The sequence below is a fragment of the Paenibacillus arenilitoris genome (genome assembly GCF_014705655.1).
GTDB lineage: Bacteria > Bacillota > Bacilli > Paenibacillales > Paenibacillaceae > Pristimantibacillus > Pristimantibacillus arenilitoris.
In genome coordinates, this window is record NZ_JACXIY010000029.1 from 1 (window position 1) to 56,151 (window position 56,151).

Here is a 56,151-nt window from a genome sequence, read left to right on the forward strand (position 1 = left end):
AGCTGCGCCAGGCCGCCCGCCAGCGCCGACGCGCCGTCCGCCAGCTCCGCGCTTCCGGCCGCGAGCTCCCGGCCGCCGCCCGCCAGCTCGGCGGCGCCTTCCCGCAGCGTCAGCGAGCCGCTGACGAGCTTGGCCAAATTAACGCGGACGAGCTCCGCTCCGTCCTGCGCCTTACCCGCGCCGTCGGCGATATCGCCGGCGCCGTCGCTCGCTTGGCCAATGCCGTCCGCGAGCTCCTCCATCTGGCCGAACACGGTCCGCGCATAGGCCGCGGTGACCTCCTTGTTCAGCTCCGCCTTCATCGTATCGACGGCTTTGCTGCCGATCTGCGAGGCGAGGAAGTTATAGCTTTCGTTCGCGAGATAAGTCAGCTGCGCCGGAGACGGTTCGTCCGTCGTCAGCGTCGTCGTCTTCTCGGAGAAATCGGCCGGAATTTCGATCGCCATGTAGTAGCGGTGATCGGCGAGGCCGGACTCCGCCTCCTCCTTGCTCACGAAATGCCAGTCGAACGCTTTGTTTTCCTTTAACTGTTCCTCGAAATCGTCGCCGATATGCATCGTTTCTTCCTTATAGACGTAGCCCGCGTCGGCATTGACGACGGCCACCGGCATTTTGTCCAGATGGCCGTACGGATCCCAGAAAGCGCAGAGAAACATCGACGAATACATGACCGGGATCATCAGCACCCCGACGACCGAGACGAGCAGCATTTTGTTGCGGGCGATCCCGGACAATTCCGCCCCGAACTGCTTGATTCCTCTAAACTTCAATTCGTCCACTCTCCTCGATTACTGATTGACCAATTCTGTCATTTGGTCATTTTTCAGGTTAAAAAAAGGCATCCGGACTATTCCGGAGCCAATCCTTCCCGCATATACGACCGCAGCTGCTCGGCGACCTGCTTCTTGTTCAGCGGCTCATGCATCTTTGCCCAATCCACCGTAAGCGCCATATACAGCTTCAGCATGACGAACGCGGTCATTTCCGGATTGCACGGCTTCAGTTCGCCTTTGTCGACGGCGGCCTGCACCTGCTGGGCGATGTAGCCGACGACCGCCTTCTCGATCTGCTGCATCCCCTCCTGCGCCATCGGCGTGCCGATCTCGCGCACCTCCTGCGACAGCTTCAGCGCCAGCTCGTGTTCCTCGCGGAAGTCCAGCAGCTGCTCGAGCGCATCGTACAAATTGTCGAAGAAGCGGCGGTTCGGATCGACGACCCGCTCCGCGACCTGCTTCATTTCCAGAATGAGCCGCCGCATGATCTCGTGGAACAGCTCTTCCTTGTTCGTAAAAAAGGTATAGATCGTCCCCTTGCCCACGTTCGCGATCCGCGCCACCTGATCCATCGTCGTCGCCTTATAGCCGAACAACGCGAACGACTTCGCCGCCGCGTCCACGATTTGTTTTCTCCGATCGATCGCCATCCGGACACCTCCTGCACCTGAAACTGACCAAAAAACCAATTCGGTCATTTCGAATGTTTTTATAATAGCACTTGGCCGCGAGGAACGCAACCGGTGTAAGAACTTGTTATTTCGCAGCGATATCCGATATGCTCCTGCCAAGAGACGAAGAACGTCCCGATATCCCCCCTTGAGGGGCTGTGGGACGTTCTTGCGAATTTCGAACGGAGAGGGACCAATGACATTCGGCAAAATAACGGGATGAAATAATCCAGTTACTCCAAACACCCGTCGGCTGAAGCGACCACACCTGCTGCCTCATGCGACTCTCCGGCGCCAGCCTGGCCATCATCCCAACCAGGCTGTCCCCCCCGTCAACGGCTGATCAAAGCCCGCGACTAAGCCCCTGCCTTCTCCATCATGCCGCGCGCGATCCATACGCCCGCCGCGCCGGCCTGGGCGAGGCCGCGCGTGATGCCCGCGCCGTCGCCGCCGCAGTACAGGCCCGTGATTTCCGTTTCGAACGTCTCCGACAGCTTCGGACGGGCGGAATAGAACTTCGCTTCCACGCCGTAGAACAGCGTATGCTCGGACGCGATGCCCGGCGTTACCTTCTCGAGCGCCTCCACCATCTCGATCAGGCTGCGCATCGTATGGTACGGGAGCACCAGCCCGAGGTCGCCCGGCACCGCCTCCTTCAGCGTCGGCTCCAGGAAGCCTTCGCGGATCCGCCCTTCCGTGGAGCGGCGGCCGCGCATAATGTCGCCGTACTTCTGCACGATGACCCCGCCGCCGGACAAGTCGTTGGCGCGCTTGCAAATTTCCCTCGCGTACTCGTTCGGCTTGTCGAACGGCTCGGTGAACTTGTGCGAGACGAGAAGGGCGAAATTCGTGTTCGGCGAGCCAAGCGCCGGATCCTTGTAGGAATGGCCGTTCGCCGCCATGACGCCGCTGTGGTTCTCGACGACGACGTGGCCGGACGGATTGCTGCAGAACGTGCGGACGCGCGTGCCGACCGACGTATTGAAAATAAACTTGCCTTCGTACAAATGCTCGTTGATTTCCCGCATGACGACGTCGCTCGTCTCGACGCGCACGCCGACGTCCACCTGATTGTTGTACATCGCGAGGCGGCGCTTCTTCAAAATATCGGTCAGCCACTTCGACCCGTCGCGGCCCGGCGCGATCATGACGAGCTCCGCCTCGTGCGTTTCGCCGCCCTTCAGCGCAATGCCCCGCACCTTGTGCTTGCCGTCCTCCTTCACCGTGACGATGTCCTCGACCTCGGCCTTGAACAGCATGTCGATTCGAGTCTCCAGGTAAGCGTAGATCGACTTCAAAATCTCCAAATTCTGCTCCGTGCCGAGATGGCGAACCTGCGCCCGGAGCAGCTTCAGCCCCGCCGCGTAGCCCCGCTGCTCGATATCGCGGATCGTATCCGTCGTCGGGTCGGTTATATTCGTCGTCGCGCCGTGCCGCAAATTAATATCGTCGACGTAACGAATCAGCTCCAGCACCTTCGTCGGCGGCAAATAATCGGTCATCCACCCGCCGAACTCCGTCGTAATGTTGAACTTCCCGTCGCTGTAAGCCCCGGCTCCGCCGAAGCCCGCCGTGATCGAGCAGGCCGGAAGGCAGCCGGCAAAATCCTTTTTGCCCGCGGGCGGCGGACACAGCTTGATTTTCTCCTCCAAAATCGGACAGCTGCGCTTCGCTATCGAATGCCCTTTATCCACTAACAGGACCTTCCAATGAGGCGCTTTCAACGTAAGCTCATAGCATGCGAAAATACCGGCGGGACCCGCTCCCACCACGATGGCATCGTATTTGCTCATGTTCGACGTTCCTCCTGCATCGTTCATTTTGACCGGATCCATTGGCATAAAAAAAATTCCCGACCCCGAATAGGTATGCCAAAGCATCCTATTCGTAGCCAGGAATTATCGGTTCCTTGTAGAAACCCTCAAACCGTATCTTTGAGGTTATACGAACAGATGAAGCATAACGCAAAATGACGAATGCGTCAACCTCAATCATAACAATCGTTCGTATTTTTATTGATATATATCAGTAACACCCTCACCTTCAACATGACTATTCGTAAAATCCGAACATTCTTGCCAACCCTCTGCATTCGCCGCTTCGGGCCGTCCGGCACGGGATGACTTTCATCCGTCAAAAGCGCTATAATACTTGTACCGGTTCAACATTCTCTGCCAAGCAGAACAAAAGGAGCGCATGCGAGCATGACATACAAAGAAATTACGACCGTCGAGGAATGGAACGACGTATTCGAGAACTCTTCGACCCGTCCCCTCGTCGTCTTCAAGCACAGCACGACTTGCCCGGTCAGCGCGAACGCGCACCAGGAATTCACGAATTATTTGAACGACAAGCCGAAGCAGGACGCCGAGTACGTGCTCGTGAAGGTCATCGAGTCTCGTCCGGTATCGAACCTGATTGCCGAAGATACGTCCGTGAAGCACGAATCGCCGCAAATTATTTACATCGACAAAAAAGCGAAAGTATGGACGGCTTCGCACTGGTCCGTAACGAAAGCGCATATTACCGCCGTGCTCGACTAAGCGGCCCGCGAGAAAGCCCAATCCTTCGCCGGGTGCGACGGATTGGGCTTTCTTCGTTCTTTTATTCCTCCGGATCCAGCTTGCATTCCGACAGCTTCAGCATTCTCGTGCGGTGCTTCCATTTGTGCCCGAGGAATATCGCCAAAAATAACGGGATGCCGATATACGAGGCGATGATGTACCCCCAGTCGACGGCGCCGTCATTCAGCGCGCCGACGAATTGGCCGACGATCACGACGGCGCAGAGCGCCATGGCGATCAGCGGTCCTGCAGGGAACCATTTCGCCCGGTAGGCGAGGTCGTTCAAATCTCTCCCCTGGGCCGCGTACGCCCGGCGGAACCGGTAATGGCTGATCGCGATGCCGAGCCAGACGATGAAGCCCGACATGCCGGACGCGTTGAGCAGCCACACGTACACGACGCCGTCGCCGAAGAACGATGCGAGGAAGGCGAACAGGCCGAGTGCGGCCGTTACGAGCAGCGCCGCCACGGGCACGCCGCGCTTGTTCAGCCCGGCAAGAAACCGCGGCGCCTTGCCGTCCTTCGCGAGCACCCACAGCATGCGGGTCGACGCGTACATGCCGGAGTTGCCGGCCGACAGCACCGACGTCAGAATGACCGCGTTCATGACCGAAGCGGCAATGGATAGGCCAGCTTTTTCAAAAATAATCGTGAACGGGCTCGTCGATATATCGCTGCTCGCAAGCTGCTCTTCGGTATGCGGGATCAATAAGCCGATGATCAAGATCGCTAGGATATAAAACAGCAAAATTCGCCAGAAAATCGTCTTGATCGCTTTAGGAATATTTTCGCGCGGATTTTCGCTCTCGCCGGCCGTTACCCCGATCAGCTCGGTCCCTTGGAAGGAGAAGCCGGCCGCCATGAACACGCCGAGGATCGCGAGAAAGCCCGCGGGGAACGGATTATCCGTCAAATTGCGGAAGCCCGCCGCCTCCCCTCTCCAAATTCCGACAACCATTAGCAGGCCGAGCGCGATGAAGACGATGACCGTTACGATTTTGATCATCGCGAACCAGTATTCCGATTCCCCGTACCCTTTGACGGCAAGCAGATTGAGCCCGACCATCAGCAGCAGGAATAAGCCGCTCCACAAGACGGACGGGCTGTCCGGAAACCAAAATTTCATAATTAACGTCGCGGCCGACAGCTCGGCGGCGATCGTAATCGCCCAGTTGTACCAATAATTCCATCCGAGCGCGAAGCCGAGAGACGGATCCACGAAGCGCGTCGCGTACGTGCTGAACGTGCCGGATACCGGCATGTGGGTTGCCATTTCGCCAAGGCTCGTCATTAAGAAATAAACCATAATGCCAATAAGGGCATAAGCCAGCAGCGCCCCGCCCGGCCCGGCCGAATGAATGGCGCCGCCGCTCGCCAGAAACAGCCCCGTCCCGATCGATCCTCCGAGCGAAATCATCGTCATATGCCGCGATTTCAGCCCTCTTCGCAATGTTCCTTCTTTTTCCAGCCGCTTACCCAAAACCAAACACTCCATCCGCTGATGTCAAACGTTCTCTAGCTGTTCGTCTTCTGTCCTCAGTTTGTTAATATTTCCGGCTTTTATCCGCGGCGTTGCAAATAAAGCCCTAAAGCACTAACCTATGGACAGTAATCCATTATATAATGATTAAGAAATAATTCTATGGGAAAAAGAGAGGAATGGTACAATGTTTGGAAAATTAGCCGCGGACGCGCTTGGATTAAGCGACATTGGCGCCGTTATTAAGCCCGAGGATTACAGCAAGGTGGACTCCGACGATTACGTCATGCACGAGGACAACGAAAAAATTTATTTCCTGATCAAATCGAAAACGGACGAATATTGCTTTACGAACCTGGCGCTCATCCATTTGGACGGCACCAGCGCCATGAGCAAGAAGCGGACGCTCAAGCGTTATTCCTACGGCGCCAACCAGATCGCGCAAGTATCGCTCGAAACGGCCGGCACCGTCGACCTGGACGTCGAGATCAAGTTCGCGATCGGGTCCGCTCCGTTCTCCATCGACGTGAACAAGAAGCATATCGAGGAGCTGAAGGACCTGTACAAGGCGCTGATCAAAATTTCGGAAATCACGCGCGAGAACGAAATCCAGCTCGAGTACGCCAGACGCAGCCTGGACCTCGCCTCCACGACGCTGCAGCAGTTCCACAAAGGCGACTTCAACGTCGTCGAGCAATTCGACGGCCTGAACAAATCGGCCTTCAACTGGCTCGTGAACACGCACAAGCAATACAAAGTGAAAGATTTCGGCTCGATTTTCGAGCGTTACATCAATAACTAGTTAGTCGGAGAACGCCCGCCTGCCCCGCTGCAGATGGGCGTTTTTTATTTTTAAGGAGGATGCGCGATTCATGGATTCGTTCGAGGGCATGCACCAATTATTTATCGAGAAGCACTTGTCCGGCAGGAGCGGTGAGAGGAAAGGGCGGCTGATGCGTGGACACCGGTATGCGGAGAAGCTTTGGCTCGAACAAGTGTGGTGGCCGCTGCTCGGCAACTTCGACAATCTCCATCCGGAGTACGAGGTGTACGACTGGAATCGTAAATCCGTCTTTCTCGACTTCGCCTATATCACGCCTTTCGGGCGTTTTGGCATCGAGTGCGACGGTTTTCAAACCCATGTAAAGGACATGGACCGCGAAAAATTCAGCTATTCCCTCAACCGCGATACTTTTCTGACCGGATTGGGCTGGAGGATGCTTCATTTCTCCGTCGACGACATCAAGCATCAGCCCGAAGTATGCCGAACGCTTCTGCAGCTGGCACTTGGCCCCCATTTGATCCGGGGCGTTCACGCCGGAACAACCAGCTTGATAGAGAAAGAGTTGCTAGCCTTCGCGTGGAGGCTGGGCCGGCCGGTCCGCTCCAAGGATGTGTGCGACGAGTGGCGGCTGGACTTTCGAACTGCGCAAAAGCTGCTCCGCGCCTTGACGGATAAAGGATGGCTTCGTCCGCTCGCCGGGGGCAAAACCATTCGCTACTATGAGCTTAAGGAAGATTCCTTGAGATTTTTATTGTAAGTAAGCCGATTGAATGTGCCTCCCGGTCAGCAAATGCCAATAGCCAATGGACCCGACCCCCAGGCTTAGCGGCGTTAACCTTAAACGCCGTAAACGTCCAGCGCCGCCTGCACGCCGCGTCCGGCCTCTAGCTCGCAGCCGTGGCGGATGAGCGCGGCTTCCAGCGCGCCCAGCGTCAGCAGCACGTTGCGCTTGCTGCAGCTGTAGCCCATCGTGCCGATGCGCCATATTTTTCCCTTCAGCGGGCCGAAGGAGCTGGCGATTTCGATGCCGAACTGCTCGAGCAGCATCGCCCGCACCGACTCGCCGTCCAGGCCGGCCGGGATTTCGACGCAGGTGACGACGGGCATTTTGCACGAAGGATCGCCGTACAGCGTCAGCCCCATCGCCTCGATGCCGGCAACGAGCGCGGCCTCATGCCTTCGGTGCCGCTCGTAACGCGCCTCCAGTCCCTCCTCGAGGACGAGCCGCAGCCCTTCGCGGAGCGCGTACAGCATGGACGTCGCTTCCGTATGATGGTTAAGCCTCGCCGGACTCCAATAATCTTGAAGCTGGCCGATGTCCAAATAATTGCTCTGGATCGGCCTCAAGGTCGCAGGCGCATCCGCGGAGACGCCCTCCGGCAGGAGCCCTCTCTCGATTTTTTTGCGTCTCTGCAGCTTGGCCTCCGCGCGCTTGTTGTAGGTGATCGGCGCCATGCCCGCCGGCACTGACAAACACTTCTGCGTCCCGCCGATCACCGCGTCGATCAACAGCTCATCCGTCGCGAGCCGGACCCCGCCGACCGTCGCGACGGCGTCGACGACCAGCAGCGCCCCCGTCTCCCTGCACACATGTCCGATGCCCTCGAGCGGCTGCAACCTGCCCGTCGACGTCTCGCCGTGCACGAGGGCGACAAGCGACGGCCGGTGCAGGCGGATGGCGTCCGCGATCTCCGCGGGCCGGAAGACGGCGCCCCACTCCTTCTCGAGCGCGACGACCTCCCCGCCGCAACGCTGCGCGATTTCCGTCAGCAGGTAGCCGAACCGGCCGTAGATCGGGACAAGCACTTTGTCGCCGGGCTCGATCAGCCCGACAAGCACCGCTTCGATGCCGGAACGGGAAGTCCCGTCCACCGGAAACGCCCATTCGTTCTCCGTCATGAACAGCTCGCGAAGCATCGCCATCGTCTCGTTCATCAGCGACGTGAACTCCGGGTCGAACTGCCCGAGAATCGGGTAGGACATCGTCCGCAGCACGCGAGGATCGACCTCTACCGGCCCGGGGGTCATAATCGTCCGCGGCGAAGGCGACCAATCTTTGTAAACCTTCATGATAGCCTTTCCTCCCCATAGCCTATTCGGTAGAGCAGCTCCGTCAGAACGAGCGCGCCCGCTGCAAGCTCGCGCGGCTCCGTGTATTCCTCCGGCGAATGCGAAATGCCGCGCCTGCTCGGAACGAACAGCATCGCGGTCCTGCACCGATGCGCGAACATTTGGGCGTCATGTCCGGCTCCGCTCGCCATTCGCCTCGCCGATACGGCCAGGTCGCCGCATGCCTCCTCAAGCTGCCGCGTCAGTCCGGCGTCCATCGGAACCGGCTCCTCGCGGAACCACGTCCTTCCTTCGATGCGCAGGCCTCTCTCGTCGGCCATCCGCTCGAAGGTGCGCTTCACCCATTCGCAGAAGCGCGCCAGCAGCTGCCCGTCGACGTGGCGCGCGTCCACGGTGAAGCTCACTTTGCCGGGGACGACGTTCGGCACGTTCGGCTGCACCTGCAGCCTGCCGACGGTCGCGACGAGCGGATCGCCGCGCCTGAGCGCCTCCCGGCGCAAAGCCTGCATCATGGCGCTCGCGCCCTCGAGCGCGTCCCTGCGAAGCCGCATCGGCGTCGTCCCCGCGTGGTTCGCTTCGCCGGTCACCTCGAACTGCAGCCGCCGCTGCCCGGCAATTGCTTCGACGACGCCGATGCACGCCCCTTCCGTCTCAAGCACGGCGCCCTGCTCGATGTGCGCTTCGACGAAAGCGCCGATCACGCTCCGCAAGCTCCTCCTTCTCCCCGCGCTTTCGCCGAACCCGCAGCCGGTCATCGCGTCCGAGAACGCGACGCCGCGCGCGTCGCGCAAGCCGGCGATTTGTTCGAAATCGCGCTTGCCGACAATGCTGCCCGAGCCCCAGTAAGCCATCGGGAAGCGGCTGCCCTCCTCCTCGCACAGCGAGACGACCTCGAGCGCCCGCTTCGGCCGTCCGAAGTTCCGCTTCAAATGCGCGACGGCGGCAAGCCCCGCCGCAATGCCGTACGCCCCGTCGTACATGCCGCCCTGCACGACCGTGTCGATATGCGAGCCCGTTAGAATGGCCGGCGCTTCGGCGTCTTCCCCCTGCAGCCGCCCGAACAGGTTGCCGACCTCGTCGAACTCCGCCTCGAGACCGCAGCCGCTCATCTTGGCCGCCAACGCGCGCTGCGCCGCCAGCCATTCTTCCGTGTACAGCAGCCGCGTCACGCCGCCGGCCTTATCCGCGCCGTACGATGCCAGCTCCGTCAACGTCGACATGACGTCGCGTTCCAATTCGTCCAGCAACCGCTCCTTGTCCCGCGGATGCGAAAGCACGCTTCGCGCCATGGCAACTTCCTCCTTTCCCGCCGGCGAATGCCTATCGCCCCGCCTTGATCCACCGGCCCTCCATCCGGTCGTCCACGCCTTGCCGCGCGTCGAATACCCGCCTCCCGGCGAGGTAAGTCGCCTCGATTTTGCAATGCATCGTCTCTCCGATATAAGGACTATGCTTGTGGCGGTGGTACAAATGATCAGCCTCTACGATATAAGGCTTGTTCAGATCAAGAAGGACCAGATCGGCATCCGCGCCGATCCGGATCTCGCCCTTGGCGGGCAGAAGGCCGAACCGCTTCGCCGGTCCCCCCGACAGCAGACGGCTCAGCCGCGGCAGCGGGATGCCCCGCTTCACGTGACCTTCCCCGATCACCGCCTCCACCGAGCTCTGCGCGCCGGCGATGCCGCCCCAAGCGTCGAAGAAGCTGCCCGTCTCCTTCATTGAGACCGGACAAGGCGAATGATCGGAGGCGATCATATCGAGCTCGCCCGCCGCCACGGCTTGCCACAGCTTCTCGCGCTCGGCCTCGTCCCGCAGCGGAGGCGAGCATTTGGCCGCCGCGCCTTTCCGGTCCAGATCGGGCGCTGCGAAGGCCAAGTAATGCGGGCAGGTTTCCACCGTCACGTCGAGGCCGCGCCCGCGCGCCCTCCGAATCGCCTCCACGCCCGCCGAGCTGCTTATATGGACAAAATGCAGCTTGCAGCCCGTCTGCTCCGCATAGAACAGCGCGCGGTTAACGGCTTCCAGCTCCGCCACAATCGGCCGCGAAGCCGCGTAGTCCGCCGGGGCGAGGCGCCCGGCGGCGCGCATCGCCGCGCTCAGCTTCGATACGAGCGGCTCGCTCTCCGCGTGCAGCGCCAGCACCTTGCCGAGCCCCGCGATGATCTTCATCCCTTCGAGCAGCGTGTAATCGTCGACCTCGCGGAAGGCGTCCTCGCCCGGATCGCCCGGCGAGGACATGAACGCCTTGAAGCCGGCGACGCCGGCTTCGTGCAGCGGCTTCAGCTCGTGCAGCTTGCCGGGCACGAGCCCTCCCCATAACGCGTAATCGACATGGGACCTCCCCTGCGCCGCGGCAAGCTTCCGCCGCAGCGCGTCGACCGTCACCGTCGGAGGGATACCGTTCAGCGGCATGTCGATGTAGGTCGTGCAGCCGCCCGCCGCAAGCGCGGCCGAGCCGGTCTCGAAGCCCTCCCATTCGCCGAGCCCCGGCTCGTTCAAGTGGACATGGACATCGATCATGCCCGCCATAACGATCAGCCCCGCGGCATCGACGACTGCCGCCGGGCCGCCTCCGAACAGCTCCTCCCCGAGCTGAACGATTTTGCCGCCCTTTATGCCGATATCGAGGCGGGCGACCTCCTCCTTCAGCACGACGCTGCCGTTTCGTATGATCAATTCCGGCTTGCCCCACCTATCCATACGGCTCCCCGCCTTTCGCGATCTAGCAGTCCGATTCCTTTAAAGAAACAGCCGGATTTGTTCATCATATTCCCGCCGTTTTTTGTCTATTCGTCTTCGCTCCCCCTCTTTCTTTGTTTGTTATGTTTCTTGACACAATCGTTGACTTAGGTACATCATAATCGGCGAGCTTCAAAATGTCATTGTGCGCAATAGCCAAAAATATCCCATGATCATTGAACACATTCAATAACCGGCCGTTTACAGCCTATATCCGGCATGATATATTGTGTCATATAATCTAACACAACTTAAAGGCGGTGCCGTCATGCTGCTTAAGGAGCTTCTCGCTCTTCCCATTTACGCGAACGCGAAGGTCGTAGCCGGTAATGCCGGCACGGCAAATAGCGTCCAATCGGTCAATATTATGGACGCCCCGGATATTATCCATTATTTGAAACCGCAGGAGCTGCTGCTGACGACCGGCTACGCAATGAAGGACCATCCGGAAGCGCTGCTCGCCCTCGTCGCGAATATGGCCGAGGTCGGCTGCGCCGGGCTCGCCATCAAGACGAAGCGGTTTTTCCGGGAGGTGCCGGAGGACGTGCTGCGGCACGCGGAAGAACTCCGGTTCCCGATTATCGAGCTTTCTTTGGAGCAATCGCTGGGCGATTTGGCCAACTATTCGCTAAGTCATATTCTTGAGAAGCGCACGGAGGAGCTGCGCTACGCTTTGTCGGCGCACAAGCGATTCTCGCAAATGATTTTGCAAGGCAAGAGCATGCAGGACGTCACCGAGGCGCTTGCGCGGCTGATCGGGTCGCCGGTCATGCTGCTGGACGGTCGGCACGCGCCGCTCTGCCGTTCGGCCTCGATGACGGAGCAGCTGAGCCGCAGCTTGCTCCCCCGGTTGCAGGCGGAGGAGCTCGGGACTCGCTCCCCGCATGTCGCACGTACGCTGCAGCTTGTCCCGTTGGAAGCCGGCGGCATCGTATATCAGGCAGCCGAGCTGCAGCCCGTCGTCACTTTCCAGCAAGCCGGCTGCTTAATTGCCTTAACAAGCAGCGGCATTAATCAACAGGCCAGCCTGACCAAGCACGCGATGGAGCAGGCCGCCAACGTTCTCGGGCTGGAGATGCTGAAGGAGCAAGCGGTCAAGGAGCGTTCCCGCCGCTACAAAAACGAGTTTTTTTCCGATTTCGTCGACGGGCTGATCACATCGGAGCAGGAGCTGATTCACCGCGGCAACAACTACGGCCTTCTTCATTACCCCGTCTACATCAGCGTCGTCGCAAGACGCGACGCCCCGTTCGGACGGCAAATCGCCACCGGCGAACCGGACCTCGACTGGCGGTATATATCCGAGCGCGACCGCCACTACGACCTGCTGAAGAGCGAATTCGCCAAGCTTGATTTGCGGTTCGTCCTGTTTACCAAGAACGAATACTTCTGCTTTCTCCTTGCGCTGCGCGCGGGACAAGACGTCGGATACGCGAAGGACAGCTTGTTCATCGAGCAGCTGAAGGGCATCGTATCGGTCCTGGGCGAAGCGCACGGCATTCCGATTTCGATCGGCGTCGGCAAGCCCGTCCCGCAGCTGTCCGACATTCCGCTCTCCTACAAGGAGGCGGTCGAAGCGCTGCAGACCGGGTATGACGCCCGCAAGAAGCAATTCGTTCAGCCGTACCGCGCCAAGAACATAAGCAGCCTCCTCCGGATGATTCCGAAGGAGGAGCTTAGGGAGTACTACAACGAGACGTTCAAGGATTTGCTCCGTATCGAAGGCAAGGAGCGAAGCGATCTGCTCAAGACGCTTAGCACGTTCTACGACACGCACTGCCAGCTTGCGGAGACCGCCAAGCTGCTGTTCGTGCACCGCAACACCGTCACCTACCGCCTCGACAAATGCGAGAGGCTTACCGGCCGCGATCTGCGCGATCCCGTCGAGAGCCTCCGCTTCCGCACCGCCTTTCAGATGGAGTCGCTCATCCAGACGGACTAATTGCGATTGAAGGGGGCTATAGCCCCCGTCTTGCCTTCATGCAGTTCAGCCGGTACGTTTTGCCGTATGCCTTGCCGTAACGGATAATTCGGCGAAGCATGCTCTTATCGGACAGTACCGCGAACGGACACGGATCCGGCGTTGTGTTGACCTCCAAAATCCACGGCTTCATGTTGCGGTCGATCGCCAAATCGAGGCCGATTTCGACGAGGCCCGGATAAGTGCGCTTGAGCCGCTTGACCGTGCGAAGGCCCAGTTCGTCCATTCGCTCCATGAGCCGGTACGTTCGGGCTGGACTGACGAAGTTTTTCAGCAGATACGTCGTTGGGTAGATCGTGCCGCCCTGGCTGCCGTTCGTGACGATTTTGCGGGGATGCGCCACCCGGCCGACCGAGCCCGTCGCCTCCCATCCGCCTTGCGGCGCCCTTTGTACGACGAGGCGAACGTCGAAGACGCGTCCCTTATGCTTGAGCATGCGGACGCCTTTTTGGGCAAGGTAGCTTGCTCCATCGGTGTGCCTCATGAGCGACGAGTAGAACGATTCATAGTCCGGGAACGTTCTTTTCGTTTCCTTCAGCTGATACGAGTATCTTACCCGCTCGCGCCCCCGCCTCGTCGACACTTTCCTATCCGTCTTCATAACCCCGCGCCCAAGCGACCCGAAAGTCGGCTTCACGTACACCATGCCGTATTTGCGCAGCATGTCGTACAAATTATCCATCGTCAGTCTCTTCGTCTCCGGAATATGGCTTCCCAGCCAGCCGTCGGTTTGCAGCACCTTCGTTTTGATCCACTTGTTCGCCACTCGTCTGCCGGAACTCCCGCTGACGCGGACCGTTTTGGCCTTTCCTGATCTTCTTTTCACTATTTCCCTCCACTCTTTCAAGTACTCTCTTTAGCATACGAACCTTTTTCAAAATGGATGTAGGCCGCTATCGTCATAAACAGAACCAATAGTAATCGACGACATAAACTTTATTAGCAAATGAAACTGATATGTTTGTTTTTGGGAGGTTCGAGAGATCGTGCAAAGCCTATCACCGCTTCGGAAGCAGATTGCCCGAATCAGCCGCTATCACCCCTGGTACTCCGATTTGCTTGAGCAGCAAGGCATCGACGCCAACTCCGCGGAGCTGGCGGAGCTCCCGCTCATGACGGCGGACATTCTGGAGAAGCATTATTTCACGCAGCAAAATAGGACGGAGCCCGGACTTTCCGTATACCGGACATCCGGTACTTCCTCCGGCATCCGCAAGGCGATCTACTACTCCGAGGAAGACGACGAGAGCTATATCGCGAGCAAAGCCGATTGCTTTCGGGAATTTTTGGAGATCAAGACGAACGGCGGCGCTTCGGCCGAAAGCCGCCAGCTGTCCGTTCGCACGGCGCTCGCGGACATGGGAACCGGGCATGCGGCCGGCACCGCGCTGACGATTTTTGAACGGTTGGGCTTGCGGGCGGAGTCGCTTTCCTTCTCCCTGCCGATCGAAGAGCATATGAAGAAGCTTGAATCGTTCCGACCGGAGCTTCTCTACACGATGCCGTCCATCCTGGAAGCGATCGCGCGCGCGGCGTCCGATCCGACGAGCTACGGCATTCGCAAAATCATTCTGGTCGGCGAAATCGCGACGCCCGAGTGGCAGGCGAACATGGCGCAGCGATTCGGGCTAACCCCACTCGATCTGCTGGATACGTACGGCTCGATCGAAATCGGCGCCATCGCTTCCTATTCGCACGAGCTCGGGCAATACGTCATGGCGGACGGCGTTTATGCCGAAGCCGTGCCGGCCGAGCGGATCGATCCGCGGTTCGAGCCGTTGCAGGAGAACGAGTCGGTGCTCGTGCTCACCTCGTACGTTCGATCGCTTTTCCCTGCCATCCGTTACGTGACCTATGACGTGGTCAGAGATTTCAGAACGATAGAGATAGACGGCGTGCCGCGGCAATGCTTCACCTGCCTCTCCAAGCGGATCGGCGCGGATTTGAAGCACGGCGAGAAAATCAGCATCTACGACATCGAAAGCGTCGTGCATCAATTCGCCAAGGACGCGGAGCTGCGGGTGCGGATAAGGGATAACAAGCTGTCCGTTCATATTCGAAGCAGGGCGCTGGACGACGCGATGCTCGCCGCGATTTCGCATGCGCTCGAACACAAGATCGAAGATATCGGTCTCATGATCAAAAACCGCATATTGGACGGCATCGCCGTAACTCGCGCGGCGGATGACGAGCAGCTTGAGCGGGGATCGGTTAAGTCGAAGAAACTATATTTTTGAGAGGTGCTTCGTTCATGGCGGAAAACATGCTGTCCATTATCGGAAACACGCCGCTCGTCCGGCTGTCGAAGCTGTTCGCGAACGACCGCGGCATACAAGTGTACGCTAAGCTAGAGCTGCTTAACCCGAACGGAAGCGCCAAGGACCGTTCGGCCGCGCGCATCATCGCTTCGGCACTGGAGCAGGGCCACATCGGGCCCGGATCGGTCATCGTCGAGTCCAGCTCGGGCAATATGGCGATCAGCCTCGCGGCAATTTGCTCTTATCTCGGCATGCGTTTCATCTGCGTCATCGATCCGAAGACGTCCGGGCAGAACGTACGGATCATGCAGGCTTATGGAGCCGAGATCGAACGCGTCGACGAACCGGATCCGGCCACCGGCGAATTCCTGCCGGCCAGGCTGCACCGCGTTCGGCAACTGCTAAGCCGCATTCCGGGCAGTTACTGGCCGAATCAATACGAGAACGAAAACAACTATATGTCCCATTATGATGGAACGATGCGGGAAATTGCGGATTCGCTGGGTGTCGTCGATTACGTCGTCGGGGGCGTCAGCACCTGTGGCACGATGCTGGGCTGCGCGCAATACGCGCGCGATCATCAGCTTCCCGCGAAGATCGTCGCCGTCGACGCGGCGGGCAGCGTGATTTTCGGAGGCGCGAAAGGATATCGGCGGTTTCCCGGGCTCGGGGCGGGAATCGTTCCCCCGTTCGGGCAAACCCGGTTTATGGATTATGCCTTCAATATCACCGATCTCGACATGGTCATCGGCTGCAGGGAGCTCGTGCGTCACGAATCGATCATGGCGGGGCCTTCCTCGGGAGCGGTAATCTCGGCTTTGAAACAACTTATGCCCGGAATCCCCGACCATTCGGTATGCGTCGTTATTTTGCATGATCGGGGAGAACGGTATATGGATACGGTCTATAGCGACGAATGGGTGGAACAACAATTCGGCCGCGATAGTTTAAGAGAGAGAGGTTATTCGTAGTGCTATATCTAGGTGATCGACACGTACGCGAGATCGGTTTGCAGTGGGAGGAGCTTGTCCTGTGCGTAGAAAATGCGGTGCGGCATATGGACAAAGGAGAATTCGCGCAGCCGCTTAAGCCTTATTTGCGCTACGGCAATCCGGCCAATCGCATTATCGCGATGCCTGCCTTCATCGGCGGCGACGTCCAAACGGCCGGCATCAAGTGGATTGCCAGCTTTCCCGGCAATATCGACGCCGGCATCCCGCGGGCGCACAGCGTCACGCTGCTGAACGAAGCCGGCACCGGCATTCCGTATGCGATGCTGAATACGCCGCTGCCAAGCGCGGCGCGAACGGCCGCCGTCAGCGGCCTCATGATCCGCCATTACTTGAACGCGCAGGCAACGAATCGGAAGCTGCGCCTTGGCATCGTCGGGTTCGGACCGGTTGGCCAGCTCCATTACGACATGTGCTGCAAGCTGTTCGGAGACCGGCTGGAGCACATCCTTTTGTTCGATATCCGCTCGCCCGATCCTGCTAACCCGGCCCTTGCGGGCGTAGGCGATGAATGGCGGGCCCGGACGCGAATCGTTGACAGCTGGGAGACGTTATTCGGCGAGAGCGACATCGTCATCACATGCACGGTAAGCAAACAGCGCTATATCAACGTCCCTCCGGCTCCGGGCACCCTGCTGCTCGACGTATCGCTGCGGGATTATACGCTGGATGCCATCGGAGGCGTGCAGGCCGTCATCGTGGACGACTGGGACGAAGTTTGCCGCGAGAACACCGACATCGAGCTGCTCAGCCTCGCGGGACGGCTTGCAAAAAAAGACACCCGCTCATTGGCGGATGTCGTCTGCCGCGGCGCGCTCGGAAGCTTCGCTCCCGATGAGCCCGTCTTATTTTGCCCGATGGGGATGGCAACGTTCGATATCGCGGTAGCGGGTCATCTGGTCAAGCGGGCGGCCGAGCTCGACATCGGAATTCGATTGGCGTAAAGACTTATCGAATTGCCGGTCCAAGCCGGTTATGATGAAAGGGGTAGCTCGCTGCCCCTTCATTTTCGTTTCGTTCGCCGCTTTCGATCGATTTCAGCTCGTTCGTGAGCTCCATGAACCATTCTTTATCCCGCGTAGCCAGCGCCATGTCGATTAAATTTTGGACGTATTGGGCATCCTCTAACGTATTATCGGGCAACTTTCTGACCCATTGCTCCCGTACGGCAACAACCTTGCCTATTGTTGCTTCGTTATCCGAATGAACGACATACACCGTCGCGATTCCTTGCAGGATATCCATCGTTTCAATAAAACCTTGAATGAGCTCGCCCTCTCCGGTTTTACCCTGCACCCAGTCGCTTACGTTAAATTTCATCCTGCAACACCGCCTATCCATAAAAGTTTGTGAATCGTTGTAACTGTAACTGCGTTTATTACTGTTATTTTAATAATTACAGTTCACTTTGTCAAGCACCTCTATTACCTTCCTCCGATTGACATCCTCGGGCATATTGCGCTATATTATATTTATTACAATTTAATTTTTTAAAATATAATAATCGGGAGGTTATCTTAGTGGACAACCGTGATGCACTCAAGCTTGAAAACCAAATATGCTTCGCCCTCTACGCTTGCTCGCGCGAGATCACGAAGCTCTATCGCCCGATGCTCGAGGAGCTGGAACTTACCTACACGCAATACGTCACGATGCTTGCGCTTTGGGAGCAGGACCGCGTATCGGTTACGGCTCTCGGCAACAAGCTCTATCTCGACTCGGGCACGCTCACCCCGCTTCTTAAGAAGCTCGAAGCCGCCGGCCATCTTACGCGCACCCGTGACCGCAGCGACGAGCGCATCGTCATCGTCGAGCTGACCGATCAAGGCAAAGCCTTGAAGGAACGGGCTTCCGGCATTCCCGCTCAACTAGCCTGCAAGCTCAACGGCACGCCCGAGGAAGCGGCGGCTCTGCTGGGCCAAATGCGCGAATTTCTCAACCGTCTTCAGACTAGCACAGCCGAATAAACCTATGGGAGGTTTGACCAGCATGTCTCTTTACGATTTTGAAGTGAAAACGATAACCGGCGAATCCGGCACGCTTGCGCCTTATAAGGGACAAGTGCTGCTCATCGTCAACACCGCGACCAAATGCGGCTTCGCGAACCAATTCTCCGGCCTGCAGACGCTGCACGACAAGTACCGGCCGCAGGGCTTTTCCGTTCTGGGCTTTCCTTGCGGGCAATTCGCCAATCAAGAGCCCGGCAGCGACAGCGAAGTTGCCGAAGCTTGTCAGATTAACTTTGGCGTAACCTTTCCCTTATTCGCCAAAATCGATGTCAACGGCAGCAATGCCCATCCATTGTTCCGATTCTTGACGAACGAAGCGCGCGGAGTGCTCGGTTCCAAAGCGATCAAGTGGAACTTTACGAAATTTTTGGTCGACCGCAGCGGCAAGGTGCTGAAGCGGTTTGGTTCGACGGATACGCCGGAGCAAATCGCACCCCGCATCGAGCAGCTGCTGAACCGTTAATTTACGCGGTTAACCCTTAGCCTGCCGAACGTTATAAATAACGCAATAAACAGCAGGGCGGCAGCTATAATATGCGCGTTATCCAGCATACTAGCGCCGCTTGTCCCCTGCTCGGCGAGCAGGAGCCCCTTCGCCTCTTCCCTGCCCGGAATGCCGTGCACGAGGCAATACATCGCGTTCAAGCCCCAATGAATGCCCGTACTCAGCCATATCGAGCCCGTCTCTAATAGCGCGTAGCCAAGCGACAGACCCAATATCATTGAAAATATCGCGTTCTGCATGCTAAACCCCGCAAGCCAGACATCGTCCGCGGCATAGATCGCCGAGGATAGAAGCAATAGAAGCCCCGCACGCATCTTTCCCTTCAAATGGGCAAACACATATCCTCTTACAATCAAATCGTTTATTAGAGAACCTAGAAACATTACCGCTAACGCTTCAATCAATAATATAACCGCCTCGGGAGCCGCTTTAACCCCCGTCACCCGAAAATCGCCGAATAGCCACAGCAGCGTATACATCATCGCCCATAGAACCGATCCATACGCGATGCCGATCCTTAAATTTCTTTTCCAGCCGTAATGCGAGCTGACGCCAAGACTGCCGATGCCGTCCAAGCCGGTCAGCTTGGCCACGTGATGCGCAAGCACAAAAAAACCGATGGCATAGACCAGCCAAGGAACCGTGCCGAGCGGAATGAGATGCGGAATCAAATTAAAATACAAATCGAGAATAAGAAAGCCCATGATCGCTTGCAAAATACCCATTGCATAACCCCTTTTATAGGTATGTCATGTAGAATAGCCCGAACGCTTTCCTTAGTAGTATATTCGCGACTCCTTACTTTATGGCCCCATTCTGCACCGTCGCGCGCCTCGCCGTCTTCGCACATTTCCTTTTTTCGGCTTGTTCCGTCATCATGCTTACCTCATCCTTTTGCTACGCTCCCCTCATCGGTTTCCACATAAACACCGCGCGATCCGCGTTCCTTGGTTGGCTTTCTCTCACGTGTATCACGCCTTTTCGTTTCCTTTTAGACACTATCCCCTCTGCTCAGGAAGCTCTTTGCGAATAGCCTTGTCCTCTCTAAGTCAAAAATCAGAAAAAAGATTGCTCCCCCGCCTATGATTTGTTAAAATAAACAAGAACATATGTTCGTTTTTATTCTTTCCTAGGAGGTGCAATATGGACATTGTCGCGCGATTCAACGAGCTATATGCGAGCGATGAGGACTGTCGGGAAATTGTTCGCAAGCTGAAGTGGCCCTCCGGCTTTCGCTGCCCTGTATGCAACCATAATGCCGCCTACACGATCGCCACGAGACGGCTTCCATTATATGAATGCGTGAAGTGCGGCCGGCAAACCTCGCTAACAGCAGGCACCGTCATGGACAAGAGCAGCACCTCTCTTCGCAAATGGCTGCTCGCCATGTATATCGTCGCCTCATCGGAGAACGGTATTAACGCCGTCCGGCTCTCCGAGCTCATCGCCGTTACTTACAAAACCGCCTGGTCGATGCTGAACAAGCTGCGCCGAGTCATTTCGGAGACCGACCGCCGTATTCTTCTAGCCGGCCGCGTTGAAGCCAAGCTCGAAGTATATATGAGGCAGCCCGTTCCGACTTACGAGTTGCTTCAAAGAGAACATGCGGCAATTGCAGCGCGAATGGTCTTCCCCGATCGTTCGTCCTACCTCAAAATCAAACTCCTCCATAGCGGGCAAAATCCGCGCACTTTGCTGACCCCCAAGGCGGAACAGGCATTTATGGACAAGCATGTCCGGTCGAATAAAGTTACGCATCTGGAAATCATGCGAAAGCATACGAACCTGTCGGGAATGGCGAGCCCGCTTACGCGATTAGCCCGAACGGCGTTTCAGTGGATGAACGATACGTTTCACGGCATCGGCCTTCCTAACTCTCAATACTATTTGGATGAATTTTGTTTTCGCGCGAACCATGCGGGCCAATCCACTGGTTCCCCGTTCGAAAGCCTTCTTCATCTCTGTCTATCCGCGTCCACATCCGCCGGACAACCCGAACCACGGGAGACATTACTAAATACGGGCTGATACCTTAAACACAATGCTGGCTTCGCATCTGTGATCTACTGCCTTTTACTAATCTGTGACTACGTAGAGAACGCTGCTTCAGTGAACGCTATTCCTGTATGCGACACGTTATCCAGTCTGTATGCTTACCAAGTCTGCAATCCTATTGTTCCAGTCTTAATTCTTCCCGCTATGAGACCACCTTGCTTCAATCAAAATGCGACCCGGATCGCCCCCTTCCTGAGCCGATGGGATAGTGTACAAAAGAAACGAGGAACGAAGTCTGCTCTTTTTTACCGTGACATACATTATGCGAGAAGCTTCCCGTTATTCGCATTCAAACGAGCCGGTATGCTATTATACGAAGTGGACCATGCAAGTTTATTTTTGAGCTTCATTTAGGGAGGATGTAAACATGCGGAATAACCAAAAACGCTTCGGGGTCCTGCTGCTGCTTATCGCCGCTCTGCTCGTGATCGCTTCAGGCTGCGGAGGCACAAAGGTCAACTCGGGGAACGATAGCCTTGGCTCCGGAGGAGGCAACGCCGGCACGAACGCCCCGACTCAAACACCGTCGGATGAGCCGGAGCTGCTTGGACCGGACAAGCATCCGGTCGTGACGATCGAACTTAGCAACGACAAAATCATTAAACTGGAATTATATCCGGAGGTTGCCCCTAATACGGTGAACAACTTCGTGTCGCTCGTTCAGAAGGGCTTCTACGACGGCCTGATTTTTCACCGCGTTATCCCGGGCTTCATGATCCAGGGCGGCGACCCGGAAGGAACCGGCATGGGCGGCCCCGGCTACAGCATCCCGGGCGAATTTAGCGACAACGGCTTCGAGAACAAGCTGAAGCATACGCGCGGCGTGTTATCGATGGCAAGAACGAACGAACCGGATACGGCAGGCTCGCAATTTTTCATTATGGTCGCCGATGCCCCGTCGCTGGATAACTTGTACGCTTCATTCGGCAAGGTAACGGAAGGCATGGAAGCCGTCGACGAAATCGTCAATCAGGAAAGAGGAGCGAACGATCGGCCGAATGATCCGATTTCCATGAAGAAGGTTACGGTCGACACGCTCGGCATGACATTCGAGGAACCAAAAAAGACGGAGTAAGAGAAGGGGCGAGCCCTTCTCTTTTTATATGTCCATCGTAGCGATAAGCGCCATTATTTGATGCCGATCCTCATCCGGTAGCTGAACATGACATCCAACGTTCTTCCGGCGAAATAATCGTTCACGGTGCTCCGGTACGATTCCAGCTCGCGGTTCAAGGCATCCGATCCAAGCTTGAATACCGACTGAATTCCGCCCTGGCTTACCGCTAAGCCGAAGTACCGTTCGGCGTCGCATAATTCCATATTGTGAAATACGATCTCCTTCGCAAACCGGAACCGGCCGCTCTTGCGGATTTCTTGCAAATGACGCTCTTTATCCCGCTTGCTTGCGCGATCCTTCTCCGGAACATGTGCGGCGATAATTTCTTCGGATTTGTCGACCAGCCGTTCGTAAGCGGCTTCGACCTGCCAGTTCAGCGTAGGCGGCCAATCGCAGTCATATGCCGCAAACACGCCGCCGTCGCGAAGAACGCGGGCGAATTCGCGTAGCGTGCTGACCGGTTCCATCCAGTGGAAGGATTGCGAACAGGTCACGATGTCGATGCTCGACGACTCAAGCGGCAGTTGATCGGAGTATCCTTTTATGAAAGAGATATGGCCCGTATCCTCGTACGACGACAAATGCTCGAGCGCCTTGCTCCTCATATCGTCGTTCGGCTCGATGCCGATGACGCGTTCCGCCCTCTCCTTCCAGACAAAGGTGGACAGCCCGGTCCCGCAGCCTACGTCGATTACGACGTTTGGCTTCGCGCCAATATAGTTAGTAAGGATATCGATCGCAACAACGGGCGCTTTCGGCCGGTAACGGTCGTAATGGCCTTCAAAACCGGAGAAACGGTCAATGTTGCTTTGCATGTGGCTTCCCGAAGACATGGTCATTCCCTCCGCTTCATTTGATGATTAATGATTAAAGCTTGACGATTTTTCTGCCTCTGGACTGCCCCTGTAACATCCGCTCGACCTGTCCGCTTAATTGCTCCAAGGATATTTCCTCGCCTAACTTCTCCAACATAGAGGGCTTGTAAGCTCCGCCAAGCAATTCCCACACCTTCCTTCGCTTCTCCATCCCCGACATGACCGAATCGATGCCGATCAGCCTTACTCCCCTAAGAATGAAAGGAAATACGGTCATCGCAAGCTCCGATCCGCCCGTCAAGCCGCTTGCCGCCACGACGCCGCCGTACATCATGCTCGGCATAATCGCCGACAGCGTCTCCCCTCCGACGCAGTCGATCGCGCCGGCCCAGAGCTGCTTGCCCAGCGCCTTGCCGCTTCCTGCGGTCAGCTCTTCGCGCGTAATTATACGCACAACGCCTAGCGATAGCAGCCATGCATGCATATCCGGCTTGCCCGAGCTTGCAATTACTTCGTAACCCAGCTTCGCGGCGATCGCCGCGGCCGCGCTTCCGACGCCGCCGGATGCACCGGTGACGAGAATCGGACCGTCCGACGGACGGATCCCGTTCTCCTGAAGCTCGAACACGGATAAGGCGGCCGTAAAACCGGCCGTGCCGTAAATCATCGCCTCCTTCGGCGTCAATCCTTCCGGCAGCTTGACCGCCCACTCGGCGGGCACTCTCGCAAATTCGCTAAATCCTCCGAAATGGCTCACGCCGAGTCCGTAGCCGGTAACCACGATCTCATCGCCCGCCCGAAACCGCTCGCTCTCGCTCGTCACGACCGTACCCGCAAGATCGATTCCCGGTATAAACGGGTAGCTCCGCACGATATTCCCTTTCACCTTGAAAGCGAGCGCGTCCTTGTAATTGACGCCGGAATAAGCAACCCGAACGAGCAGCTCCCCTTCGGGCAAATCGTTAAGCTCGAGCTCCCGCGTTCGCGCTACAACCTCGTTCTCCCGTTTATCGACGACCAACGCTTTAAAGGTAGACATAGACGCTCCTTTCCGCCAACTTACTCAAGTTATATCATTTCCGAATCGCGGTGAATAGTAAAAATATGATTTCAACTCAAAAAATAAGACCTGCAAGCGCGAGGCTCGCAGGTCTTATGCGGAATAGCGCCGTTTACGCTTGGAACGCGTCGCGAAAAAAAAGCATTCGCAACGCTTCGAAATCAGGATGGACGACCAGATCCTGTAAGTATGCCGATACCCGGCTGCCCGGCCTTCTCATCCGGTTGAGGGCGGCGATCATATCCTGCCCCGATTCGATGCCGATGCCGTGCCCGAAGTATAAGTTGTCATCGAGCTTGACGACATTCTCGCCTTGCCACTCCGGCGTCTCGGGGTCGTGATCGGGGTTTTTGAAATAGAGCACGTCTCCCGCATAAGCCTCGTCCAGATTACTCGTCGTAATTAAAGACAAATCCCGATCATGCTGCCAATCCCGCAAATACAGATTTTGAAAATGAGCGTTGAACTCGGCATCGCCAAGCGTATCGAGCGCCGCCTTGTACAGCATGATGATGATCGCGCCGGCGCACTCGAAGGCGTACAGCTCCCCGTTGATGAATATATCATTAATGCCTTCCGAAGGAAGGACGCCCCTCCGGAGCTGAAAGCCTCCGTTCGCGGTCCGGATCCACAGCCGTTCGTTGCTCCTTGACTCGTCGAACGTGGCGAAGCTTACTCCGCTGGCGTACATCGCCTTGGCCGCCTCGACGATGTGGTAGCGCATCTTCAGCTCGAACTCGAGCGCGTCCAGCGAAGGATACCGGTATACGACCGGACTTCGCCGTTTCTCCCGCAGAATGTCTCTCTCCAATTCCGTCAGCGCGATCGGATTGATTTGAAAGCTATCGCTGCCCGCAACAACAATCACCCATTGTCCCCTCCAAACGTTCAGATGGGTTATTGTACGTGCGATGGGGTTTTTTGGTGAGGGGACGAACATGCCCACCATACGATACCGCACAGAACCGCCGCGGGAACGGCTGCCCAAATTCCGGCCAGCTTAAAGCCCGCGACAGCCGACCAAGCGAGCATCGGCGGCAGCAGCAGCCAGAAGCGCGACAGTCTCGCTCCCCGCTTCGCGTCCTGTTCCGACCACCTGAACTGCGCGACGAACGGCTCTGCATACCATTGCTTCCACTGCAGCTGCAGCCACGAAGAGCCGACCATTGCCAGCGCGATGACCAGGAAGGCGGCCACGGGGCCCGGCACCAATATAACGGCGTACATCGAAGCCGAAATAAAGCTGGCCCACACGCGGAGATGGGTCATGCCGCGGAGGAACGCTTTCAGCCTCATTTCCGCAAGCATCGTACCGGCATCCGACCGCCTGAACAGCCGCTGGGACTTGCGGAAGAAAAAGGGACGTTTCAGCCGTAAGGACGGCTTCGACTCGATCACCTGGCTCATGAGAAGCTCCGTGCTGCGATGGCGCGCTTCGTTCTCCAGCTTTACCTCCGCATCGAATTGAATGGCCGACCGAAAGGCAAGCCAGAGCATGCCGGCCATTAGGAGCATGCCTGCCGCAATGGACAAGCCGAGCAGCTCCGTCCCTTGCCCTCCGGCTGTCATCGGGATCAGGTAGGCTGCCGCAAACAGCAGAACGACGAAGACTTCAACGGCATGCCGACGCCAGCCTTTGCGTCTTCCGTGTAAGACATGCATGCCGAGCGACACGGTCATTCCCATACATAACGTATAGCCGTATGCCAGTACGATGCCGAGCCAAGTCATTCCTTCTACCACTATGAGGAACGGGAGCAGCAACGCATACGGCAGCAGCAGAATCGCCGCTTTGGTCGCGAAACTATACAAGATGCCTCGCCGCTTCAACGCCTGCAGCCATTCCGGACGCTGCAGAAGGAACAGCCGGTCCGCATCCTCCACGAATACACGGATATGCCCCAGCAGCATCACAATAAATAAAACGAAAGGGTAAATAATCAGCCACGGAACGTTCCCGGCCCACGACGGCATATCCGTCCATAGCTCCCGGTACAGACCCCCGCCTATAATAAGGCCGGGAATTAGCAGATAGAGCCATACCGTCCAGTCCATGACGCTGTTCCACGCGCGGAGCTGCCGCTTCCCGTTGCTTCGAAGCCGGATCCAAAACAGCCGGCCAGCCGTAATCATAGCGCTACGCCTCCTAAGTCAAGGCATGGAAGCACTCGAACAACGTCGCGTCCTCCGTGCATCCCGCATCGATTCTAACCTGCGCCAGCGTCCCTTTGGCCACGACGGCGCCGCTATTGATCAGGACGAAGCCTTGGCAAATCCGCTCCGCCGTATCCAGCACGTGCGTGGACATGAGCACGCCCGCCCCCCGCTGCCGTTCGGCATCCAGCAGCGACAGAAAATCGTTCGTCGCCCTCGGGTCCAGGCCGACGAACGGCTCGTCTACGATGTAGACGTCCGGCTCCAGCAGAAAAGCGATGATCAGCATCAGCTTCTGCTGCATCCCTTTCGAGAAATGCGCCGGATAATGGTTCCGTTCCCCCGTCAGCCGGAAACGCTTCAGCAGCTGCTCGGCTTTCCCGGCGAACTGGTCTTCCTCCATGCCGAAGGCCGAAGCCGCCAGGCGCAAATGCTCCCACAGCGTAAAATATTCGTAGAACACCGGCTGCTCCGGCACGTACGCATAACGTTTATGGCGTCCGCCTAACGTCACGTTCCCGTCAACATGCGCCATCAGCCCGAGAATGGTCTTGATCGTCGTGCTTTTGCCCGCCCCGTTCGGGCCGATTAGGCCGACCAGCTGACCCGGCGCAACCTGCAGCGAAACGTCGCGAATTGCCGGCTTTTCCTCCTCGTAGCCGGCCACCTTGATATCAACGCGCAGAACGTAATCCTGCCCATCCGCTTCCTCGATCAAATCCATGAAGTCGCTCCATCCTTCCTCTCCTCTTTCATAAGAATGGTGCCGCCCGGCAATCCGATTTATAACAATCCTGCCTCGACCAATCCGTTTCGGATGCCTTGCTCGTCGACATGCGTCGTGACAAAATCGGCGAACGGCAGCAGCTCCGGATGGGAATTGCCCATGGCGACGCCGAAGCCGACGGCTTCGAGCATCTCCTTGTCGTTCAAGCCGTCTCCGAAAGCAACCGCGTCCGCCGGAGTCAGGCCAAGCTCCTTAAGCAGCGCGGCAATGCCTTGCGCCTTCGAGCCGCCTGCCGGCAATACGTCCATCGCTTGCGGATGCCAGCGAATCAGCTTCAGCTCCCTGTGCAAATCCGCGTACAAATGCTCGTCCTGGCTTTCGCAATGGAGAAAGACCTGATAAATGCCGTCCGTCTTCCAAAACTCCGGATTGTAGCCCGGCTGGTCGACCTTAAGCGAATTCACCGATTCGACGATAAAAGGATGGTCCTCCTTGTCCGCGAAGAAAGCATGCTCCCCTTCGAAGACCAGGCCGTGGTCATGCTCGGCCGCTCGCTTCACCAGCGCCTCCAGGCTGCCCTTCTCGATCTCGCGCTTATACAGCGGCCTTCCCTTATAGACGACATAAGCGCCGTTCAGGCAGACGAACGACTCGATGCCGAGCTTCTCGGCCAGCGGTTTGATGAAATAAGGCGCCCGGCCCGTGGCGATCACCGGCTCGACTCCCCGTTCCTTGAGCTCGGCAATTGCTTTGACCGTATCGTCCGGTATTTCCTTGTGTTCGTTGATCAGCGTTCCGTCGATGTCGAAAAAAACGATTTTGTAGCCCATGCTGCTCCCTCTCCTATCTTGTGCCGCAGACGTACGACGCCTGTCCGTTTTTCCATAAGTATAAAGAGTTTGCGGCAAAATAGGAATAGCCGGGCGCAAAGAACGCTTGACTCCATCGACGGTATTCCTGTATATTAGTGGAAATCAGTTGAAAACGTACGGCTTACGATGGAAGCACCTGTAAGAGAAGGCGACTACCGCCTTTCTTGCGGGTGTTTTTTTGTATGCGCGCATCGCGAGCCGTCCATTTAAGGAGGCCATGTCCAACGATGTTTTCCGTTCAAAAGCTCACCCTGTCCATGCTCGTCCTGCTGTTTCTTCTGCTCGCCCCCGCCGCCGCGACCGCCGCTTCGTTCGAGTTTACCGTAACGGCCAAAGCCGCCTTCGACAAAATGAAGGCCGCCGCGGACAAAACGACCTCCGCCAAGCTGGCTTCGCAGTATGCTCAGCTGCAAGCCGTTCAGAAGCAGGAGATCGAATGGGAGGCCAAAATCAACACTCTCCATTACCGAAACGAGGAGGCCGTCCTCGGCACTCGCAACCGAATCAAAGCTATCGACGCGGCTAAGATTGCGAAGCTCGAAGCCGACGTCGTGCAGACGAAGAAAAAATACGAGCCGCTGTTCGATCTGTACGACTCCTTAAAGCAGCAGCTGAGCCTCGCAAAGTCATTAAAGGACAAGTGGCTGGTCGGCGTCTTGAATCCCCAGGTCGAAACGGCGAAAGCCGCGGCCGCGCTCGCCAAGGCGGACATTCGCGGCAAGGAGGCGGCGCTGAAGGCGGCCAAGGCGGATGCCGCGAAAGCGATGAAGAAAATCAAGGACGTCCTGGCGGGCATCGACGCGGTGAAAATAAAAATCAAAGCCTCGAAGAGCTCGGTCAGCAGCTTGAAGAAGCAGTTTAAAACGGAGACGACCATTTTAAACCAAGTCGTCCGGAAGGGCGACCCGACCGCGTCGGTCAGCTCCTTCACGAGGCTGCTCGCCTATATGAAGCAGATCAACGAGCATCGGCAGAAGCATTACGCCTACGAGCAGCAAATCTCGGCCATTATCGCCAAAGCCGACGCTCAGTTGAAGGCGAGGTAGCGCCGCCGCCAACGAAGAAAGGCACCTTCGGGAGGTGCCTTTCGCTCGCATGCTTATTCGGTTCCGGGCAAATAAACCTCCACGGTCGTGCCCGAGCCCAGCTCGCTCGACACTTCCATACGGCCGTCGTGCGAGTCGATAATTTTTTTGGCCATCATCATGCCGAGCCCGTTGCCGTCCGGCCTCGTCGAGTGGAACGGCTCGCCGATCCGCCGCAGCACCTCCTCCGACATTCCGACTCCGTTATCGGTAAAGCGAATGTGCTGGTAAGGGCCCGCCGTATCCATCACGACATCGACTTCTCCGCCGAAAGGCAAAGCTTCCAGCGCGTTTTTCAAAATATTCAAAAACACCTGCTTGATCTGCATGCGGTCGCAACGGATCGTAAGTCCAGGCCCGATTTCGCTGTTCACCTTAATGCCGTTCATTTCCGACTGGCTTTCAAACAGCTCCAGCGCCTCCAGAAGCATGGTCCGGCATGACTCGTCCTTGAACACCTGCGCCTGCGGCCGGCCCAAAATCAAAAATTCGCTGACGATCGCGTTCATTCTCGCAAGCTCGCTCATCATCAAGTCGTAATGGACGGGATTGATCGTTTTGCCCGCTAATTGAAGCATGCCCTTCACCGTCGTCATCGGGTTGCGGATTTCATGCGCGATGCTTACGGCCAATTGACCGGCGAACACGAGCTTCTCCGATTTGCGCAGCAGCTCCTCCGCCTTCTTCATTTCCGTAATGTCGCGGAGGCTGCCGACGACCCGGATCAGTCGCTGATCCCCGTCATAGACGGGGACGACGTCCAGCAGAAGATAACGCGGCAAATGATTCAGCTGCAGCGTCACTTCCGCGCCGATGCAGGCCTCGCGGCGGTAGATGGCCCGCTCGAAATAATCGCCGATCCCGTCTGCGTCCGAGATCCGGCCTCCAACGCAGCTTTCCTTGTCCGATTGCCCCGGGAACAGCAGCGACTGGGCGGCTTCGTTCAATTCGATAATTTCGCCGAAGGCGTCCGTAATGATCACGCCGTAATCATTCGTTTCGAGCAGTACCTGGTTCAAAATTTGCAGCTGGGTATTATGCCTGCGGAGCTTGTACTCCCGTTCGATCGAATCCACGATCGTGGACAGCAGCTTAAGGAGATGGGCATGGGAGAAGGCAATGTCCGTCATAAACGAGACGGTGCCGATAAGCTGCCCGTTGTCCGACTGGCGCAGCGGAACGCTGTAGCAGGCCAGATTGTGCAGCACCACGTGGTAATGGTCTTCGCCAAGAATCTGGATGGGCTGCTCATGGAGCAGGCATAGCGCCAGCGAATTCGTGCCTACGTTTTCATCGAACCTGACGCCCTCCACGATGCCGAGGTGACGCACCGTATCAATGATGGAGTCATCGCCTTTAAAGTCCAAAATGTAACCCTTGTTATCGGAAATCATGACGAGGAAAGGGTTGCCCGAGACGGAGGAAAGGAATTTGTCCGCAAAATCGTGGCTGACATCCAAAATGTCTTTATATTTGTTCCGCTGCTCGTACAGCTCTTTGGCGGTATAGCGGTGCGAATGTACGGGAAGCGCTTCGGGATCGAGGCCGATCCGCCGGCAATGCTGTTTTGATTCCAAAATGATTTGCTTATCCATCATGTAAGTGTAACAAACCTTTCTGCATAACTGGCATCCCTTTTATTGGGCATTTACCATTATTCTACCTGAACGGCTGACAATCCTTCCGGGATAAGATTAAAAATATCTTTACATAGATTCGAACCCTCCCAAACCCTCCCTTCCAAGGGAGGGCCCCGAGGCGCTGCGCCCTCTGGACACCCGCAAGCGGAGAAACGTAGGAGCTGCAGAGACGGGTGTGAGACACGACGGCGTCGGAGCGCTTACGTCCCTGCGGGACACGCTGGAATTTTGGAGCGCTTGGGCAGCCTGTTTCGGAATAATGTCGGAGCTGCAGAGACGGGTGTGAGATACGACGACGTCGGAGCGCTTTCGTCCCTGGGGGACACGCTGGAATTTTAGAGCGGAGCTGCTGAGACAGGTGTGAGATACGACGGCGTCGGAGCGCTTTCGTCCCTAAAGGGACACGCTGGAATTTTGGAGTGCTTGGGAGGCGTTTCGGAATAACGTTGGCGATTGGGAGACGTTTTTGCGTTATGATGGTTGAGGAGCGTTTTCGTCCCGAAAGGGACACGCTGAAAGTTGCCGAATGGAGGATCGCTATGGAACCGATAATCATTACGCCAACGGTCGGGATTGGCCCGTTTATGCTCGGAATGAGCGAAGCGGAGGTGCGGGAAATTTTTGAACGGCGCCCCGAGTTCTATAACATCGGAAGCAGCCTGAACTACCACAGCACGATCGAACAGCTGAGTGTGAAAGTCGATTTTGATGCGGATAACAAAGTCAATTTCATAGAGATCGGCAACCCTTATGAAGCGGAACCTGATTTTGTCTGTCTCTGCAAAGGCATCGACGTATTCAGAACGATGGCGGAGGAATTAGTGAAGGAGATCGATAAGGAAACGAAGTATGTCAGGGATCACGATGCCGAGGCGGGCTATTCTTATCGCTTCAGCGAGATTCAATTATTGTTTTGGAGAGAACGCGTCATAACGGAAGAAATCTTAAATTCAGAGGAGTTTCAAAGAGAGCTTAGCCCCGAAAACCAGGAGATTGAGAAGCAACACTTCTTCTTCACTACCGTTGCCGTTACGTCACCCGGATATTGAAGCGGCCATAAGGATCACGCAGAAGCCGCGAGATCGTTAGGGCCGTTTATCATTAAGGGCAATAACGATAAACAAGAACCGCGCAGCGGCTGCGCGGTTCCGTATGACTATTGCTTCGCTTTGATCTCGCCGGCCAAGCGCGAGATGACCTCTTCGATCGCATAGGAGCCGAGGTCGCCTTGGCCCCTCTGGCGGAGCGACACCGTGCCGGCCTGCAGCTCGCTCTCGCCGATGACGAGCGTGTATGGCACTTTCTCGAGGCCCGCCTCGCGGATTTTGTAGCCGAGCTTCTCGGCGCGGTCGTCCACCTGGGCGCGAATGCCTTCGGCGGCGAGCTTCCGCTTCACCTCGTGCGCGTAATCCGCATAACGGTCCGAAACCGGCAGCAGCTTCGCTTGCACCGGGGACAGCCAGAGCGGGAAGGCGCCCGAGTAATGCTCCGTCAGGATGCCGATGAACCGGTCGATCGAGCCGTATACCGCGCGGTGGATGACGACCGGCATATGCTTGCCGTTGTCTTCGCCGATATAGGACAGGCCGAATTTCTCCGGCATTTGAAAGTCGAGCTGAATCGTGCCGCACTGCCAGCTCCGCTTCAAGGCGTCCGTAATGTGAAAGTCGATCTTCGGTCCGTAGAAGGCACCGTCCCCTTCATTCAGCCGATACGCCATGCCGCGGCTCTCCAAGACGTTGCGAAGCGACTGCTCAGCCTCTTCCCACAGCTCCTGCGAGCCCATCGAATCGTCCGGCCTCGTCGACAGCTCGACCCGGTAATCGAAGCCGAACACCCCGTACATGCGGTCGATCATGGCGATAATCCGGCCGATCTCCTCCTCGATCTGGTCGGGACGGACGAACAGGTGGGCGTCGTCCTGGCAGAACGTGCGCACCCGCATCATGCCGTTCAGCGCGCCTGAGTACTCGTGGCGGTGAACCTGGCCGAATTCCGCGAGCCGGATCGGCAGCTCCCGGTAAGAGCGGCGGCCGTTTTTGAAAATGAGCATATGACCCGGACAGTTCATCGGCTTCAGCGCGTATTTCGTCTCGTCGACATCGGAGAAGTACATGTTGTCCTTGTAATGGTCCCAGTGGCCCGACTGCTCCCACATCCGGTTGTTCATCATGAACGGCGTCCGGACCTCCTCGTAGCCGCCCTGCCGCAGCAGCTCTCTGGCGAAGCCCTCGAGCTCCGTCCGGACCGTCATCCCGCTTGGCAGGTAGAACGGCATGCCCGGCGCCTCCTCCGAGAACATGAACAGCCCGAGCTCCTTGCCAAGCTTGCGGTGATCGCGCTTCTTCGCTTCCTCGATCAGCCGCAGATGCTCGTCGAGCTGCGACTTTTTGGGGAAAGCCGTACCGTAAATCCGCTGCAGCGTCTGGTTGTCCGAGCTGCCGCGCCAATACGCGCCTGCGACATGGAGAAGCTTAAACGCCTTGATCCGCCCCGTCGACGGCAAATGCGGCCCTCTGCACAAGTCGATAAACTCCCCCTGCTCATACAGCGAAATGACCGCATTCTCCGGAAGCTCGCCGATCAGCTCCAGCTTCAGCGGCTCCTCCAACTGCCCAAACCGCTCACAAGCCTCTTCGCGGCTGACCTCGCGGCGCTTAATCGGCCAATCCTCCCCGATAATCCGGAGCATCTCCAACTCGATGGCCGCCAGATCGTCGCCGGACAGCGGCTTATCGATCGCGACATCGTAATAGAAGCCGTCTTCGATGACCGGTCCGATCCCAAGCTTGACCGCCCGGCCGCCATAAATTCGCTTAATCGCCTGAGCCATGGCATGGGCTGCGCTATGCCGGTAAATCGCGAGCCCTTCCGGGCTGTCCGGCGTCACGATGGCCAGCTCGCCATCCTCGCCGACGGCGTGCGACAGGTCCACGAGCCTGCCGTCCAATTTGGCTGCGACCGCATTTTTCCCCAGTCCGAGGCCGATCGTTCCCGCGATGTCCCCTACGGTCGTGCCCCGCTCCACCTCCAGCCTCGTTCCATCCGGTAAAATCATGTTAACCCTCATCCTGCAGCCTCCTATCGAATAAAAGTCGAACGCAAAAAAACGCATCTCTCCGCCAAGGGACGAGTGCGTTCAGCTCGTGGTTCCACCCTCATTCGATCCGCCGCGCCGGGAAGGGCTGGCAAGATCCTTATTGAGCATCCGGTAACGGGGATGGGACGGCGCCGTCTACTTGCGGGACCTGGCAATAGGCCCGGGTTCGATCGCGCGGCTACAAAGGGGTAATCCCGCAACCGTCAGCCGAAGAAGCTCGCAGCAATCGCTTCTCTCTCTGTGCAGCCCGAATCGGGGACCTTGTCTTTGATCACAGCCAATTTATGAATCGATTGTAATCTGAATATTCCGGTTCGTCAATCCCGTTAGACGATCGCGGACCGCTCGTGCAAATAATCGGACGGCGAGCTTCCGGTGCTCCGCTTGAAAATCCGGTGAAAATACGACACGTCGTTATAGCCCAAATAGTCGGCGATCTCGCCGACCGTCAGCTGCGACTCCGTCAGCATGTAGACGGCGGTTTTCATGCGCTGGTTATGCACGTATTCGCTGATCGTCTGGCCGGTCACGGCCTTGAACAGCGTCGCCGCGTAATTCGGCGTCGTCTTGATGACGTCCCCGAGCTCCTCCTTGGTCACCTTGCCCCGGTAATGCGTCAGGATATACTGCTTCATGCTTTCCGCCCGCCGGTGCTTATCCGATGATATGGCGCCCCGGTCCCGTTCCTGGTTCAAAAAGACGAGCGCCTCGGTCAGCAGCGCCTGGGCCATCTGCTCGTAATACGGCGGCCGTTCGCTCCACTGCGCCATAACCCCCCGCAATCGCTCGAGCACTTTCTCGTAGCAGCCGAGCCTCTGCCAGAGCGGCTCCCGCGATCGAAGGATCGGCAGACCAGCCTCGGCGGCCGCCTTCCGGAAATTGACGACGTATTTCGTATGCAGCACGGTCGGAATGCTCTTGCCATAAAAAGGGACATGACCGGGAATAATGAGCAGGTCGCCCTTCTCCACGATCACCTTCTCGTCATTCACCCAATAGACACATTTGCCGTAGGTGACCAAGGAAAGATGGAAGCTCGGCTTGTCGCCCCCGCCCTCCTCGTACCAATCGGCTCCGTTATCCTGATGCGCATCCAAAATCGCAAGCATGTGACCAGCTCCCGTTACTGTACTATAGTACATTCATTGTACTATAGTTCTTATTCCGATAGGAGCCTTCACGCTACAATATAAAAAAACGAGGAGGCCGATTACATGCAAAAAACGAAAATCATATGTACGATGGGACCCGCCTGCGACTCCGTGCCGACGCTGAAGGAAATGATCCAGGCCGGCATGACCGTCGGCAGATTGAACATGGCGCACGGCGAGCTGGAGGATCACTTGAAGCGGATGAATAATATCCGGCAAGCCGCGCGGGAGCTCGGCACATTTGTGCCGATCATGATGGATATCAAAGGACCCGAGGTGCGCATCGGCAAGCTGAAGGAAGCTTCCTGCGAGCTCGTCATCGGCGAAGAGCTCGTGCTCACGACCGACGACGTGCTCGGCGACGCGACCCGCCTGCCCGTCAATTACGCAGAGCTGCCGTCCGTGGTGAAGCCTGGCGACCGGATTTTAATTGACGACGGACTCGTGGACCTTACCGTTCTCTCGGTTAACGGCGGCGACATTACGTGCAAAATCGTCAACGGCGGAACGCTGAAGCCGAGAAAAGGCGTCAACCTGCCCGGCATCAAGACGACGCTTCCCGGCGTAACGGAGCGCGACGTCAAGCACATCCGCTTCGGGCTGGAGCATGACGTGGAGATCATCGCCGCTTCCTTCGTTCGCAAAGCCGAGGATATCCTTGAAATCCGCAACATTTTGGAAGAAGCCGGCGCGAACCACGTGCAGGTCATCTCGAAAATCGAAAACGAGGAAGGCATGTCCAATCTCGACGCGATCATCGAGGTGTCGGACGGCATCATGGTCGCGCGCGGCGACCTCGGCGTCGAAGTGCCGATCGAGGACGTGCCGATGATGCAGCGCGAAATGATCGGCAAGTGCAATCTGGTCGGCAAGCCGGTCATCGTCGCGACGCACATGCTCGAGTCGATGCAGGTGAACCCGCGCCCGACGCGCGCGGAAGTAAGCGACGTCGCGAACGCGGTGCTGCAGGGCGCCGACGTCGTCATGCTGTCCGGCGAGACCGCGGCCGGCAAATACCCGGTCGAGTCGGTCCGGACGATGGCATCGATCGCGCGCAAGGCGGAATCGATGATCGATTACGACGAGCAGTTCGCGAAGAAGAGAACGCAGCACAGCACCAACATTACGGAGGTCATCAGCCAGGGCGTCGTCAGCTCTTCGCTGGAGCTGAACGCGAAAGCGATTCTGACCTCGACGGAAAGCGGCTTTACGGCGCGCATGATCTCGAAGTACCGCCCGCAGGCGCCGATTATCGCAATCACGCAGCATGACCGCGTGCTGCCGAAGATTTGCCTGCTGTCCGGCGTCATTCCCGTCAAGGGCGATGCCGTTACGACGACGGACGAAATGTTCGAGTCCGCCACCAGGAGCGCGGCGGCGACCGGCCTGATCGCGCCGGGCGACATCGTCGTTCTGTCGGCGGGCGTGCCGCTCGGCCAAGCGGGAGCGACCAACTTGATCAAGGTTGCGCAAGTGTGAGGCCATAAGGGTATACTGGATAGGTGAACGATCGTCTTCACTTCGAACGGGAGGTACGAGACAATGAAGAAAGAGCATACGGTCCATTTCAAAATCATTCGAGGCAGCGAGACGAAGCATTTGACGGGCCTCATCTTCCTGGAGGAGAATGAGCAGCCTACCCTTCAGGATTTTGCCGAATGCCTGAAGCAGTGCGGCCACGACGTGCGCGTGGAGAACGAGGAGCAGTTCATATTCCGTGCGAATAAGCCCGGGGAGGACTACCTGATCGACGTCTTGGAGGACTATAAGCCGAGTACGAAAGATCCGCTTGCCGAAAATTTGGCCAAAAGCTTCATCAAGAAGACCCCCTACCTATAACCGAAACCGCGCGGCGAATCTGCAAGCCAAAGGCCCCAGTTCGCCGCGCGGTCCTACCTCAATTTTAAGACTTTGGAAATATTTGCAATAACCCTTCCTTGTGTTACGCTTTCAACATATCCAAAATCACCAAGCCCACAGCAAGGTGCATTGACGAGAAAGTTGGTGGCCCGTGCGTAACGCCGAAGCAGTCACAGCCGTATTCATTATTTTAATTTCATTGCCGATTTGCCTCGTCGCCTTTCTGGTCATCCGGCAATCGTTTCAACCCAACCGCGAGATCAAGCAAATTTTGAAAAACGGGGTGCCCAAGGAAGCGACGATCGCCTCCATCCGGCAGACCGATACCGAGATCAACGGCCATCCCGAGGTGTTTATCGGCCTATCGATCGCCAGGGAACACGGAGAGCCTCTCCGCACGATCATTAAAACCGCCATCCAGATGGTCCATATTCCTAAGTACCAGCCCGGCCGCAAAGTGAGGGTCAAGGTGCTGGAGATCGACGGGAAGATCAAGGTCGCGCTCGAAGACGCCTCGACCATCAGCTGATTGCGGCGCGGCGGAAGCCCTCTCTGCTTTACGGAGCGGCAGGCCGCGCCATACGAATAAACGATTGTGCCGGTATGGACATAAGTCCGGTGCGCATAGCGATAAGGCGACGGTCCGCAGGCCATCGCCTTTTTTGATCTTGCCCGTGCCCGGCCTTGAACAGCATCATGAATAGCTTACGCTTTGTATCCGTTCCCGAAGACGGACATTGGTCCAAGACTATGCGCCAATTTCTATCGAAGAGCCTTCCGGACTGCCTGCCAGGCGCGACGGAGGGCTTTTCCGCTTGCTTATCATGCACCTACTTCTTCTTCGCGGAGCGCACGATCCAATATACGGCCTCGACGACCAAGCCGACGGCGAAGCCGGCCACAACCGCCTCCAGGAAGGCGAACAGGCTGATCAAATCCTCCCAGCCGGTCCTATTCCGGGCATACGACGCCATCATAATCAGGCCGGCCGCCATCCCGAGCGTCGAAAGCAGCCACAAGCGCCGGGCGCCGAGCCATCCGGCGAAGCCGATCAGAAACGACAAAATGACGGCGAGCAGCATGAACCGGAAAGCATGGACGCCCGTGAACGTCTGCCCCAGCAAGGCGAATCGGATCAGCCACAGCAGGATGCTGACGACGAGCGACGATACGCCCGCGTAAACCCACCATTGGCCGCTTCTCGCGGCCGGAAGCCAGCGCATTTCTTATCCCCTTTCTCAAGCAAAGCGTTGTTGCTTATATAAACGGCCGAAGCGGCCGCTTTGTTTCGCCCCCTCCGTTAAAATAAGGCCTCGGATACACTGGCAAATCCGAATCTAGCGAATAGTATATATTGCTAGATTACTAGGAGGTGGTAGAGTATATGGTGTTACAACTTAACGGTATCGTAGGGGGCAAGAAGGCCATTCCGGTTGGCCCGGGCCAAACGTTCATGCTGCAGCAAATCGTGATCAACGTTCCGAACGGCAAGAAGCTGACGTTAAAAACCGCGAACTTCCTGCTCGACAACGAAGCGTTCGCCATCAAGGTCGAAGCCAATCCGTCGCCCGGCAAATTCGTCGCCAGAGGGGGATTCGGCGATCTGAAGCCGAACAAAGTTCTCTTCCGCAACAACACCGGCGACGGCGTGATCATCTTCCTGACCGTAAGCGCCGTGAACACGTCGCGCAAATCCCAGACATTAAGCCGCAACGACAGCTGGCTGTTCCGCCTCTCTCGCTGCTAGCAAAGGCGCCGCGTCTCCCGTCCGTCATGGACGGGAGTTTTTTTTGAGGAATTCGACTTAAGTCCAGTTCGGCGCCGGACCCCGATCGGTTTCAATATTTTGGCAGAACGTTTATCCTTTACATGTTACGGAACATGATGCAAAGGATGTGCAAGGATGAAAACGAAACGCCTGGCCAGAGCCGCTCTCCTCTTCTTCTCCATTCTGCTCGTTCTATTGGCGGCCTCGCTGTTCTACCTCCTTCCGAAAAAGCTGTTTCGCGAGCCGAGCGGCCCGTACTCCGTCGGCACGACGATTCGTTACGCCGTCGATGCCGCGCGCGACGAGATCCTGTCGCCGCAGCCGGGCGACAAGCGGGAGCTCCTGCTGCAAATTTGGTACCCGGCGGCCGACAACGACTTGCCGAGGGCAAGCTACGGCACGCATATGCCGGAGACGATCGCCGCCATGTCGGACGACCTCGGCGTTCCGTCCTTCCTGCTCCGCCATCTCGAAGACGTCCGCTCCTATTCCGCCCTTAACGCTCCGATGTCCGGCGAGGAGAGCGCCTATCCCGTTATTTTATTCTCCCACGGCTTCGGCCTGTACGGCTTCCAGAATACGTTCCAAATGGAAGAGCTCGCCTCCCAAGGCTATATCGTCGCGGCGATCCAGCATCCGTACCATTCCGTGCTGACCGTGTTCGAGGACGGGCGAACCGCCGCGGCGCCGCCGAACGAGCTGCCGCCCTTCGAGCAGTTCATGGCAATGAACGACATGCTGAACGGCATCTGGGTCAAGGATGCGCAATTCGTGCTGGATGAGCTGGAGAGGCTGAACCGGGGCGGCGAAGACGGACTGCTGTCGCAGCGGCTCGACCTCGCGAAGGTCGGGATGCTCGGCCATTCCTACGGCGGAGCGGCGGCGGCCCAGATGCTTCTGCTCGACCCGCGGGTGAAGGCCGCGGTCAACCTTGACGGTTCGCTGACGGGAACGGGCCGAATACCGGCGACCGGCTTCGGCAAGCCTTACATGCAGCTGTCGACCGAACAAGCGCCGCAAGACGGCGACTCCTTCTCCGAAGCGCCATTGCAGGATGCGGGCTTCCCGCAGGAAGAAATCGAGCGGCACCAAGCCTTCCTGCAGACGTACGCCGACAATCAGCGGAACGCCCTGCGGAACGGCGGCTATCATGTCCGGCTCAAAGGCGCGTCGCATTACACGTTTACCGACATCGTCCTCTATTCCCCGATCGTGCCCTTCGTGCTCAAAGACAAAATCGACGCCAAGGCCGCCCACGACGCCATCAACGAATACACGCTCGCGTTTTTCGATCACGCGCTGCGGGGCATCGGTTCCCCGCTACCGGATCGTCCGTCGACCGATGCCGCCGAAGTTGCGGTTAACGGCGACGCCTAGTACGCCTAGTCCATCCACGAAGAAACGGCTGCCGCCAAGGCCAATCCGGCCTTGCGGCGGCCGTTTTTTTGCGCATATTGACCGCGGCGGTCCGGAAGCTTTCAGTAAACGTTCAGTCGAGATTGCCTCGTTGTTCCTCCTCAGCTACTGGGCCCAGCGGAAGTTCGTCTATTAAGCCGCAGCGCTAAGCGACGTTCGGGAAGATCAGCTTGAATTCGGTTCCTTTGCCGAGCTCGCTCTTCATGTCGATTTTGCCGCTCATCTTCCTGATGATGCCGAACGATACCATCGTGCCGAGGCCGGTTCCCTTCTCCTTCGTGGAGTAATAGGGCGTGCCCAGCCGCTTCATCTGCTCGGCGGTCATGCCGTGGCCGGTGTCGCTGATGACGATGACCGCTTGGCCGTTCAGCTTGTCGGTCTTCAGGTCCAGCACGCCCCCGCCCTGCATCGCCTCAATCGCGTTTTTGCCGATGTTCACCATGGCTTGCCGGAATTTGTAGCGGTCTCCCACGACGCAAGGCGCCTGCTCCTCCGCCAATGCGACGTTGATTTGGATGTTGTTGTAGTTGGCATAGGTCAGCAGCACGTTCGCCAAATATTGAACCTCGTCGTTCAAATTGATGCTCTCGATCACTTCCGGATCGGGCTTGGCGAGCGAGAGATAGTCGGTAATGATGAGCTCGGCCCGGTCCAGCTCGTCGAAGCATATTCTTTTGTAATAGTCCTTCTTCCCGCTATCGAGCTCGGCCGTGCCCAACAATTGAATGAAGCCCCTGACCGTCGTGAGCGGATTGCGGATTTCGTGGGCGACGGAAGCGGCCATGTCCCCGACGATTTTCATTTTTTCGCTTTTAAAAAACTCTTCCTGCATGTAATAATACTTTTTCAGGAACTCGATGACGTAGACGCTAAGCCCGACGATGACGCCCTGCAGCAAATAGGTTTGCAAGGTCGCCCACGGCTTGCTCATCAGCAAGCCGAGCTGGCCGATCATCGTGAGGTAGAGGCCGAAGGTCAGCAGCTTGACGAGGGTGCAGAGCGTGACGGCCATTGCGATCTTCCCCGCCAGTCTTAGCGAGCTGAAATACCGCAGAAACCAAACGACCAGGGCAAAGCTCGGCAGCAAGCCGATGGCGTAGTAAAGCTCGTTGGGATTGCCCATGAAATAACGGCACGCGAGCAGCGTCGCGTACAGGAGCGAAGCGACCTGCCAGCCGCCGTAAAGCGAACCTACGCTTAACGGAATGGAGCGGAAGTCGTAGGTTAACCCGTTCAGATTAACCGGAATCGACATGGTGAGGACGAGGGCCGTCGAGAACAGAAGATAAATAAAAAGCCGGTACAGCAGCGTTCGGCTTTTCGTTTTGAAAATATACGGAAACATAAGCAACGGGGTAAAAATGACGAAAATGTTCAAAATAAAATCTTTTAAGTAGCTCAGCATGAATGCCCCCAGCTTACGACGTCTTGAATGATTGAATCGTCATCGATAACATTATCAATATATCATAAATAGGAGAAATTGAGAGGGGCCAAACGTAAGATTGCCGCCCGAAATTCGATTAAGATCACGCAAAGGATGGTGCCCATGAAAATAGGATTCGCACGACTGATCGCCGCTGAGTGGGTGGCGGGAAACGCCGGTCGGTTCCCCGGATTCCTCGGGGCTTATTTCAGCGGCTCGACGGTCGGGCTGCCGGACGACGCGGAGCTTCCGGCGTCGTCGGATGTCGACGTCGTTATCGTTATCGAGCAGGCCGAACCGCCGGTCAAGCTTGGCAAATTCGCATACCGGGATACGCTCATCGAAGCGACGTACCTGTCGATGGATCAGCTCCGATCGGCCGAGGAGGTGCTGTCGTCTTACCATCTGGCCGGCAGCTTTCGGATCGATACGGTCATATCCGATCCGACCGGGCGGCTGCGCGAGCTGCAGGCCGAGGTAGCCCGCCGCTTCGCGGAGCCGGAATGGGTCCGCCGCCGCTGCTTGAACGCCCGGCAGCGGATCGAGCGCGGGCTGCGGGCCGTCGACCCGTCCGCTCCGCTGCACGAGAGGGTGACGTCGTGGCTGTTCCCGACCGGCGTCACGACGCATGTGCTGCTCGTCGCCGCGCTCCGCAACCCTACCGTCCGTCTCCGTTATGCCGCCGCGCGCGACGTTCTTGCCGCATACGGGCAAGACGGGCTCTACCCGGAGCTGCTGGAACTGCTTGGCTGCGAGCGGATGACGCCGGAACGCGCCCTCCGTCACCTGGACGGGCTTGCCCGGACATTCGACGCCGCGGCGGCCGCCGCCAGGACGCCCTTCTTCTTCAGCAGCGACATTACGGCCTCGGCGCGGCCGATCGCGATCGACGGCAGCCGCGCGCTCATCCGGTCCGGCCTCCATCGCGAAGCCGTGTTCTGGATCGTCGCCACGTACGCGCGCTGCCACGCCATTCTTGCCGCGGACGCGCCGCCGGACGTGCGGCGCGAGCTCGTCCCGGCCTTTGAGGCCGTCGTCGCCGATCTCGGAGTCGCTGCCTCCGCCGACCTTCTTCGCCGCGCGGACGACGTCCTCGCCTTCCTGCCTCGGCTGTGGGACGCCGCCGAGGCGATCATGGCCGCCAACCCGGCCATTACGGGGAGGTAGCGCCGGAGAGGGCGCGACTAGTCGGTGGTGGCCGGGGCAACCGTCGGGGGCGGCGCTTTTTGCGCCGGATTCCGGCTGCCGGGAGGGCATCAGATCTAATTTTTGGATCTGATCGCCCGTTCCGGGCCGGCTTGGCCCGATCAGGTCTAATTTTTAGACCTGATTCGCCGTTTAGTCGCTTTTTGCGCCGGATTCCGGCTTCCGGGAGGGCATCAGATCTAATTTTTGGATCTGATCGCCCGTTCCGGGCCCGCTTGGCCCGATCAGGTCTAATTTTTAGACCTGATTCACCAGAGGGGTGCGAACGGCGATTGATGCGTATCGCATATGGGATGCGAGACGGCAGACGTTCTACGGAACCGCGGGCATACTCGGCGAAACCTAGCAATAAGAAGAAACGCGGCGGCTTCCGCTATGCTAAATTAGGCTTGTACGATTCGAAATCAAAACCGGAAGGGTGTTTGGAAGATGGGCGTGTTGAAGCCTTACCTGCTCTCGGAGGATGCGAGAGCGCAAGCCGATTTCTACGTGCAGGCGCTCGGCGGAGAGATCATGTTCCTAAGCACGCACGGGGAGTTGATGGGCGCGCAGAACGAGCTTAAGAACAAGGTCGTGCATATGTGCGTGGTCGTGGCCGGGGGAAATCCGATCTTCATGGCGGATGCGATCGAGCCGATCGCCCAAGGGACGAACTTCTCGCTGTCGATCGAATACAAAACGGAAGCCGAAGCGCGCGATGCGTTCGACAAGATCTCGGCGGGCGGCCGGGTAAAGTACCCTTTTGCCCTGCAGCCGTTCGGCCTCTATTTGGGCGAAGCCGCCGATCAGTTCGGCGTCATTTGGATGATTACCGCAGAGCCGCAAGCGGAGTAGCGAAGTTTGGCGGACAAAAAATAAGAGTGAGGCAGTGTCGAACCTGCTCCACTCTTTTTTTATCGGCTACTCGAACAGCCCGACCGGGTACAGGAAAATGAACAGCGTTAACAACGGAGCGACGTAACGATCGCAGAAGCATCCACGACACGCATCTCCCGCTTCCGGATTCTTAACCGAGCTATTCGTTCAAATACGTGTTGATCCGGCTCGCGAGCGTGCCCGCCACCGCTTCGGCGGATTTGCTGCCGGAGAAATAAGCCGCCGACTCCTCGGCGATCATGCTCATCACCTTCGGATCCTGATTGCTGTATTTGCCGACGCTCGGCATCAAGCTCTTGATCTTCTCGACATCCTCGTCGGTCAGCGTCGGGGTGATCGTCTCGCCGTCCTTGTTCCGCAGCATGATGCTGGGCCCTTTGCCTTCGCCGCCGCCGCTGCCGGAGTTCGCCAGCATCTCCTTCGTCTCCGTCAGCTTGTTGCCGAGCGCGGCCTTATTCACCGGAAAATTCATCAGCGCTCTGGACGACTGCATCTCCTCGGAGAGCAGGAATTTGACGAACGACCACGCGGCATCCTTCACTTCCGACTTCGCGTTCAGTCCTAGCACCTGTCCCGATTTGAACGGAATGCCCTCGTCCTCGCCCGTTCCCGGCGGACGGATCATATCCTGCGGCTCTCCTCCTCCTGCCTGCGGCATAATCGCGGCATCCATCGGAGAGGCCATGCCCGCCTGCCTGAAGCTCGCGTTGGCCGGCCCCATCATTTCCTTGGTCGCGAAGCCGCCGTCGTAGAGATGCTTGATTTTCTCCATGTACGTTTGGAACAGGCCCGCGTCGAACGCCGCGGCGTCGCCGTCTTTCTTGACCAGCTGCCCGTAAAGCGATTCGGCCAAATAGCCGAGCAGCGCTTCGGGCTCCATCGCCGCAATGCCGAATTTGCCGTCGGTGCTCGTCTGTTCGATCAGCTCGACGAACTGGTCCCATGTCCACGTCTTCTCGTCCAGCCCGTTCTGCTCAAGAAGGGACAGGTCCCCCAGCATCGCGCTTAGCGAGAACGAGGTCGGAATGCCGTACCAGCCGCCTCCATTCGAAACGGCCGCAAACACGTTCTCGTAATACTCCGATTTATTGAAGCTTGCGTCCGCGCCGACGAGAGCGTTCCAATCCGCCAGCAGCCCTTTGTCCGCGTACTTGCCGACCGGGAGATATTCGACGGAAATAATGTCCGCGGCGTTGCCCGACATGATCGCGGTATTGACGCTGCTCGCGTATTTGTCCACGTCCTCTTTCTTCGGGCCTTCCTCCGTTCCCGGACCTTTGCGGATCATCATCTTGTCGCCGCCGCTCGTATCGGCGGGCACGATCTCTTCGATTTGAACGTCGATGTCCGGGTTCGCGGCTTCGAACTTCTGCTCCGCTTCCGTCAGGAAGCGGTCCTTGGTCAGGACGCTCATCGTGACGGCCGTCCTGCCGTCCGCCGCTGGCGCGTCCTCCGATACCGGCGGGGCTTCTCCCGCCCCGTCGTCCGTTTTGCCTCCCGAGCATGCCGTCATGGCGGCGCACATCAGAACGAGCGCCCCGGATTGCCAAGCTTTTCTTTTTACCATATCGATTCCTCCTGGCTTCATTGAATTTGCCGATCGTTAATAACGGACGCGGTCGCCGTCGCCGATCGGTTCGCTGGATTCCGTAACGTACGATTCGTCCGGCATCAGACCGTCCGCCACGACCGTGTCGCCGTTCTCATCCTTGACGGTGATATAGGTTTTGCTGACATAATAAGCGGTGCCGAGCGGGCCGTCCTTCTCGGACACCGTGTACACGAAATAGCCTTCATTGTCTTGTTCCAGCACGTCCTTCGGAATTTGCATCCCGAACGACTTGCTCTGGTTCACGATATGGACGGAGGCCTTCAGCCCCGGCTTCAGTGCGGCGTCCAACACGTCGAAGGTGATCCGTTTGTTGCCGCTCTCCGCCTCCGCCGCATCCTCGATTTCGGAAATGCTCCCTTCCACGGTTCTGCGCGGCTCTTCGTCGAGCTGAACCTTGACCGCATCGCCGATGCGGAGCATCGAAGCGTCGTCGCCGTCCGCCGTAATGGAAAATTGGTAGCCGGAGGAATCGTCGGCGACTTCGACGACCGGCTGTCCGCGGCCCGCGGAGGCGCCCTCGGAGGCGTTGACCGCCGTAACGACGCCGTCGACGGGCGATTTCAGCGTGCCGCCTTCGGCGATCAGCTTCTGCAGGTCGGCGATTTTGCGCTCCTGCACCTGCATGTCCAGCTGCTGCATTTCGATGTCGCGCTTCTGGTTGTCGATGCCGACGGGATCGCCTTCCCGCAGCATCGTTTTGAGCTGGTCGGCCATTTTGTCCAGCTGCAGCTTCTGCTGCTCGTAGCGGGTCCGCTCGTCCTGCAGCGTCCGCTCCGTCGATGACGTATCGAACGTGACGAGCGGGTCGCCCCGCTTCACCCGGTCGTTCTTGCTCTTCAAGACCCGCTCGACCTTCCAGTCCCCTTCCGGATACAACTGGGCCGTCTGCCCAGGCTCCAGAAAGCCTTCGCCCGTCACGGTCAAATCGAGCCCGCCCGTATCGGGCTTGTCGACCGACACCTTGGGCAGCGACAAGCCCTGTATCGTATTGGACAGAAACGTAAGCGCGAGAAGGCCGAGGAAAAAAAAGCCGATCAGCCAGCGAAGCGCCTGTTTGCGTCGTTGCATGTTCGAATGATCACCTCCCCCTTCGTTTAATGAGCCCGGCGTCAGCCTTTGATGCCCGACATTTGAATGCCCTCCACCAGATGCTCTTCGCCGTAGAGGAAGAGAAAGACCACCGGCGTCATGTAGAGGACGGAAGCCGCGAACGCGACCCCCCGCGCCCCTTCGGCGATATTCGCCAGGTAGACGGACAGCGGCTGGCGGACCGTCTCGGCCAGAAACAAAATCGGCTGCTCCACCATGTTCCAGTTATCCACGAACGACAGTAGGATGAGCGCCGCCACCCCCGGCCTCGCGAGCGGCAGCACGATATGCAGGAAGGCCCTAAGATAGCCCGCGCCGTCGATCTTCGCCGCCTCCAGATAGGCGTCCGGTATGCCCGACATGAATTGCCGCATCAGGAAGACGCCGAACGAGGCGAAGATGCCGGGCAGCACGATCGCGCCGTAATGGTTCAATAGGCCAAGCTTATCCGCGACGAGATAGTTCGGGACGAGCGTCACCTGGAACGGCATGAGCATCGTCAGCAGGTAGACGAAGAAGAGCTTGTCTCTTCCGGGAAAAGCCAGCTTCGCGAACGCGAATCCGGCCAACGTGCCGACGGCCGCCTGCCCGAGTATGATCGGCAGCGTCAGCTTGACCGAGTTCCAGAAATGCAGCAAAAACTTCGGCCGCTTCAGCAGCACTTCGCCGAATTGGGACAGCGAGACCTGCTCCGGAATGAGGCGGATGGCCGCATGCTTGCCGGCTTCTGCGGAATCGCCGCCGCCAAGCGCCTCGTAATGGCGGCCGATCTCATCCTCTGACATGAACGAGTTGGTTGCCGTCAGCACGACGGGGAACAGCATCGCCGCCGCGAGCAGGCCGAGAAAGACGAATTTGATGCCGGTCAACGCGTTTCGCATTGCAATCGTCATTGTTCGAGCGCCCTCCTTGACCGTCGTTCCGCCGCAAACAGGACGTACACCGTCGCCCCGATCACGATCGCCAGCAGGACGGCCGCCGCCGTCAGCTTCGGATAGTCCAGCGCCTGAAACATGTTGTTCATAAAATGCTGCAGCGTGTAGATCGTGTCATACGGGTAGGGGCCTGCTACCAGGTACGTTTCGCGGAACACCTTGAACGACGAAACGATGCTCATGACGATGACGAAGAACGACGTCGGCGCGAGACCCGGCACCGTAATATGCCGGAACTTGCGGATCGCGCCCGCGCCGTCGATCGACGCCGACTCGTACTGCTCCGCCGGAATGTTGGCAAGGCCCGCGAGAAATACGATCAGGTTGTAGCCGGCGTTTTTCCACAGAAAGACGAGCAGCATGACGGCGAGCGCCCACCCGGTATTCATCCAGTCGACGGGCTCGACGCCCCATTTCAGGAACAGGCCGTTCACCGCTCCGTTCCACTGCAGCAGCGTCTGCCACACGAGAATGATAGACGCGACGGGCACGACCATCGGCAGCAGGAACATCGACCGGAACGTCTGGCGGAAGGGCAGCGCCCCCTTAAGCAGCATGGCAAGGCCCAGAGATACCGCGAAGAGCAGCGGCACGCTGACGCCGGCGAACATCAGGGAGTTCACGAAGGCTTTGCGGAAGGAGCCGCTCGCCCATAACGCCCGGTAGTTGTCGAAGCCGACGAGGTTGCCGTTCACGGGATTGTCTATTATCGAATAATAGGCGACCGCCCCGAACGGAATAATGAAAAACAGAAGAAACCCGGCAAGGCTCGGCGCAAGGAACAGCAGCACGAATGGCGCGTCCCGCCGGTATTGTCGATGCCGTCTCAAATGACCGCCTCCTTTCAAGGGCTCGCTTCGTACGCGCTTTGGCCGCTGGCACGATCCCATCATAGTCGCTTTGTGTGACAGCCGTGTGACAGCGCCAACCGTGACAAACGCGTACAAGCTCGCTTACAATAAGGCTGTAAAAATCGATTCGGAAGCAACGAAGGGGAAGGACGGGTCCGTATGAAACCGAAAGTGCTCATCGTCGAGGACGAACGGCGCCTCCGCGAGCTGGTCGCCGATTATTTGGAGGAGGAAGGGTTCGATTGGCGCGAGTGCGCGCGGGGGGACCTCGCCTTGGACGCGTTCCGGCAGCATGCGCCGAATCTCGTCATTCTCGATATTTTGATGCCGGGGCTGGACGGCTACGACGTCTGCGAAGCGATCCGGAAAGAGTCGGACGTGCCGATCGTGTTCCTGACGGCCAAGTCCGAGGAGGACGACAAGCTGCTCGGGTACGATCTGGGCGCCGACGATTACGTGACGAAGCCCTTCAGCCCGAAAGTGCTCGTGGCGAAAATAAAAGCGCTGCTGAAACGGGCGGAGACGGCGAAGCTGGCCCTTCCTCCCGCAGCCGAAGCGGAACGGATGGAAATGGACGGGCTGTCGCTCGATATGACGGCGAGAGAAGCGGCGCTGAACGGCAAGCCCCTCGAGCTGTCGCCCAAGGAATTCGATCTGCTGCTCCATTTCGCGCGCAACCGCAACCGCGTCCTCAGCCGCGATATGCTGCTGGACGCCGTATGGGGATACGACTACGAGGGGTATGTCCGGACGGTCGACACTTACGTGAAGCGGCTGAGGCAGAAGCTCGGGGATCGGGCGGACCTGATCGTTACGCTGCGGGGCAACGGGTACCGGATGAAGGTGGCGCCGTGACCAAATGGCTATCCTCCGTCGCGTTCAGGCTGTTCGCCGTCACCTTTCTGGTCATCATGCTGCTGCTCGGGACGCTGCTCGCCGTGCTGGCCGGCAGCTTCGGCTCGTTCTACGAGCGGCGGCAGATCAAGGATATCACGGTGCAGATGAGCGCGATCCGGGACCGGTACGCGGCGGAAGGAAGCCAGTCCGTTAACAGACGCGGATTCCCTCCTTATTTTTTTCGATTCGAAGACGACTATTATGCGCTAACCTCGCTGGTGACCTTGAGCGAGGGAAAAATTCTTGTTCAACGGGACAGGCAGAAGGACGTCGATATTTCAGAAAACGAAGCTTCGGGCGGTTGGCCGCCTAATCCCCTGTTTCAGCTGCCGGCTCCAGGTCCCGAGGAACAACATTTCAGACTTACGCAAGCCCTGCAGGAATGGCACAGGGACGAACAGGCTTTCGCCCGGGTGATGATGGAGCGGGAGACGCTGGTGTACCGTTCGGAGGGAGAAGGATTGTCCGCATACGGATCGGATCAGCTGATCGCCGTCGCTCCGGTCGAGACCGACGGGCAAGGCGGCGGAACCGTCATCTTCGCCGTCTCGTCGCTGCAGCCGGTCATCGGGGCCGCGAGCGCCATACGCGACTTCTCATGGTATGCGTTCGGCATCGCGTTCGCGCTTATGCCCGTGCTCGTCTTTCTGTACGCCGGCATTCTGACCCGCCCTCTCCGTTCGCTCAACGAGCTGGCCGGCAGGCTGGCGACGCTGGACTTCTCCTCTCGCATCCGCTGGCGGCGCAAGGACGAGATCGGCGAGCTGGCCAGGACGTTCGACTTCCTGGCGGACAACCTGCAGACGGCGCTGGCCGAGCTGCACGAAGCGAACGAGAAGCTGAGGGAGGATATCGAGCGGGAGAAGGCGCTGGAGCGGATGCGCCGGGACTTCGTGGCCGGGGTGTCGCATGAGCTCAAAACGCCGCTCAGCCTGATCGGAGGTTATGCGGAGGGCTTGCAGGATAATATCGGGGACGGCGCCAAACGGGCGAGGTACGCGGAGGTCATTCTGGACGAGACGCGCAACATGTCCGCGATCGTCGCCGACATGCTGGATTTGTCCCAGCTCGAATCCGGCCAGTACCGGCTGGTCCGGGAGCCGTTCGATGCGGCGGAGCTGATCCGGGAATCGGCCGAACGCGCGGAGACGCTCGGGGCGGCGGGCGGCGTCCGGGTATTGACGGTGCTGCCCGCGGAAGCGGATGGCAAGGTCGAGGTGGACGCGGACCGGTTCCGGATCGGCCAGGTGCTGACCAATCTGGTCACGAACGCGGTGCGGCATGCGCCGCCCGGTGGAAAGGTGACGGTAGCGGCCGTACGGGACGGCGGGGAATGGCGGATTGCCGTCCATAACGAGGGGGATCCGATTCCGGAGAAGGAGCTCCCGCGGATCTGGAGCCAGTTCTACCGCGTCGACAAATCGCGCGCCCGCGAGAGCGGCGGCACCGGCATCGGGCTTGCGATCGTGAAGCAAATCCTCGAGCTGCACGGCAGCCGGTACGATGCCCGCAACGAACGGGGAGGCGTGACGTTCGCCTTCACGCTTCCCGCGAAAGCGCCGCGGCGGCTGCCGCAAGCGAAACCTTGATCGCGGCTTTCTTCGTCCGGCCGCGCAGCGCTTCCGCCGGCTCGTCCGCGAGCCCGCCTAAGCTGCCGATCTCGAGCAGCGCCGCCTTGGCCGCCTCCTCCGCGAGCCGGCCGTCTTGCAGCATGAAGTAGGCAACTTGATAGGCGTACGGCTCCAGCCGTCTCAGCATTTCAACCTTCTCGGGGCTAACGGCGGTTATCGTCGTATCGCGCATGATCAGCCCTCGGACCGAGCGGCAATCGATAAATTGAGCAGATGGAGATTTTCGATCATCTCCTGTTCCGTCTGCTTGCGCTCCCCGGTCTCGACGATCCTGCCCTTGTACAGCAGCTCGCCGGTCGCCAGATCCAGGACGGCCGCTCCCGGAATGCCAATCGGATCGACGGTCGTCAAGTAAACGCGGCCGCCGTGAATTTGGACGATATTGATATCCGCGCCCAGCTGTCCGGCGGTTACCGTCGCATAAGCGTTCTCCCGCTCCTTCGTCTGCAGGTCGACTCTCGACAATACGACGCGCTGCGGGCCATATTCCGCGTCGTACAAATACTCCTGCTGCACGCTATGCGCTCTTTGGGCTTCGCCGGCCGTCTGCCAGAGCGGCTCCGGCAACTCGGCGTATTCGCCTGTGCGATACGAGTAGGCATAATGCTTCTCGCTAAGCTTATCGCCCACTACCCCGGCGTTCTCGCCCGTTCGATCGATTCGATATTCTTTCGCGACGATGAACACCGTATCGTTCGGCGCGGCAACGCGATCGGAAGCGACGAGCTCGAGATGAACATCCTTGTTCTCCTCGTTCATGGGCCAGCCTCCCAATATCGACTCCCGCAGCATCTCTCCCGTATGGATGTCAAATATGCAGACCACATATTCCATCGAGACGCCCATGCCCTTATAATTCGAGAACAGGACATGCACCTCGTCTCCTACGCGCTGCACGTCATGCACGGACAGCTGACTGTCGTCGGGCGGTTCCTTAACCGTCCGCTCGAATTTCGTCGCCTTGCCCGTATTTTCGCGAAGAATCGATAGCCTGACGACGGACGATTGGTCGCTTTCTCCCAAATTTTTCGTATCCGATTCGGCGTAAATGACCAGCTCGTCATCGCGGTAGAAGCCGCGCTCGTTCCCTTTGCCGCGCATGAACGATTTGTGATCGTCGATCAGCTGCCGCATATCCGGATCGTGATAGAACCATGACCCCAATCCCAGCATCTCGCTGCGGTAGGTTCTATTCTTTTGTCCTCCGTATTCGCTCCCGCTGCTGGTCACGCTCAAGGGTTGCGAGCGCATATCGCCGTATTGAGAGCCCATGAGACGAATGACTTCGCCTTCCGCGGGATCCCCTTGCACCGTTTCAAGCCTATATTCGGGCAGATGATTGCGGCTGCCGAACGCATAATAACCGCCGATCCCGCTTATCGCGAGCACGGCTATAAGAATGGATATCCCGTAACGCCTCATAACCTTTCCCTCCAAATCGTTATAACCCTGCGCCCGCTCGGCGGCATTGGCCTACACCGTAATCTTCCTGGCCAGGAGCCTCGTTCCAAGCCATACCGACACCCCGCCGACAAGCGCGCACATGGCGAGCTCGATCGCATACACCTCTGCCGGGTAGAAATAGGTGTACGGCACTTCCACGCCAAGAAAAATAATCGGGAACGCGACCGCGAGCGCGCATGCGCCCAGGTACAGCAAGCCGTACAAGATCCCGATGCCGCGGTAGCTCCGCTCCAGCAGTATCGCGGTGAAGATCGCCAGCACCACGATCGTTCCGAGTCCGTAGCTGTACAGGAACTGCTCGAACTTCCGCGGAATCAGCTCCGCCAGCGCCTGATTGATGCCGATGACGTCCACGATATGGGAATCCGCCCTCAGATCCGCGGGAACGACGAGCTTGAAGACGAGATGCTCGATCGGCAGCAGCGCCAGCTGGAACGAGACCATCCCGAAGACGAACAGAAGAAACGCGGTTAACTTGGCAAAATAAAGATTGCGCCGCGCCGACGGCAGCATGAGCAGCCGGTAGATGAACGTGCTGCGCCCGATCCAGTCGCGGTACCAAATGATAAATACATACAACCCGAGCACCGCCATGCTGAGCAGCATCGGCAAAATGAACCAGAGCTGCGTATTGAACATCGCCCACTCGAACGTCAGCAGATCCGGCGCGGGGGCCGGGATGGAGCTGTTCCCTATATCTTGCGGCAGCCGATATTCCCGTCTGGACAGCTCAGACGCGAGCGTCGCGATTAACCCCCCGAATTGGAAAATCGCCGTAATGCCCATCAGCGCGGCAATTACCCAGCGGAAACGGTGCACCTCCATGTGCACCAGCTTCAAATAACTCATGCCCGGTACACCTCCCTCATAACGTCGATGACCGACTTGCCTTCGGCGCCGCGCATCTCGTCGCAGTCGAACGCCCGCTCGACCTTCCCGCCTTGCAGCAGCACGGCCCGATCGATCAGATGCTCCATTTCCCCGATCTCATGCGTCGTGAACAGCACGCCCCGCCCTTCGATCAGCTCGCTCGTGAACACTTCCGTAATCGCTTCTCGGCTGAACAGGTCGATGCCCGCGAACGGTTCGTCCATCAGAATATAATCCGAATCCTGGCTAAGGCCGAGCAGCAGATTGAACTTCGCCGCGGTTCCCTTCGACAGGCTGCCGATCCGGTCCGAATACGACAAGCCGAAGAACCGCATCAGCTCGCCCGCGCGCTCGCCGTTCCAGCCGGCGTAGAAATCCGCCATGAAGCGGTGCGCCTCGATCAGCTTCATGCCGGACGGCATCGTCAGGCGGTCGGGGACGAAGGCGACCTTCTCGTACAGCTTAGGGCCCGGCGCTTGTCCGTCAATGCGGATCGAGCCGCCCGCGATCGGCGTCAGCCCCATGATCGCCTTCAGTATCGTCGACTTGCCCGCGCCGTTTAAGCCGATGAGGCAGGTGATTTGCCCCTTATCGGCGGCGAAGGTCACGCCGCTTAGCACGTCGCGGCGGCGGTACCGCTTGCGGATGTCCGTCACCTCAATCATGCTCCGGCGCCTCCTCGTATTTCCGTTTGACCAGCTGCAGCAGCTCGTCGATCGGAACGTCGATTTTGCGCACGGACGCCACGAACGCCTGCACCGCCTCGCCGAGCAGTTCCGCCCTGATTCGGCTCAGCACCTCCGCGTCGCTCGTCACCTTGCTGGGCGAGTTTCCTTCCGTCATAATCAACCGCTGCTCCTCCATTTCCTTATAAGCTTTCTGCACCGTGTTCGGATTGATCTTCATCAGGGCGCCCAGCTCCCTCCTCGAGGGAACGACCTGCCCCGCCGATAGACGTCCCGTCGCGATTCGCTCTTTAAAATGCCGGACCACCTGCAAATAGACCGGGTCCCGGCTATTGAACGGAACTTCCTTCCACTCGTCGCCCGTGTTCATCGCGCTACCTCTCATTCGTCGCCAAGTGTGTGTACTATGTGGTTCATACACCATAACTGTATTATGCACACAGTACACTTTCGTGTCAATAGCTCCCGGAAGCGAGAACGATTGGACGCCTTCGTCGGAAAATAAATCTTTTCTAGTTTGTGATTTTAATCACAAACTTCGGAGGCAGCCGGTTGTATACTTAAGCCATCAAGAAAACAAAGAAGGTGAATCCGATGGAACGGAAATCCTCCCCATCCCGCCAATCGGCGGAGCGCTTATCTTCCCTTAGCCGGTCAACGAAACTGGATCGAAATCGAAACGAAGCTTAAACCATCATACGGGAGTGAACGATCATGATGAAATTTTGGAGAGAAAATGGATGGGCCGCCGGCTTGCTGACACTGCTCCGCTTCTTCCTCGGCTGCCAATGGCTGACTGCGGGATGGCACAAGCTGACGGGCGACGCGCCGTTCGACGCGACGGGCTTTCTTAAGGGGGCGCTCGCGAATCCGGTCCTCGACAAAGCGACCGGGGAAGCCGTTTACCCGACGTTCAATGCGTTCCTCGAAGCGTTCGCGCTGCCGAACGTGAAGCTGATTAACCTGCTTATCCCTTGGGGCGAATTTCTGGTCGGGCTCGGCCTCATCCTCGGCACCTTGACGGTAACCGCCGCGTTCTTCGGCCTGCTGATGAACTTTATGTTCATGTTCGCCGGCACCGTAAGCACGAACCCTGGGCTGACGCTGCTCGGCTTCCTGATCGTCGTGGCGGGAGCCAATGCCGGCCGCTTCGGGGTTGACCGGTACGCGCTGCCCCTGCTGCATAGATGGCTCGATCGCCTCTTCCGCCGCAAGCCGAAGCTGCCCGCGGACGGCGCGGGGCTGCAGCATTGACAGTGTTATCCACAAACTTGTGCACAATCTATCCACAAAATAAAGGAGCCATCTCAAAGGTCAGACTGTGACCTGAGAGATGGCTCCTTTAGCAACTTTCCTTCGGAGTCCCTGTCGCGCTTCCTTTATGTCCGCTCAGCCCCGCGTCCAATTCCCGCAGCCGCTCTAGCCAGCCCGTACACCATCAAGTACCCGGTGCTGATGATAAAAGTCGGCGACTCCAGCACGGAGTGGATCTCCGTCATATACACAGTGTTGTCTATCATGGTCCGTACGGCGGACGCGGAGATGACGGTTGAGGCTAGGAAAATCGCGATTGCGGCGAGGCTGCCGAACAGCTTCCTTCCCGTATTGCTCCGGTAGCTGATCCATCCGACAATCGCGGCTGCAATCGCAAGCCCGGCGCCGATAAGGATGATGAGCGCATTCATATTTCATTCACCTCTTTTACAGCTTGAGGCAAATGACCTAATCTTATACGGCAATAATTGACATACGAGCATGATCATTATCATTGACGGCCAACCGACTAAAGAATCGGAGCAGCACATGAATAAATGAACTTCATCATCTAGCAGTAGTATATCTCGGGCGACAATAGCTCGATTGGTCCAGAAGATTTTGTGACGCGGATAATAACTTGAACAGCTTCAATGGGAGGAACCGGTATAATTCTCTTGTGTCCAATCGTTCTGCCGATATGTACGACAGCGCTTTGATGTAGAACCGGCGCTTTAACCGCAATCTCGAATTCCTCGACATGCTCGCCCAATGTCAGGTCCTCTCTGAGAATGACATGGTTAATCAGCCTTCCCTTGTCCAGCTTGATGCTGAATCCGTTCTCCGTTTTCTCAACGGTACTGTCAATGGGATTTGCGAATTTTCTTCTTACCTCGTTACCGAATTCGATCAACCTTGACGCATCCACCTCCGGAAGCAGGCCTCTCCTGTCCGGACCGATATTGATCAGGAAATTGGCGCCTCTGCCGACGGAGTAATAATAAATACCCATCAGTTCCTCGACGCTTTTCACATGGTCGGTGTCATATTCACTGTAAAACCATTGATCGCGCATCATAAAGTCGCATTCGGCCGGCAGAAATTTTTGTTCGGAAAGACTGCTCGCCTCATCCGTCATCACGGAGAAGTCCAGTTCGGATACCAGGTTCGAATTGTTGAAGTGCGCGATGCCTCCCTCGTTGCCTACCCAGCGTACATCCGGATCCCACATGTTGAAGATAAGAATTTCCGGCTGCATCATACGGATCGCCTGAATAATTCTCGGTTCATCATAGTCATGCCCTTCCGAACCGCAGCCGTCGAACCAGAGATAATCGATTTTGCCGTAACCGGTCAGCAACTCGCCGATCTGGTTAATAAAATAGTCGTCATGCTCTTTCGGTGAACGTTCCGTATAACCCATTTCGGCAGGCGAGTAATAGAGACCGACTTTGATATCATGTTTGCGGCAGGCCTCGACGAATTCCTGTACAACGTCTCCCTTGCCGCCCTTCCAAGGGGTATTGTGGACGCCGTACTCCGTATATTTCGACGGCCAGTTCGCAAATCCGTCATGATGCTTGCAAACCAAAATCGCATATTTCCCGCCGGCAGCCTTTACGGTTCGAATCCAGCTTTCACAGTCCAGCTGTACCGGATTAAAGCCCTCAAGGGGCATGGGCTTGCCGTC

55 protein-coding genes and 1 riboswitch (1 of these 56 only partly in view) are annotated in these 56,151 nt (G+C 57.9%); of the genes, 23 read left to right on the forward strand and 32 right to left on the reverse strand.

Annotation, left to right across the window (positions count from 1 at the left end):
* The 3 genes from IDH41_RS22240 to IDH41_RS22250 all read right to left on the reverse strand — a co-directional run.
* Positions 1-770, reverse strand: a 770-nt coding sequence (locus tag IDH41_RS22240) for a YhgE/Pip family protein (RefSeq protein WP_190865001.1), incomplete at its 3' end; no start/stop codon positions are given.
* 77 nt (positions 771-847) lie between these two features.
* The gene (locus tag IDH41_RS22245; RefSeq protein WP_190865003.1) at positions 848-1,423 is read right to left on the reverse strand and encodes a TetR/AcrR family transcriptional regulator; all 576 of its coding nucleotides are present in this window, start codon (positions 1,421-1,423) and stop codon (positions 848-850) included.
* 377 nt (positions 1,424-1,800) lie between these two features.
* Positions 1,801-3,237 carry an NAD(P)/FAD-dependent oxidoreductase gene (locus tag IDH41_RS22250; protein ID WP_190865005.1) on the reverse strand — a complete coding sequence of 479 codons (1,437 nt, stop codon included), beginning with the start codon at positions 3,235-3,237 and terminating at the stop codon, positions 1,801-1,803.
* A 75-nt stretch (positions 3,238-3,312) separates the two neighbouring features.
* Positions 3,313-3,412, reverse strand: a riboswitch (purine riboswitch).
* A 236-nt stretch (positions 3,413-3,648) separates the two neighbouring features.
* Here IDH41_RS22250 and ytxJ point away from each other — a divergent pair.
* Complete coding sequence (gene ytxJ, locus IDH41_RS22255; RefSeq protein WP_190865007.1) at positions 3,649-3,987, forward strand: bacillithiol system redox-active protein YtxJ; 339 nt, start codon at positions 3,649-3,651, stop codon at positions 3,985-3,987.
* 61 nt (positions 3,988-4,048) lie between these two features.
* Here ytxJ and IDH41_RS22260 read toward each other — a convergent pair whose 3' ends face one another.
* The gene (locus tag IDH41_RS22260; RefSeq protein ID WP_223829967.1) at positions 4,049-5,431 is read right to left on the reverse strand and encodes an amino acid permease; all 1,383 of its coding nucleotides are present in this window, start codon (positions 5,429-5,431) and stop codon (positions 4,049-4,051) included.
* Between the two features lie 244 nt (positions 5,432-5,675).
* On the opposite strand from IDH41_RS22260, the gene IDH41_RS22265 reads away from it, so the two are divergent.
* Complete coding sequence (locus IDH41_RS22265) at positions 5,676-6,290, forward strand: PH domain-containing protein (protein WP_190865011.1); 615 nt, start codon at positions 5,676-5,678, stop codon at positions 6,288-6,290.
* Positions 6,291-6,360: 70 nt separating this feature from the next.
* Positions 6,361-7,029 (forward strand): hypothetical protein, encoded by a 669-nt coding sequence (locus IDH41_RS22270; protein WP_190865013.1) that lies wholly within the window; start codon positions 6,361-6,363, stop codon positions 7,027-7,029.
* An 80-nt stretch (positions 7,030-7,109) separates the two neighbouring features.
* Here IDH41_RS22270 and IDH41_RS22275 read toward each other — a convergent pair whose 3' ends face one another.
* Genes IDH41_RS22275 through IDH41_RS22285 form a run of 3 tightly spaced genes read right to left on the reverse strand, consistent with a single transcriptional unit; the run spans position 7,110 to position 11,042 of the window.
* The gene (locus tag IDH41_RS22275) at positions 7,110-8,342 is read right to left on the reverse strand and encodes a pyridoxal-phosphate-dependent aminotransferase family protein (protein WP_190865015.1); all 1,233 of its coding nucleotides are present in this window, start codon (positions 8,340-8,342) and stop codon (positions 7,110-7,112) included.
* Positions 8,339-9,631 carry an allantoate deiminase gene (allC, locus tag IDH41_RS22280; RefSeq protein WP_190865017.1) on the reverse strand — a complete coding sequence of 431 codons (1,293 nt, stop codon included), beginning with the start codon at positions 9,629-9,631 and terminating at the stop codon, positions 8,339-8,341. Before allC ends, IDH41_RS22275 begins: the two co-directional genes overlap by 4 nt.
* 31 nt (positions 9,632-9,662) lie before the next feature.
* The gene (locus IDH41_RS22285) at positions 9,663-11,042 is read right to left on the reverse strand and encodes an allantoinase (RefSeq protein ID WP_190865018.1); all 1,380 of its coding nucleotides are present in this window, start codon (positions 11,040-11,042) and stop codon (positions 9,663-9,665) included.
* A 307-nt stretch (positions 11,043-11,349) separates the two neighbouring features.
* Between IDH41_RS22285 and IDH41_RS22290 the strand changes: the two genes are divergently transcribed.
* Positions 11,350-13,023 carry a PucR family transcriptional regulator gene (locus IDH41_RS22290; RefSeq protein ID WP_190865020.1) on the forward strand — a complete coding sequence of 558 codons (1,674 nt, stop codon included), beginning with the start codon at positions 11,350-11,352 and terminating at the stop codon, positions 13,021-13,023.
* A 16-nt stretch (positions 13,024-13,039) separates the two neighbouring features.
* On the opposite strand, the gene IDH41_RS22295 is transcribed toward IDH41_RS22290, so the two are convergent.
* Positions 13,040-13,888: a YheC/YheD family protein gene (locus IDH41_RS22295; RefSeq protein ID WP_317890799.1), complete on the reverse strand. Its 849-nt coding sequence runs from the start codon at positions 13,886-13,888 to the stop codon at positions 13,040-13,042.
* A gap of 160 nt (positions 13,889-14,048) precedes the next feature.
* Between IDH41_RS22295 and IDH41_RS22300 the strand changes: the two genes are divergently transcribed.
* Genes IDH41_RS22300 through IDH41_RS22310 form a run of 3 tightly spaced genes read left to right on the forward strand, consistent with a single transcriptional unit; the run spans position 14,049 to position 17,274 of the window.
* Positions 14,049-15,299: a phenylacetate--CoA ligase family protein gene (locus tag IDH41_RS22300; RefSeq protein WP_190865021.1), complete on the forward strand. Its 1,251-nt coding sequence runs from the start codon at positions 14,049-14,051 to the stop codon at positions 15,297-15,299.
* Between the two features lie 14 nt (positions 15,300-15,313).
* A complete protein-coding gene (gene sbnA / locus IDH41_RS22305) occupies positions 15,314-16,291 on the forward strand; it encodes a 2,3-diaminopropionate biosynthesis protein SbnA (protein ID WP_190865023.1) in 978 nt (325 codons plus the stop codon).
* Positions 16,291-17,274, forward strand: coding sequence for a 2,3-diaminopropionate biosynthesis protein SbnB (locus tag IDH41_RS22310; RefSeq protein ID WP_190865025.1), 984 nt, complete (start codon positions 16,291-16,293; stop codon positions 17,272-17,274). The genes sbnA and IDH41_RS22310 overlap by 1 nt, the downstream gene beginning before the upstream one ends.
* Positions 17,275-17,278: 4 nt before the next feature.
* On the opposite strand, the gene IDH41_RS22315 is transcribed toward IDH41_RS22310, so the two are convergent.
* A complete protein-coding gene (locus IDH41_RS22315) occupies positions 17,279-17,650 on the reverse strand; it encodes an IDEAL domain-containing protein (RefSeq protein WP_190865027.1) in 372 nt (123 codons plus the stop codon).
* A gap of 200 nt (positions 17,651-17,850) precedes the next feature.
* Here IDH41_RS22315 and IDH41_RS22320 point away from each other — a divergent pair, with 200 nt between their 5' ends.
* Entirely contained in the window at positions 17,851-18,297 is a 447-nt protein-coding gene (locus tag IDH41_RS22320) for a MarR family winged helix-turn-helix transcriptional regulator (RefSeq protein WP_317890800.1), read from the forward strand.
* Positions 18,298-18,319: 22 nt separating this feature from the next.
* Positions 18,320-18,802 (forward strand): glutathione peroxidase, encoded by a 483-nt coding sequence (locus tag IDH41_RS22325; protein ID WP_190865029.1) that lies wholly within the window; start codon positions 18,320-18,322, stop codon positions 18,800-18,802.
* Here the strand turns inward: IDH41_RS22325 and IDH41_RS22330 are convergent.
* Positions 18,799-19,569, reverse strand: a complete 771-nt coding sequence (locus IDH41_RS22330; protein ID WP_190865030.1) for a CPBP family intramembrane glutamic endopeptidase — start codon at positions 19,567-19,569, stop codon at positions 18,799-18,801. The genes IDH41_RS22325 and IDH41_RS22330 overlap by 4 nt on opposite strands.
* Before the next feature lie 418 nt (positions 19,570-19,987).
* On the opposite strand from IDH41_RS22330, the gene IDH41_RS22335 reads away from it, so the two are divergent.
* Positions 19,988-20,872: a transposase gene (locus IDH41_RS22335; protein WP_190865032.1), complete on the forward strand. Its 885-nt coding sequence runs from the start codon at positions 19,988-19,990 to the stop codon at positions 20,870-20,872.
* A gap of 394 nt (positions 20,873-21,266) precedes the next feature.
* Positions 21,267-21,974, forward strand: coding sequence for a peptidylprolyl isomerase (locus tag IDH41_RS22340; protein WP_190865034.1), 708 nt, complete (start codon positions 21,267-21,269; stop codon positions 21,972-21,974).
* A 53-nt stretch (positions 21,975-22,027) separates the two neighbouring features.
* Here the strand turns inward: IDH41_RS22340 and IDH41_RS22345 are convergent, their stop codons facing one another.
* The 6 genes from IDH41_RS22345 to IDH41_RS22370 form a co-directional block, all read right to left on the reverse strand.
* The gene (locus IDH41_RS22345) at positions 22,028-22,849 is read right to left on the reverse strand and encodes a class I SAM-dependent methyltransferase (RefSeq protein ID WP_190865036.1); all 822 of its coding nucleotides are present in this window, start codon (positions 22,847-22,849) and stop codon (positions 22,028-22,030) included.
* 34 nt (positions 22,850-22,883) lie between these two features.
* On the reverse strand, positions 22,884-23,870 hold the full coding sequence (locus IDH41_RS22350; protein WP_190865038.1) for an oxidoreductase: 987 nt from the start codon (positions 23,868-23,870) through the stop codon (positions 22,884-22,886).
* A gap of 133 nt (positions 23,871-24,003) precedes the next feature.
* Positions 24,004-24,759: a protein-glutamine gamma-glutamyltransferase gene (locus IDH41_RS22355; RefSeq protein WP_190865040.1), complete on the reverse strand. Its 756-nt coding sequence runs from the start codon at positions 24,757-24,759 to the stop codon at positions 24,004-24,006.
* A 29-nt stretch (positions 24,760-24,788) separates the two neighbouring features.
* Entirely contained in the window at positions 24,789-26,024 is a 1,236-nt protein-coding gene (locus tag IDH41_RS22360) for an ABC transporter permease (RefSeq protein ID WP_190865042.1), read from the reverse strand.
* Between the two features lie 13 nt (positions 26,025-26,037).
* The gene (locus tag IDH41_RS22365) at positions 26,038-26,769 is read right to left on the reverse strand and encodes an ABC transporter ATP-binding protein (protein WP_190865044.1); all 732 of its coding nucleotides are present in this window, start codon (positions 26,767-26,769) and stop codon (positions 26,038-26,040) included.
* A 59-nt stretch (positions 26,770-26,828) separates the two neighbouring features.
* The gene (locus IDH41_RS22370; RefSeq protein ID WP_190865046.1) at positions 26,829-27,602 is read right to left on the reverse strand and encodes a Cof-type HAD-IIB family hydrolase; all 774 of its coding nucleotides are present in this window, start codon (positions 27,600-27,602) and stop codon (positions 26,829-26,831) included.
* A gap of 269 nt (positions 27,603-27,871) precedes the next feature.
* On the opposite strand from IDH41_RS22370, the gene IDH41_RS22375 reads away from it, so the two are divergent.
* Entirely contained in the window at positions 27,872-28,690 is an 819-nt protein-coding gene (locus IDH41_RS22375) for a hypothetical protein (protein WP_190865049.1), read from the forward strand.
* A 53-nt stretch (positions 28,691-28,743) separates the two neighbouring features.
* Here IDH41_RS22375 and IDH41_RS22380 read toward each other — a convergent pair whose 3' ends face one another.
* Positions 28,744-30,327, reverse strand: coding sequence for an ATP-binding protein (locus IDH41_RS22380; RefSeq protein ID WP_190865050.1), 1,584 nt, complete (start codon positions 30,325-30,327; stop codon positions 28,744-28,746).
* 515 nt (positions 30,328-30,842) lie between these two features.
* Here IDH41_RS22380 and IDH41_RS22385 point away from each other — a divergent pair.
* Positions 30,843-31,418, forward strand: a complete 576-nt coding sequence (locus IDH41_RS22385) for a hypothetical protein (RefSeq protein ID WP_190865053.1) — start codon at positions 30,843-30,845, stop codon at positions 31,416-31,418.
* 107 nt (positions 31,419-31,525) lie between these two features.
* On the opposite strand, the gene thrS is transcribed toward IDH41_RS22385, so the two are convergent.
* Positions 31,526-33,439, reverse strand: a complete 1,914-nt coding sequence (gene thrS / locus IDH41_RS22390; RefSeq protein ID WP_190865055.1) for a threonine--tRNA ligase — start codon at positions 33,437-33,439, stop codon at positions 31,526-31,528.
* Between the two features lie 356 nt (positions 33,440-33,795).
* Complete coding sequence (locus tag IDH41_RS22395) at positions 33,796-34,578, reverse strand: AraC family transcriptional regulator (RefSeq protein ID WP_190865058.1); 783 nt, start codon at positions 34,576-34,578, stop codon at positions 33,796-33,798.
* A 105-nt stretch (positions 34,579-34,683) separates the two neighbouring features.
* Here IDH41_RS22395 and pyk point away from each other — a divergent pair, with 105 nt between their 5' ends.
* The 3 genes from pyk (at position 34,684) to IDH41_RS22410 (ending at position 37,009) form a co-directional block, all read left to right on the forward strand.
* A complete protein-coding gene (pyk, locus tag IDH41_RS22400; protein ID WP_190865060.1) occupies positions 34,684-36,099 on the forward strand; it encodes a pyruvate kinase in 1,416 nt (471 codons plus the stop codon).
* 63 nt (positions 36,100-36,162) lie between these two features.
* On the forward strand, positions 36,163-36,459 hold the full coding sequence (locus IDH41_RS22405; protein WP_190865062.1) for a hypothetical protein: 297 nt from the start codon (positions 36,163-36,165) through the stop codon (positions 36,457-36,459).
* Between the two features lie 172 nt (positions 36,460-36,631).
* On the forward strand, positions 36,632-37,009 hold the full coding sequence (locus tag IDH41_RS22410; RefSeq protein ID WP_190865064.1) for a hypothetical protein: 378 nt from the start codon (positions 36,632-36,634) through the stop codon (positions 37,007-37,009).
* A gap of 301 nt (positions 37,010-37,310) precedes the next feature.
* On the opposite strand, the gene IDH41_RS22415 is transcribed toward IDH41_RS22410, so the two are convergent.
* On the reverse strand, positions 37,311-37,703 hold the full coding sequence (locus tag IDH41_RS22415; protein ID WP_190865065.1) for a hypothetical protein: 393 nt from the start codon (positions 37,701-37,703) through the stop codon (positions 37,311-37,313).
* 161 nt (positions 37,704-37,864) lie between these two features.
* Between IDH41_RS22415 and IDH41_RS22420 the strand changes: the two genes are divergently transcribed.
* Together IDH41_RS22420 and IDH41_RS22425 are read left to right on the forward strand one after the other, a co-directional pair.
* Positions 37,865-38,227, forward strand: coding sequence for a hypothetical protein (locus IDH41_RS22420; RefSeq protein WP_190865067.1), 363 nt, complete (start codon positions 37,865-37,867; stop codon positions 38,225-38,227).
* A gap of 156 nt (positions 38,228-38,383) precedes the next feature.
* Positions 38,384-39,625 (forward strand): alpha/beta hydrolase family protein, encoded by a 1,242-nt coding sequence (locus tag IDH41_RS22425; protein ID WP_190865069.1) that lies wholly within the window; start codon positions 38,384-38,386, stop codon positions 39,623-39,625.
* Positions 39,626-39,809: 184 nt separating this feature from the next.
* Here IDH41_RS22425 and IDH41_RS22430 read toward each other — a convergent pair whose 3' ends face one another.
* The gene (locus IDH41_RS22430; protein WP_190865071.1) at positions 39,810-41,069 is read right to left on the reverse strand and encodes an ATP-binding protein; all 1,260 of its coding nucleotides are present in this window, start codon (positions 41,067-41,069) and stop codon (positions 39,810-39,812) included.
* A gap of 144 nt (positions 41,070-41,213) precedes the next feature.
* On the opposite strand from IDH41_RS22430, the gene IDH41_RS22435 reads away from it, so the two are divergent.
* Positions 41,214-42,257, forward strand: a complete 1,044-nt coding sequence (locus IDH41_RS22435) for a hypothetical protein (protein WP_190865073.1) — start codon at positions 41,214-41,216, stop codon at positions 42,255-42,257.
* Positions 42,258-42,725: 468 nt separating this feature from the next.
* Positions 42,726-43,130: a VOC family protein gene (locus IDH41_RS22440; RefSeq protein ID WP_190865075.1), complete on the forward strand. Its 405-nt coding sequence runs from the start codon at positions 42,726-42,728 to the stop codon at positions 43,128-43,130.
* Positions 43,131-43,311: 181 nt separating this feature from the next.
* Here the strand turns inward: IDH41_RS22440 and IDH41_RS22445 are convergent, their stop codons facing one another.
* Genes IDH41_RS22445 through IDH41_RS22460 form a run of 4 tightly spaced genes read right to left on the reverse strand, consistent with a single transcriptional unit; the run spans position 43,312 to position 47,638 of the window.
* The gene (locus IDH41_RS22445; protein WP_190865077.1) at positions 43,312-44,739 is read right to left on the reverse strand and encodes an ABC transporter substrate-binding protein; all 1,428 of its coding nucleotides are present in this window, start codon (positions 44,737-44,739) and stop codon (positions 43,312-43,314) included.
* A 36-nt stretch (positions 44,740-44,775) separates the two neighbouring features.
* The gene (locus tag IDH41_RS22450; RefSeq protein WP_190865079.1) at positions 44,776-45,852 is read right to left on the reverse strand and encodes an efflux RND transporter periplasmic adaptor subunit; all 1,077 of its coding nucleotides are present in this window, start codon (positions 45,850-45,852) and stop codon (positions 44,776-44,778) included.
* Positions 45,853-45,893: 41 nt separating this feature from the next.
* Positions 45,894-46,766 (reverse strand): carbohydrate ABC transporter permease, encoded by an 873-nt coding sequence (locus IDH41_RS22455; RefSeq protein ID WP_190865081.1) that lies wholly within the window; start codon positions 46,764-46,766, stop codon positions 45,894-45,896.
* The gene (locus tag IDH41_RS22460) at positions 46,763-47,638 is read right to left on the reverse strand and encodes a carbohydrate ABC transporter permease (RefSeq protein ID WP_223829964.1); all 876 of its coding nucleotides are present in this window, start codon (positions 47,636-47,638) and stop codon (positions 46,763-46,765) included. Before IDH41_RS22460 ends, IDH41_RS22455 begins: the two co-directional genes overlap by 4 nt.
* Before the next feature lie 180 nt (positions 47,639-47,818).
* Here IDH41_RS22460 and IDH41_RS22465 point away from each other — a divergent pair, with 180 nt between their 5' ends.
* Together IDH41_RS22465 and IDH41_RS32015 are read left to right on the forward strand one after the other, a co-directional pair.
* Positions 47,819-48,514: a response regulator transcription factor gene (locus IDH41_RS22465; protein WP_190865085.1), complete on the forward strand. Its 696-nt coding sequence runs from the start codon at positions 47,819-47,821 to the stop codon at positions 48,512-48,514.
* Positions 48,511-50,145 (forward strand): sensor histidine kinase, encoded by a 1,635-nt coding sequence (locus tag IDH41_RS32015; protein ID WP_190865087.1) that lies wholly within the window; start codon positions 48,511-48,513, stop codon positions 50,143-50,145. The genes IDH41_RS22465 and IDH41_RS32015 overlap by 4 nt, the downstream gene beginning before the upstream one ends.
* Here IDH41_RS32015 and IDH41_RS22475 read toward each other — a convergent pair.
* From IDH41_RS22475 to IDH41_RS22495, 5 genes are read right to left on the reverse strand one after another with little or no spacing between them, the layout of a single operon-like run.
* Positions 50,096-50,359 (reverse strand): hypothetical protein, encoded by a 264-nt coding sequence (locus IDH41_RS22475; RefSeq protein WP_190865089.1) that lies wholly within the window; start codon positions 50,357-50,359, stop codon positions 50,096-50,098. The genes IDH41_RS32015 and IDH41_RS22475 overlap by 50 nt on opposite strands.
* Positions 50,360-50,361: 2 nt before the next feature.
* Positions 50,362-51,609, reverse strand: coding sequence for a hypothetical protein (locus IDH41_RS22480; RefSeq protein ID WP_190865091.1), 1,248 nt, complete (start codon positions 51,607-51,609; stop codon positions 50,362-50,364).
* Between the two features lie 51 nt (positions 51,610-51,660).
* A complete protein-coding gene (locus IDH41_RS22485; protein ID WP_190865093.1) occupies positions 51,661-52,500 on the reverse strand; it encodes a hypothetical protein in 840 nt (279 codons plus the stop codon).
* Positions 52,497-53,186, reverse strand: coding sequence for an ATP-binding cassette domain-containing protein (locus IDH41_RS22490; RefSeq protein WP_190865094.1), 690 nt, complete (start codon positions 53,184-53,186; stop codon positions 52,497-52,499). Before IDH41_RS22490 ends, IDH41_RS22485 begins: the two co-directional genes overlap by 4 nt.
* Positions 53,179-53,577 carry a GntR family transcriptional regulator gene (locus tag IDH41_RS22495; RefSeq protein WP_190865095.1) on the reverse strand — a complete coding sequence of 133 codons (399 nt, stop codon included), beginning with the start codon at positions 53,575-53,577 and terminating at the stop codon, positions 53,179-53,181. Before IDH41_RS22495 ends, IDH41_RS22490 begins: the two co-directional genes overlap by 8 nt.
* 344 nt (positions 53,578-53,921) lie before the next feature.
* Between IDH41_RS22495 and IDH41_RS22500 the strand changes: the two genes are divergently transcribed.
* Entirely contained in the window at positions 53,922-54,461 is a 540-nt protein-coding gene (locus IDH41_RS22500; protein WP_190865096.1) for a DoxX family membrane protein, read from the forward strand.
* Between the two features lie 125 nt (positions 54,462-54,586).
* On the opposite strand, the gene IDH41_RS22505 is transcribed toward IDH41_RS22500, so the two are convergent.
* Positions 54,587-54,892 carry a hypothetical protein gene (locus IDH41_RS22505; RefSeq protein WP_190865097.1) on the reverse strand — a complete coding sequence of 102 codons (306 nt, stop codon included), beginning with the start codon at positions 54,890-54,892 and terminating at the stop codon, positions 54,587-54,589.
* A gap of 140 nt (positions 54,893-55,032) precedes the next feature.
* Positions 55,033-56,151, reverse strand: partial view of an alpha-L-fucosidase gene (locus IDH41_RS22510; protein ID WP_190865098.1) — the 3' portion only. Its footprint extends 129 nt past the window's final position; 1,119 of the gene's 1,248 nt are visible here — the last part of the coding sequence; its start codon lies beyond the right edge, outside the window; it ends in the stop codon at positions 55,033-55,035.

What these genes read in the sequence shown, in the direction of transcription:
- IDH41_RS22330 (WP_190865030.1), bottom strand. Translation starts at nt 19,569, where the DNA reads ATGGGTATTTTGCAAGCGATCATGGGCTTTCTTATTCTCGATTTGTAT.
- IDH41_RS22480 (WP_190865091.1), bottom strand. Translation starts at nt 51,609, where the DNA reads ATGAGGCGTTACGGGATATCCATTCTTATAGCCGTGCTCGCGATAAGC.
- IDH41_RS22485 (WP_190865093.1), bottom strand. Translation starts at nt 52,500, where the DNA reads ATGAGTTATTTGAAGCTGGTGCACATGGAGGTGCACCGTTTCCGCTGG.
- IDH41_RS22420 (WP_190865067.1), top strand. Translation starts at nt 37,865, where the DNA reads ATGGTGTTACAACTTAACGGTATCGTAGGGGGCAAGAAGGCCATTCCG.
- IDH41_RS22430 (WP_190865071.1), bottom strand. Translation starts at nt 41,069, where the DNA reads ATGCTGAGCTACTTAAAAGATTTTATTTTGAACATTTTCGTCATTTTT.
- IDH41_RS22445 (WP_190865077.1), bottom strand. Translation starts at nt 44,739, where the DNA reads ATGGTAAAAAGAAAAGCTTGGCAATCCGGGGCGCTCGTTCTGATGTGC.
- IDH41_RS22385 (WP_190865053.1), top strand. Translation starts at nt 30,843, where the DNA reads ATGATGGTTGAGGAGCGTTTTCGTCCCGAAAGGGACACGCTGAAAGTT.
- IDH41_RS22365 (WP_190865044.1), bottom strand. Translation starts at nt 26,769, where the DNA reads ATGGATTTGATCGAGGAAGCGGATGGGCAGGATTACGTTCTGCGCGTT.
- IDH41_RS22465 (WP_190865085.1), top strand. Translation starts at nt 47,819, where the DNA reads ATGAAACCGAAAGTGCTCATCGTCGAGGACGAACGGCGCCTCCGCGAG.
- IDH41_RS22350 (WP_190865038.1), bottom strand. Translation starts at nt 23,870, where the DNA reads ATGTCTACCTTTAAAGCGTTGGTCGTCGATAAACGGGAGAACGAGGTT.
- IDH41_RS22435 (WP_190865073.1), top strand. Translation starts at nt 41,214, where the DNA reads ATGAAAATAGGATTCGCACGACTGATCGCCGCTGAGTGGGTGGCGGGA.
- IDH41_RS22260 (WP_223829967.1), bottom strand. Translation starts at nt 5,431, where the DNA reads ATGACGATGATTTCGCTCGGAGGATCGATCGGGACGGGGCTGTTTCTG.
- IDH41_RS22380 (WP_190865050.1), bottom strand. Translation starts at nt 30,327, where the DNA reads ATGATGGATAAGCAAATCATTTTGGAATCAAAACAGCATTGCCGGCGG.
- IDH41_RS22425 (WP_190865069.1), top strand. Translation starts at nt 38,384, where the DNA reads ATGAAAACGAAACGCCTGGCCAGAGCCGCTCTCCTCTTCTTCTCCATT.
- IDH41_RS22265 (WP_190865011.1), top strand. Translation starts at nt 5,676, where the DNA reads ATGTTTGGAAAATTAGCCGCGGACGCGCTTGGATTAAGCGACATTGGC.
- IDH41_RS22335 (WP_190865032.1), top strand. Translation starts at nt 19,988, where the DNA reads ATGGACATTGTCGCGCGATTCAACGAGCTATATGCGAGCGATGAGGAC.
- ytxJ (WP_190865007.1), top strand. Translation starts at nt 3,649, where the DNA reads ATGACATACAAAGAAATTACGACCGTCGAGGAATGGAACGACGTATTC.
- allC (WP_190865017.1), bottom strand. Translation starts at nt 9,631, where the DNA reads ATGGCGCGAAGCGTGCTTTCGCATCCGCGGGACAAGGAGCGGTTGCTG.
- IDH41_RS22415 (WP_190865065.1), bottom strand. Translation starts at nt 37,703, where the DNA reads ATGCGCTGGCTTCCGGCCGCGAGAAGCGGCCAATGGTGGGTTTACGCG.
- IDH41_RS22440 (WP_190865075.1), top strand. Translation starts at nt 42,726, where the DNA reads ATGGGCGTGTTGAAGCCTTACCTGCTCTCGGAGGATGCGAGAGCGCAA.
- IDH41_RS22490 (WP_190865094.1), bottom strand. Translation starts at nt 53,186, where the DNA reads ATGATTGAGGTGACGGACATCCGCAAGCGGTACCGCCGCCGCGACGTG.
- sbnA (WP_190865023.1), top strand. Translation starts at nt 15,314, where the DNA reads ATGGCGGAAAACATGCTGTCCATTATCGGAAACACGCCGCTCGTCCGG.
- IDH41_RS22370 (WP_190865046.1), bottom strand. Translation starts at nt 27,602, where the DNA reads ATGGGCTACAAAATCGTTTTTTTCGACATCGACGGAACGCTGATCAAC.
- IDH41_RS22290 (WP_190865020.1), top strand. Translation starts at nt 11,350, where the DNA reads ATGCTGCTTAAGGAGCTTCTCGCTCTTCCCATTTACGCGAACGCGAAG.
- pyk (WP_190865060.1), top strand. Translation starts at nt 34,684, where the DNA reads ATGCAAAAAACGAAAATCATATGTACGATGGGACCCGCCTGCGACTCC.
- IDH41_RS22345 (WP_190865036.1), bottom strand. Translation starts at nt 22,849, where the DNA reads ATGTCTTCGGGAAGCCACATGCAAAGCAACATTGACCGTTTCTCCGGT.
- IDH41_RS22245 (WP_190865003.1), bottom strand. Translation starts at nt 1,423, where the DNA reads ATGGCGATCGATCGGAGAAAACAAATCGTGGACGCGGCGGCGAAGTCG.
- IDH41_RS22325 (WP_190865029.1), top strand. Translation starts at nt 18,320, where the DNA reads ATGTCTCTTTACGATTTTGAAGTGAAAACGATAACCGGCGAATCCGGC.
- IDH41_RS22405 (WP_190865062.1), top strand. Translation starts at nt 36,163, where the DNA reads ATGAAGAAAGAGCATACGGTCCATTTCAAAATCATTCGAGGCAGCGAG.
- IDH41_RS22250 (WP_190865005.1), bottom strand. Translation starts at nt 3,237, where the DNA reads ATGAGCAAATACGATGCCATCGTGGTGGGAGCGGGTCCCGCCGGTATT.
- IDH41_RS22395 (WP_190865058.1), bottom strand. Translation starts at nt 34,578, where the DNA reads ATGCTTGCGATTTTGGATGCGCATCAGGATAACGGAGCCGATTGGTAC.
- IDH41_RS22495 (WP_190865095.1), bottom strand. Translation starts at nt 53,577, where the DNA reads ATGAACACGGGCGACGAGTGGAAGGAAGTTCCGTTCAATAGCCGGGAC.
- IDH41_RS22505 (WP_190865097.1), bottom strand. Translation starts at nt 54,892, where the DNA reads ATGAATGCGCTCATCATCCTTATCGGCGCCGGGCTTGCGATTGCAGCC.
- IDH41_RS22450 (WP_190865079.1), bottom strand. Translation starts at nt 45,852, where the DNA reads ATGCAACGACGCAAACAGGCGCTTCGCTGGCTGATCGGCTTTTTTTTC.
- IDH41_RS22270 (WP_190865013.1), top strand. Translation starts at nt 6,361, where the DNA reads ATGGATTCGTTCGAGGGCATGCACCAATTATTTATCGAGAAGCACTTG.
- IDH41_RS22315 (WP_190865027.1), bottom strand. Translation starts at nt 17,650, where the DNA reads ATGAAATTTAACGTAAGCGACTGGGTGCAGGGTAAAACCGGAGAGGGC.
- IDH41_RS22285 (WP_190865018.1), bottom strand. Translation starts at nt 11,042, where the DNA reads ATGGATAGGTGGGGCAAGCCGGAATTGATCATACGAAACGGCAGCGTC.
- IDH41_RS22375 (WP_190865049.1), top strand. Translation starts at nt 27,872, where the DNA reads ATGTTTTCCGTTCAAAAGCTCACCCTGTCCATGCTCGTCCTGCTGTTT.
- IDH41_RS22275 (WP_190865015.1), bottom strand. Translation starts at nt 8,342, where the DNA reads ATGAAGGTTTACAAAGATTGGTCGCCTTCGCCGCGGACGATTATGACC.
- thrS (WP_190865055.1), bottom strand. Translation starts at nt 33,439, where the DNA reads ATGAGGGTTAACATGATTTTACCGGATGGAACGAGGCTGGAGGTGGAG.
- IDH41_RS22500 (WP_190865096.1), top strand. Translation starts at nt 53,922, where the DNA reads ATGATGAAATTTTGGAGAGAAAATGGATGGGCCGCCGGCTTGCTGACA.
- IDH41_RS22455 (WP_190865081.1), bottom strand. Translation starts at nt 46,766, where the DNA reads ATGACGATTGCAATGCGAAACGCGTTGACCGGCATCAAATTCGTCTTT.
- IDH41_RS22340 (WP_190865034.1), top strand. Translation starts at nt 21,267, where the DNA reads ATGCGGAATAACCAAAAACGCTTCGGGGTCCTGCTGCTGCTTATCGCC.
- IDH41_RS22475 (WP_190865089.1), bottom strand. Translation starts at nt 50,359, where the DNA reads ATGCGCGATACGACGATAACCGCCGTTAGCCCCGAGAAGGTTGAAATG.
- IDH41_RS22360 (WP_190865042.1), bottom strand. Translation starts at nt 26,024, where the DNA reads ATGATTACGGCTGGCCGGCTGTTTTGGATCCGGCTTCGAAGCAACGGG.